Below are 46235 nucleotides of genomic sequence, written 5' to 3' on the forward strand. Positions count from 1 at the left end.
CGATGAACACCGGCTGGAAGGTGCCCCAGAAGACCACCGCGCAGAGCACGCTGAGGAAGAGGTTGTTGAGGATGATGCCGCCTTCCCGCGACACCGGCGTGAAGACGGCGCCCGGCTTCAGCGCCTGGGCCCGCCAGCCGTAGAGGCCGAGCGCGGCGCCGGTGGTGGCGGCGATGATCCCCAGGATGAAGACGCCCCGCTTCGGGTCGACCGCGAAGGCATGCACGCTGGTCAGAATGCCCGAGCGGACCAGGAAGGTGCCGACGAGGCTGAGCGAGAAGGTCAGGATCGCCAGCAGGATCGTCCAGGACACGAGCGCGCCGCGCCGTTCGAGCACCAGCGCCGAGTGCAGCAGCGCCGTGCCCAGCAGCCACGGCATCAGCGAGGCGTTCTCGACGGGGTCCCAGAACCACCAGCCGCCCCAGCCCAGCTCGTAGTAGGCCCAGGCGCTGCCGAGCGTGATGCCGCAGGTGAGCGGAACCCAGGCCGCCAGCACCCAGGGGCGCACCCAGCGCGCCCAGGCCGCGTCGACGCGGCCCTCGATGAGCGCGGCGACCGCGAAGCAGAAGGCGATCGAGAAGCCGACGTAGCCGAGGTAGAGCAGCGGCGGATGCATCACGAGCCCCGGATCCTGCAAGAGCGGATTGAGCTCGGTCCCCTCGATCGGCGCCGGGTCCAGGCGCAGGAACGGGTTCGAGGTGAAGATCAGGAAGCCCAGGAAGGCGCTGGCGATCAGGCCCTGGACGCCCAGCACGCGCGCCTGCAACGTCTCGCGCAATGTGCCGCCGAAGACGGCGACCCCTGCGCCGTAGGCGGCCAGGATCAGCACCCAGAGCAGCATCGAGCCCTCATGGCTGCCCCAGGTGGCGGCGAAGCGGTAGGGCGCGGGCTGGCTGGTGTGGCTGTGCTGGGCGACCAGCGCGACCGAGAAGTCGCAGGTGAGATAGGCGTAGGCGAGGCATCCGAAGGCCAGCGCGACGAATCCCGCCTGGAGGAGGGACGCCTGCCGCCCGAGCGCCATCAATACGCGATCGCCCCTGGCCGCGCCCCAAAGTGGCGCCAGCGACTGGACGAGCGCCAGCAGCAGCGCGAGAATCAGCGCGAACTGACCGACTTCCGCCGACATGGACTTTGTGCTCCCCTCGACCTGCGCCGCGTGGTAGCGCGTTCGATCGAGATCGGAAATGTTACAGTGCCGGGGAGAGCCGTGAAGGCGTAGTCGGTGCGGTCGAAAGGCCGTGGGTGCTGGGGGCGTTCGGGTATGTCGGAAGTCTACAAGATCGCGATCGTCGGATCCGGTCCCGCCGGGATGAGCGCGGCGGCGCATGCCGCGAAGAAGGGCCTGAGCCACGTCCTTCTGGAGAAGACCGACCACCTCTCGGACACGATCTACCGCTACCAGAAGGGCAAGCACGTGATGGCGACGCCGTCGGTGCTGGTCCTGCGCTCGGACTGCGAGTTCGACGCCGGCAAGCGCGAGAAGATCCTCGACCAGTGGAATCAGGACACGGCCGCGGCCGGTGTGAACGTGAAGTTCAACGCCGAGGTGAAGGCGATCACCGGCGACAAGGGCGACTTCACGCTGGAGCTGAAGTCCGGCGGTTCGGTGAAGGCCGAGAACATCATCCTGGCGGTCGGCACCCAGGGGAACCCGAACCTGATGCGCTGCGAGGGCGGAAACCTGCCGCATGTGCAGTACAGCCTCGACGACCCGGGCGAATACACCGACGAGCACATCACGGTGATCGGCGGCGGCGACGCCGGCATCGAGAACGCGATGGGCCTCATCGCCGACGCGGCCCAGAACAACACGCTCACCCTGCTGAACCGCGGCGCCGACTTCCCGACGGCCAAGAAGCCGAACGTGGACGCGTTGCTGGGGGCGCGCGACGCGGGCCGCATGACGGTGATGACCGAAACGTCGGCCGCGCTGGTCGAGGTGGGCTGGCTCACCGTCGACACCCCGCAGGGCCAGACCCGCTACAGGTGCGACCGGATCATCGCGCGCATGGGCGCAGCTCCGCCGCGGGCGTTCGTCGAGTCGGCGGGCGTGCAGTTCGCCAGCCCCGACCGCAGCGCCTTCCCGACGCTCACGCCGACGTTCGAGAGCTCCAGCAAGCGCGGCATCTACGTGATCGGCGCCCTGGCCGGCTACCCGCTGATCAAGCACTGCATGAACCAGGGCTACGACGTGGTCGAGTTCATCGGCGGCAACACCTCGCTCGACCCCGCGGACGAACCGCTGCTGCAGGCGAAGCTGAAGGGCCTGCCCGGCAGCCGCTCGGTCGCCCAGTGGCTGGAGTTCCTGCGCAGCCACGTCGAGATCCTGAACGGCCTCTCGCCCCTGCAGATGCGGGAGTTCCTGCTCGACAGCCAGGTGAAGGCCTACAAGGCGGGCGAGGCCATCTTCGAGCGCAACGAGCCGGGGTCGTCCCTGTTCGGCATCGCCGAAGGCTCGGTGAAGGTGGAGGTCGATCCCTCCAATCCCAACATCACGGTGCCGATCGGCGAGAGCTCGATCTTCGGCGAGGTGGGCCTGATCTCGGGGCGCAAGCGCGGGGCCACGATCCGCGCGGCCGAGCCCACGATCTGCGTGGAGATCCCGCGCATGGCCGCCTTGAAGCTGATGAGCCAGGTGCCGCAGGCGCGCGACACGGTCCAGCGGATCACCACCGAGCGGCAGGTGCTGCAGATCTTCAAGTCGGGGCTGACTCCCGGCGACATCTCCGAGGTGCTGAAGGGCGCCGAGGTGACCGAGGTGAAGCCCGGCGAGGCGATCATCAACGAAGGCGACATCTCGGACGACCTCTACATCATCCGCTCGGGCTCGATGATCGTGGAGAAGAACCTGGGCGGGAAGCCCGTGTTCATGTCGTACGTGCCGGCGGGGTCCTATTCCGGCGAAATGGCGATGATCGAGCGCTCGCCGCGCGTCGCCACCGTGAAAGCCGCCATCCGCTCGCAGGTGGTGAAGCTGCCGGCCGAGCCGTTCCGGGCGCTGCTGGCCCGCAAGCCCGAACTCGCCAAGCGCATGACCGACGAGATGCGTGCGCGCCGCGAGATCAACGAGTTCATCGAGAGCCAGAAGGAGGAGTTCGGCGGCGCCGTCGACATGTACTCCTCGGTCGCCAACTTCCTGATCAAGCAGGGGATCGGCGAGGCCACCGACGTGCTGCTGATCGACGAGAGCCTCTGCGTCGGCTGCGACAACTGCGAGAAGGCCTGCGCCGACAGCCACGACGGCCTGTCGCGGCTCAACCGGGAGGCCGGCACCACCTTCGCCAACATCCACGTGCCCACCTCGTGCCGCCACTGCGAGCATCCGCACTGCATGAGCGACTGCCCGCCGAACGCGATCCGGCGCGGCCCCGACGGCGAGGTGTTCATCAACGAGACCTGCATCGGCTGCGGCAACTGCCAGCGGGCGTGCCCCTACGGCGTGATCCAGATGGACAAGCCCCCGCCGAAGAAGCCGGCGCTCTGGGAATGGATGCTGTTCGGCAGGGGCCCCGGCCCCGGACAACCGTCGTACGAGTGGCGGAAGAAGGCGGCGAAGGCCGAGGGCGGCGAATCGCCGAAGCTCGCCATCAAGTGCGACATGTGCTCGGGCAAGGCGGGCGGTCCGGCGTGCGTGCGCGCGTGCCCGACCGGGGCGGCGATCCGGGTCTCGCCGGACGCCTTCCTCTCCGTCGCCCGCATCGAGAAGGCCTGACGTGACGCAGGTCGGGGGGCAACATACGGAGCGCGTGAGGCAGCGGACCCACGAGGGGTTCCTGCGGCACAAGGGCTTCCTCTGGGCGCAGGTGGCCACGGGCCTGTGCGTCCTCGTCATCGCGCTCTACTGGTGGGTGGCGCTGCAGATCAAGGAGCCGCCCAGCGGCGGGAGCTGGCTGGGCTACCTGCTGGGCGTGATGGGCGCGGGCCTGATCGTCTGGCTGGCCTGCCTGGGGGTGCGCAAGCGGGTGATCACCGCGGGCCACTATTCGCTGAAGGCCTGGGTCTCGGCGCACGTCTACCTCGGCCTGTCGCTGATCGTGATCGCGACGCTGCACACCGGCTTCCAGTTCGGGTGGAACATCCACACCCTCGCCTACGGGCTGATGATGCTGGTGATCGCCTCGGGCGCGTTCGGCATCTGGGCCTATGCGACCCTGCCCGAACGCCTGCACGGCAACCGCGGCGAGACCACGCGCAAGCAGATGCTCGACTCCATCGAAAGCCAGGACCGGCAGTTGCACGACCTGGCCCAGCCGCTGGACCGCGCCGGCGCGGGCGTCGTCAGGCTCTCGATCGAGGAGACCGAGCTCGGCGGCGGCTTCTGGAAGCGGCTGACCGGCAGTTACGACGATTGCGCCAACAAGCGGGCGCTGCAACGGCTGCGCAACCTTCCCGCGCCCGGCAGCGCGAAGCAGGCCGAGGCGCTGACCAGGATCGAGCAGGTGATGCAGCAGAAGGCCGAGACCCTGACGCTCGCGCGCCGGCAGATGCAGATCACCGCGGTGCTGGAAGGCTGGCTGTTCGTCCACATCCCGGCGACCTTCGCCCTCCTGGCGGCGCTGACGGCGCATATCGTCAGCGTCTTCACGTACTGGTGAGCGCGTGGCCCAAGACTTCCACCTCAAGCTGATCACCCAGCGCGCCGGCGGCGGCGACCCGATCGTCCGCGAGCGCGTGGTCGCCGGCCCCGAGGCCGCGATCGGCCGCGCGGCCGAGAGCGACATCGTCCTCGCCGACCTGTCCGTCGATCCGCGGCACGCGAAGATGCGCTTCTCCGGCCCCGGCCGGGTGACGATCGAGTCGGTCAGCGGCCTGCCGTTCAAGGTGGGCGGCAAGAGCGTCCAGCGCGCCGACCTGGACGCCGCCAGCCGGCCGGTCGTCGAGATCGGCGGCTACAGCCTGATGCTGGAGCCCGAGGGCGAGGACGGTGGCGTCACGGTCACGGTGACGCGCGAAGAGGACGAGCATCACCTGACGCCGTCGGTCTTCTCGCTGCAGTCGAAGGTGTTCGGCCGGCGCAAGATGGCCTGGACGTTCGGCTCGGCCATCTTCGTCATCTGCCTGCTCATCCCGCTGTTCGCGGCGGTGTGGTTCAGCCAGAACGCGATGATCCATCCCGACCAGCAGTGGTCGAGCGGCCCGCTCTCGAAGGCGCACGCCTTCCTGGAAACCGACTGCAAGAGCTGCCACGCCAACGCGTTCGTCGCGGTGCGCGACAGCGCCTGCAAGAGCTGCCACCTCGCCGGCCATGAGGAAGGCCCGCTGTCGCTGGCCCGCGCGCGCGACAAGGGCAGCCCCTTCGAGCCGCGGCTCATGGTGGACCACGCGCCGAAGGCGCGGCTGAGCAAGGGCACGCCCCTGCCCGACGCCCTGCCGGCCAGGATCAGCACCGTGTTCCAGCGCGCCATCGGCCATCCGACCGACCGCTGCGCGAGCTGCCACATCGAGCACACCAAGCCGACCGGCAAGGCGATGGACGCCAATGCGCCGCTCAGCGACAAGCCGACCATGGTGGTCGTGAACGACTGCCAGAGCTGCCACACCTCGCTGAAGGCGCGCCTGGACGACACCGAGCTGGCCGACACGCCGGACTGGGGCCGCCATCCGACCTTCAGGCCGCTGATCATGACCGCGGCCGGGCCGACGCCGCAGTTCCAGCGCGTGGCGCTGAGCGCCGGGCCGCAGGAGCGCAACGGGCTGACCTTCCCGCACCGCCTGCACCTCGACCGGACCGGCGGCGTCGCCCGCCAGGCGATCGAACTGGGCGCCCGCGCGGGCTACGGCAAGCCGCTGGAGTGCGAGTCCTGCCACAAGGCCAAGGGAACCGGCTTCGAGCCGATCGAGATGGAGAAGGCCTGCGGCACGTGCCACAGCCTCGCCTACGCCCGGAACCCCGACGGCTCGTTGAAGCTGCTGCCGCACGGCGAACTGCAGAAGGTGGTCGACACGCTGAGCGGCCGCGCCCTCTCCGCGCCCGGCGGCTCGAACCGCATGCGGCCGGGCACGATCCGGCCGACGATGTTCGCCGCGTCCGGCGCCAGCGCCTACCGCGCGACCTTCTCGCCGGGCGGGACCTGCTACGACTGCCACACCATCACCTGGGCCGGCGACGTGGTGAGGATGGCGCCGGTGAAGCTCACCCAGCGCTACATGCCGCGCGGCGCCTTCGACCACTCGATCGCCGAGCACGGCGCGATCGGCAAGCCGGGCAAGGCCGGCGCCTTCAAGTGCGCCGACTGCCACAAGGCCGAGACCTCCGACCGGGCGTCCGACGTGCTGATCCCGGACCTGGCCAAGTGCGCCACCTGCCACGGCCAGCCGACGACGAAGATCGCCGCGGCCGACGATGCCGACTGCACCACCTGCCACGCCTTCCACAAGCCCGGCGAAGCCACGCCCAGGCCCGGCCACCCGCCGCTGCAGACGCTGCGGTGGACGCAAGGCTCAGCCAACGCAAACATCGGCAGTTAGCGTGAGGTTCTACCGACGACCTGTGGAACCCGCGCGTCAGACGGCGCGCGACGGCTGGCCGTACTGAAGGATGAGATGGTCGGCCGTCAGGAAGATCATGCCTTCCGCGACCGCCTGGGCAAGCATCAGCCGATCGAAAGGGTCGCGATGGAGGTAGGGCAGAAGCTGTACGCCCATCGCCTGCGCGCTCGTCACCGCAAGTTCCTGATAGCCGCTGTCCAAGGCCTCCCGATGGAGCACGTGGGGATCGACATTGAAGTCGGGTCGCCCCAGGGTCCGCTTGATCGTCAGTTCCCAGATCGCCACCGCGCTGAAGGCCGGTTCGTTCAACGGATCGTCGATGAGATTCCGCGTTGCCGGCGACAGGCGATGTGGCTGGACGAACGCCCAGACCAGCACATGCGTATCGAGGAGAAGCTTCATTCCTCGCCGTAGAACATGCGCTCGATCTCTTCTCGACCTATCGAGTCGAAATCGTCGGGGATCTTGTACATCCCCTCCAGTCCGCCGAGCCGCTTCACGGGCTTCTCCTGCGGCTCTTTGATCGGCACGACCTTGACCATCGGCTTGCCGGCCTTGGCGATGACGAACGGCTCGCCCTTCGCCGCGGCGTCGATCAGGCGCGACAGGTGGGTCTTGGCTTCGTGGACGTTGACGGTCTTCATGCGGCGAACCAAGTGGACTAAGTCCGGTTAGTCTAGTTCATCGGAGCCCGGAGCGCAACGAAAGCGCCGCCCCGGTCTCCCGAGGCGGCGCTGTTCGTTTCGGCGATGAGGCCTGAGCCTACACCACGCCGTAGGCCAGCATGGCGTCGGCGACCTTCTTGAAGCCGGCGATGTTGGCGCCCTTCACGTAGTCGACGACCTTCGAGCCGGGCTTCTTGCCGTACTCCTCGCAGCGCGCGTGGATGCCGGCCATGATGTCGACCAGCAGGCGCTGGAGCTCTTCTTCCTTCCACGAGATGCGGGCCGAGTTCTGGCTCATCTCGAGGCCGGAGACCGCCACGCCGCCGGCGTTGGCCGCCTTGCCGGGCGCGTAGAGGATCTCGGCCGCCTTGAACTTGTGTACGCCGTCCAGGTTGGTCGGCATGTTGGCGCCTTCCGAGACGGCGATGCAGCCGTTGCGGATCAGGGTGTCGGCGTCGGGGCCCAGCAGCTCGTTCTGGGTGGCGCAGGGCAGCGCCAGGTCGCACTTCACGCCCCACGGGGTCTTGCCGGCGTGGAACTCGGCGCCCTTGAATTCCTTGGCGTACTCGCTGATGCGGCCGCGGCGCTTGTTCTTGAGCTCCTTCACCCAGTCGATCTTCTCCTGGGTCATGCCGTCCGGATCGTAGACGAAGCCCTCGGAGTCGGAGAGCGTCAGCACCTTGCCGCCCAGCATGGTGACCTTCTCGGCCGCGTGGGTGGCCACGTTGCCCGAGCCCGAGATCACGGCCGTGTGGCCGGCGATGTCCTTGCCCTGGGTCTTCAGCATGTTCTGCAGGAAGTAGGTGGCGCCGTAGCCGGTGGCCTCGGTGCGGATCAGCGAGCCGCCGTACTCCAGGCCCTTGCCCGTCAGCACGCCGGTGAACTCGTTGGTGATGCGCTTGTACTGGCCGAACATGTAGCCGATCTCGCGGCCGCCCACGCCGATGTCGCCGGCCGGCACGTCGATGTCGGCGCCGATGTAGCGGTAGAGCTCGGTCATAAGGCTCTGGCAGAAGCGCATGACCTCGCCGTCGGACTTGCCCTTGGGGTTGAAGTTCGAGCCGCCCTTGCCCCCGCCCATGGGCAGGCCGGTCAGCGCGTTCTTGAAGGTCTGCTCGAAGGCCAGGAACTTCAGCACGCTCTCGGTGACCGAGGGGTGGAAGCGGATGCCGCCCTTGTAGGGCCCGATGGCGTTGTTGTTCTGGACGCGCCAGGCCCGCTGGACGCGGATATTGCCCTTGTCGTCCTGCCAGCAGACGCGGAAGCTGACCACGCGGTCCGGCTCGGCGATGCGGCGCAGGATCTGGGCCTGGTGATAGGCCTCCTTGTCCTGGATGAAGTCGAAGATGTCCTCGGCGACCTCCTGAACCGCCTGGACGAACTCCGGCTGCCCGGGGTTTCGGCGCTTCACGCCCTCGATGAAGGTGTTCAGATCGACGTGATCGCTGACTGCCATTTCAACCCCCTGTGCGCGGGGCGCCCTGCCCCACCCGCTCGTGTGCGGCCGGAACCTTAGCCGCGAATTTCGTACGGGCTAGGTCTATTCGCGGACGCAGCGCTTCGGCGCCTCCGCTTTCAGGCTTCACAAGCCGCTGGAATTTGCGACAACTCCTTACCGTTGGGACGGTGGGGGTTCGTGATGGCTACGAAGGCGTCTGATCTTTTCGTTCAATGCCTGGAAGAAGAGGGCTGCGAATACGTCTTCGGTGTGCCGGGCGAAGAGAACCTCGACTTCCTGGACAGCCTTTCCCGCTCGAAGAAGATCAAGCTGATCCTCACCCGCCACGAGCAGGGCGCGGGCTTCATGGCCGCGACCTACGGGCGCCATACCGGCAAGGCGGGGGTCTGCGTCGCCACCCTGGGCCCGGGCGCGACCAACTTCGTCACCGCGGCGGCCTACGCCACGCTGGGCGGCATGCCGATGATGATGCTGACCGGCCAGAAGCCGATCAAGAAGTCGAAGCAGGGCCGCTTCCAGATCCTCGACGTGGTCGACATGATGAAGCCGATCACCAAGTACACGCACCAGCTTGCGTCGGCCGACAACATCCCGTCGCGCATCCGCGAGGCCTTCCGCCTGGGCCAGGAGGAAAAGCCGGGCGCGGTGCATATCGAGTTCCCGGAGGACGTGGCCGACGAGCACACCGACTCCACGCCCCTGCCCAGGAGCAACGCGCGCCGTCCGGTCGCCGACGAGAAGTCGATCCGCGCCGCGGTGAAGCGCATCGAGCAGGCCAGGTCGCCCATCCTGGTCATCGGCGCCGGCGCGAACCGCACCATGACCAGCCGGATGCTGACCCAGTTCATCGAGAAGACGGGCATCCCGTTCGTCTCGACCCAGCTCGGCAAGGGCGTCGTGGACGAGCTGAACCCGAAGTTCATGGGCTGCGCGGCCCTGTCGGCCGGCGACTTCGTGCACCGGGCGATCGACGCCGCCGACCTGATCGTGAACATCGGCCACGACGTGATCGAGAAGCCGCCCTTCTTCATGCAGCGCGGCGGCACCGAGGTGATCCACATCAACTTCCGCTCGGCGGAGGTCGATCCGGTCTACTTCCCGCAGTACGAGGTGATCGGCGACATCGGCAACGCCATCTGGCAGATCAAGGAAGACATCCTGCCCCAGGGCTCCTGGGACTTCACCGCCATGCACAGGGCCCGCGCGGCCGAGGTGGAGCACGCGGCGAAGTACGACAACGACCAGCGCTTCCCGATCTACCCGCAGTACCTCGTCAAGCAGATCCGCGAGGCGATGCCGGACGACGGGATCATCTGCCTCGACAACGGCGTCTACAAGATCTGGTTCGCGCGCAACTATCCGGCGCGGCGGCCCAACACCGTGCTGCTGGACAATGCGCTCGCCACCATGGGCGCGGGCCTGCCGTCGGCGATGGCCAGCTCGATGGTCTATCCGGACCGCAAGGTCATGGCGATCTGCGGCGACGGCGGCTTCATGATGAACAGCCAGGAACTGGAGACCGCGGTCCGCCTGAAGCTGAACATCACGGTGCTGATCCTGAACGACAACAGCTACGGCATGATCCGCTGGAAGCAGGCGAACATGGGCTTCAAGGACTGGGGCCTGACGTACGGCAACCCCGACTTCGTGAAGTACGCCGAAAGCTATGGCGCCAAGGGCTTCCGGATCGACTCGGCCGCCTCGCTGCCGAAGGTGCTGCGCGGGTGCCTGGACACGCCCGGGGTCAACCTGATCGACTGCCCGGTCGACTACTCCGACAACGACCCGATCCTGAACAAGCAGATCAAGGAACTGAGCGCGGCCCTCTGAAGCGCCCCCAAAGGACTTGCACGGGACGGACACGGACAATGGTCGCGCTCAGAGACTCCTACCCCCTGTACCTCGCCAACGAGGCCCAGACGCCGAACCTCGATCTCGAGGTGACGGACAAGTACACGGGTAAGGTCGCCACGCGCGTCGCCCTGGCGAACGCCGCCATCATCGACGCCGGCATCGCCGCGACGGTGGAGGCCGCCGAGCCCATGGCCCGGATGCCCGCCTACGAGCGCCAGGCGGTGCTGCAGCACTGCGTCGACCGCTTCCAGGAGCGGTTCGACGAACTCAGCGACGCGCTCTGCATCGAGGCCGGCAAGCCGATCCGCGACGCCCGCGGCGAGGTCTCCCGCCTGATCGACACCTTCCGCATCGCCGCGGAGGAGTCGGTGCGCATGACCGGCGAGGTCCAGCCGCTGGACATCAGCCCCCGCGCCAAGGGCTACCAGGGCATGTGGAAGCGCGTGCCGATCGGCCCGTGCTCGTTCATCAGCCCCTTCAACTTCCCGCTGAACCTGGCGGCCCACAAGATCGCGCCCGCGATCGCGGTCGGCTGCCCGTTCGTGATGAAGCCCGCCTCGCGCACGCCGCTGGGCGCCATCATCATCGGCGAGGTGCTGGCCGAGACGAACCTGCCCAAGGGCGCGTTCTCGATCCTGCCGGCCCAGCGCGACGGCGCCGACCTCTTCACCACCGACGAGCGGCTGAAGCTGCTGTCGTTCACCGGCTCGCCCGGCGTCGGCTGGGACCTGAAGGCCAGGGCCGGCAAGAAGAAGGTGGTGCTGGAGCTGGGCGGCAACGCCGCGGTCATCGTCGACGCCGACACCGACCTCGACGACGCGGTCGAGCGGATCATCTTCGGCGCCTTCTACCAGTCGGGCCAGAGCTGCATCGGCGTGCAGCGGATCATCATCCACGCCGACATCTACGACACGCTGCGCGACCGGCTGGTGGCCAGGACCAGGACCCTGATCGCCGGCGACCCGCACAAGGAAGAGACCTTCGTCGGCCCGATGATCGACGTGAAGGAGGCTGCGCGCCTCGATAGCTGGATCCAGGCCGCCGTGGCCGACGGCGCCAGGCTGCTCTGCGGCGGCAGGCGCGACGGCGCCATGCTGGAGGCCACCCTGCTGGAGGGCGTCGGCCGCAAGGCTGCGCTGTACGCGGAAGAGGCGTTTGGGCCTGTGGCGATCCTTTCGAAGTTCACCGACTTCAAGGACGCCCTTGCCGAAGTGAACGACTCCAAGTTCGGCTTGCAGACGGGCGTGTTCACCCGCGACCTCTACAAGATGCTCGAGGCGTGGGACCATCTGGACGTGGGCGGCGTGGTCATCGGCGACGTCCCGAGCTATCGCGTGGACAACATGCCGTACGGCGGCGTGAAGGACTCGGGGCTCGGCCGCGAAGGCGTCAGGTTTGCGATGGAGGACATGACGGAAATTCGCAATTTGGTCATCCGTCGTCGGTGACCCTGCGTATCTGATTTCGGGACAGTGTATGCGCTGCTTGGGGAGGCGGCTTCGTGTTGACGGTAGCGCAGATCACCGATCTGCATGTCACCACCGAGAAGGATCCGCTTAACCAAAAGCGGAACGAGGATCGTCTGCGCCAGACGATGAAGACGATTCATGCCTTGCGCCCGCGCCCGGTGGCCATCATCGCCAGCGGCGACCTCGTCGATCGGGGCGAGATCGAAGAGTACTACGAGCTCAAGCGCCTGATGGATGAGAGCGAGATCCCCATCTACTACGCGCTCGGGAACCACGACGGCCGCGAGGCCTTCCTGCAGGTGTTCTCAGGCCCCGGCGCCCAGACCGACGAGAACGGCTTCGTGCAGTACGCCGTCGATTTCGGCGCGTTCCGCATGGTGGTCATGGACACGCTCGAAGGCCCGAACCACGGCGAATACGACGAGAAGCGCGCGGCCTGGCTCGCCAGGACCCTGGACGAGGCGCCCGACCAGCCCACGGCGATCATCCTGCACCACCCGCCCATCCCCAGCGGCATCCGCTGGATGGACCCCGATCCGAAGTCGCCGTGGATCGTGCGCCTGGAGGGCGTGCTGAGGGGCCGCGACCAGATCCAGGTCATGATGTGCGGCCACATCCACCGGGCGTTCAACGGCCTGTTCGCCGGCCACATGGTGGCCTCGGCGCCCGCCACCTCGATCCAGCTCACCCTCGACCTCACCGAGGTCGACATGCACGTGCCCGACGGCCGCGAGATCCTGGTGGAGGAGCCGCCGGGCTTCCAGCTCCTGATGGCGCACGACGGCCACCTCACGACCCATTGCTGCCTCGCCGGCGACTTCACGCCCGCGGTGACCTACAACTTCCCCTTCCGGAAGCTCGCCTAGCCTATGCGGAGCACGGTCAAGCGCGGCGGTCCGATGGGATGGTTGCTCGCGCGGCTCGATCAGGTGCGTGCGACGGGCGGCAAGGGCCTGGCCGACGCGCTGGTGCTGGTGGGCGTCACCATCGTCGCCGCGGTCGCCGCGTTGCTGCTCAACAACACCACGCCGATCCGGTTCGTCGAGAACCTCACCTACGATATCCGCATGGCCACCGGCGTGCCGCCGGCCCAGCCCAGGACGTTCGCGATCATCAAGGTCGACGACATGGCGCTGGAGGCGATGCGCAACTCCACGCCGTGCCGCTGCCTCGCCCCCATCGACAAGCTGTGGCTGGCCGACGTGCTGGTCGCGCTCGACAAGAAGGGCGTGAAGGCGATCGGCGTCGACTACCTGCTCGACACCTGGGCCTCGGACGAGGAGTTCAAGGCCTTCCAGGACCGCATCAAGGACGTGAAGGCGCCGATCGTGGCGGTGGTCGACCCGGCGATGACGCCGGGCGTCGACTTCCCGGTCGACCCGAAGATCCACTACTCCGACGCCCGCGCCCTGATCGTCTCGGACTACGACGGCGTGGTCCGGCGCTACGATCCGAGGCCCGGGAAGACCCTGGCGCTGGCCACCGAGGTCGGCGTGCAGGCCGTGGGCCTGAAGCCGCCGACCAAGCCCTTCGACATCCGCTATCGCGCGCCCGATCCCGACGTGGAGGGCGAGAACGCCGGGGCGATCGCCCCCTCCTACTCCGCCGGCCTCGTGGACTTCGTCCCGGCCGAGCAACTGAAGGACAAGATCGTCTTCATCGGTCGCACGACGCGGTCGGCCAGCGCCGACGCCGACACGCCGGTCGAGGACATGCATACCACGCCGCTCCGGTTCCTGAACGGCCACTACCGCGGCACGCCGGGCGTCGAAGTCCACGTACATGCGCTGTCGCAGATGATGGCGCGCGACATGGTGACGATCCCGGCCGCGTTCTGGACGGCGATCATCGCGCTGATCTCGGCCTTCTTCGGCGCGCTCATCGGCCGCTCGACCCAGAGCTGGTGGATATCGGTCGGCATTGTCCTGGTGGGCGTGGCCGCGGGTGCGGCGGGCGCCTGGGCGCTCTACAAGTTCAACGCCGTCATGGTGCCGATCACGGCGCCGGCCATCTCCTTCGCGTTCGGCTTCTTCATCCTGTCGCGGCTCTCGGCGGCCGAGTTGCAGAACCAGCGGGCGTTCTATTCCTCGACGCTCGAGCGCTACCTCGCCCCGCAGGTCATCGACCGCATGGTCGGCGGCCAGGAGCAGGTGAAGATCGGCGCCGAGGAGCGCGAGATCACCGTGATGATCTCGGACCTGGAGAACTTCTCGAACCTGGTGGCCAGCCTGCCGCTGGAGACGTTCGAGGGCGTGATCAACGAGTACTTCGACGGGGTGATCGACATCCTGTGGAAGCACGAGGCGATGATCGACAAGATGACCGGCGACGGCATCATCGCGATCTTCGGCGCCCCCGTCCCCTCCGACGACCACGCCGACCGGGCCATCGCCTGCTGCCGCGAGATCGACACCTACGCGCTCGCGATCCGCGAGAAGATGATCGAGCGCGGGATCAAGTTCGGCTACACGCGCATGGGCGTCTCCAGCGGCATCGGCCTGGTGGGCAACTTCGGCGGCGAGCGCCGGTTCAACTACACGGCCTATGGCGAGGTGGTGGTGATCGCCGCGCGCCTGGAGGCGGCCAACAAGACCTTCGGCACGCGCATCCTCTTCTCGGGCGACACCCTGAAGCTCGCCCGGATCGACGTCCCCATCGAGGCCGTGGGCGAGATCGACCTCAAGGGCGTCCCGGTGCCGATCCCGGCCTACACGACGCCCACGACCTAGCTGCGCCCCCCTGTTTCCGAGCCTTGCCGGCGCATAACCGATCGGCATGTGACTCGCGCTCGGAGGCATTTGTAGCCGGTCGCGCGGCGGGACAAACTGACTGGCATGCGTCGTGGGTCCTGGGGAGACCGGTCACCGTCCCCGGGGCGCGACGCGTCGCCATCTGGGCTGCTTCCTCCCCGCCCAGGGTCCTCGCTGGAGCGGGTGGAGCCCGCTCCAGCTTCTTTCGGGCGCTTTCGCTCGCCACCTGAGCGCCGACTTGGCGCGTCGCTTCGCCAGGAGTTCCAGATGCGATCCTGTTCCCGCCCGACCTCCCGGGCCTCGATGGCCGCCGCCGCCACACTCGGCGCGCTGAGCGTCATGTCCGCGCCGGCGCAGGCCGCCGCGCCGTCGGCGCGGCCCAACGTCGTCGTCATCGTGGCTGACGACCTCGGCTACAACGACCTGTCGTCGTACGGCTCCAAGTACCCGACACCCAACATCGACCGCCTCGCGAAGGACGGGGTCCGCTTCACCCAGGGCTACGTGACAGCCGCGCTGTGCAGCCCGTCCCGGGCGGGGATGCTGACCGGGCGATACCAGCAGCGCTTCGGGCACGAGTACCAGTTGTATACGCCGCTCAACAACAGGAGGGACGGCATCGACCCGGGCCAGCCGACCCTGGCGCGGAGCCTGCACGACGCCGGCTACCGGACCGCCCTCTACGGCAAGTGGCACCTGGGCATGGCGCCCGAGCGTCACCCGCTGAAGATGGGCTTCGACGAGTTCTTCGGTGTCTCAGGCGGCCAGACGCCGTACATCGCCGCCGACCGCCCGGATGTGGTCTCGAGCCCGCCCGCCGATCAGGCCCCCGGGCAGTATCAGCGCAACGAGTCGTCGAGCTTCCAGGAGGCCGGTCAGCCGGTCGACCTGCAGGACTATGCGACGACAGCCTTCACCGACCACGCGCTCAGCTTCATCGACAAGAACAAGGACCGGCCCTTCTTCCTGATGATGACCTACACGGCGCCGCACGTCCCGCTGCAGGCGACGAAGGCGCAGCTCGCCAAGCTGGCCGCGATCGAGGATCCGGAAATGCGGCTCTACCGGACCGTGATCAACGAACTCGACATCGGCGTCGGCCAGATCCGCGAGCGCCTGGCGAAGAACGGCCTGACCGACAACACCATCGTCGTCTTCATCAGCGACAACGGCTGCCCCGACTACGTGAAGCAGGTCTGCTCGAACGACCCGCTGAACGCCTGGAAGCGCTACCTGACCGAGGGCGGCGTGCGCGTGCCGTACATGATGTCGTGGCCCGCCAAGGTGAAAGGCGGCCGCACATACGACGGCGTCGTCAGCAGCCTGGACATCTTCCCCACCGTGGCCGCCGCCGCGGGCGCGAAGGGCGACGACAGGCAACCGACCGACGGCCGCGATCTGCTGCCCTACCTCCAGGGCAAGGCGAAGGGCGCGCCGCACGACCGTCTGTACTGGCGCTCGCTGCCCTCGTACGCGATCCGCGACGGCGACTGGAAGCTGATCGTCAACGCCAGTCCCAAGGGCGAGACGGTGACGATGCTGTTCGACCTCGCGAAGGATCGCGCCGAGAAGCATGACCTCGCGCCGCAGAACCCCGAGATCGTCGCCCGTCTGAACCGCGAGTGGAAGGCCTGGAGCGACACGCTCGCGGCGCCCCGCTGGCCCACCGCGCGCGAGTTCGACGTCGAGATCAACGGCGTACCCGTGCGAACCACCAACTGAGGCGATCGGACCCAGCAAGGCGCGACGAGCGCCCGACCCAAGGGTCCGCGCTCAATTGAAGATGCGATAAAGCAGCATTAATTCAATGATATAGACCGTCATCCCGGCCGCAGCGCAGCGGAGAGCCGAATACGGCCCTCCGGCCGGGATGACGATGGTGTTTCGGGCCAACTCCATTGAGTCAGACCCTGGAGCGGGTTGCGATCCCACTTCCCGGAACGCGCTCCAACTAGCGGTCGGCGTTGGCTCGGTTCACGGGCACGCCGAGCCAGGCGGTCATGTCGGGCTCGTCGGTGACGCGGTAGGGCCGGCCCCAGCGGTCGGTGAAGAAGCGCTCCATCTCGGCCCGGTTGAACGGCCGCGAGCCGAGGCGCCCGAAGATCGCCATCTGCCCGCCCGTCTCGTCCACCGCGCGGTCGCGGTCCAGGCCCTTGGAGAGCGCCAGCGCCGCGCCGTCCGTCTTCGCCCAGGCGATGAGCTCGGGCATCGGCTTCGGCGAGAAGCCGTAGAAGTTGGGCTGGCTGGACGGGCTGGTGAGCTGAAGCACCTTCAGGCCGTTGCGCCCGTCGGCGACGTAGGCGAAGAGCGAGGCGTTGGTGGAGCCCACGATCACGTCCTCGGCGTCGTTGAGCTGACCGCCGGCGTCGAACTTCCGATAGGTGCGCGGCCGCTCGGGGTTGGTCACATCGACGATGACCAGGCCGTCCTTCTTGGCCGCCACGTAGGCGTAGGTGCGGGCCACGTAGACGCGCCGCGCATCCACCAGCGGGATGGTCGCGCCCTCCACCAGCCGGGGCTGGTCGAGCCGGGTGACGTCCAGCACTTCCAGGCCCCGCTGGGTGGTGACCCAGAGGTAGCGGAACTGCAGCGCCGAGGCGCGGACGTCGGGCAGCGCCACGGTCGCCACGTGGCGCGGCTTCAGCGGGTCGGTCAGGTCGACCACCACGAGGCCGGCGTCGGCGGCGATGTAGGCGATGCTGCCGCCCAGCGTGACGTGGCGCGCGCCCTTGAGCACGCCACCCTCGTTCCAGGTGACCGCGCGCTTCAGCTTGTTGTTGCGCGGATCGCCGTCGGCCAGCGTGTTCACGTTGACCAGGATCAGGCCTTCCTCGGAGTCGGTGATCACCGCGTACGAGTAGATCGGGTGGAACTTCTGCTCCTGGTTCGCGTCCAGCAGCGTCGTGTCCTGGCCGGTGACGGCGTCCTTCACCTTCACCTGCTGCATGTGCTCGTTGCGGAGCGGCGCGATGTTCTGGTTCGTCGGCAGCGCCATGCAGGTGGCGTTCTTCGAGGCGACCCGCGTGTCGTGACCCACGGCCGAGAACGGCGCGGTGATGATCGGCTGCGAGACGCTCTTGTTGGCGATGGAGGCCACGTCGTAGGCGCGGAAGCCGCCCTTCCCTTCGGCCACGAACATGTACTCGCCGCGGAGCTGCAGGCAGCGGGCCGCGCCGCCGGACTTGTGGCTGACCTTGCGGATCCACTCGGCCGACTCTTCCTCCTGGTGGCCGGTCACGCCGTTCGGGAACGGGCCGCCGCGGACGCGGTCCTTGATCTCGCGGCCGTTCGTTTCGACGTGGTCCTTGTAGTAGTCGGGATAGGCGTACCGCTGCAGGTACGAGCCGAAGACGGCCTGCGGTTCGCTCCACTCGGTGACGCGGACCGCCTCGATGGCGCCGTCCAGGCCCACCCAGGCGTTCTGGCCCACGAAGTTCACGTAGTTGGTCCCCAGCAGCAGCAACTGGGCCATGATGGCGTTGTTGTCGTTCGCCGCGCTGACGTGGCAGTCCGAGCAGGTCTTCGTCTCGGTCTTGCGCACCGTGTGCGGGAAGTGCGGCGCGAAGGCCTGGCTGGAGTAGCCCGAGGCGGCGATCGGCGGCTGCTGGTTGTAGATCCGCTCCCGGTTCACGTTGGTCGACGACAGGACGAGCGCCGAGGACGAGCGGACCGGGGCGATGGTGTTGCCCTTCACCGTCGAGTGGACGCCGAGCTGGTACATGTCGTCCCGCGCCACCTGCGGGTTGTAGGTCGCGTAGTTCCGCGTCTCCTCGCCTTCGTACTTGTGGCTCTTCGCCTTCCAGTTGGCCTCGATCGGCAGGTGGCAGCCCGCGCACGCCGTCGTCCACGACGAGTGGCAGGTGAAGCACTCCATCTCCTCGTCCTTGTGGGCGCGCTCGCCGGCGGCGACGCCGGGGCCCCAGGCGAAGGGCCGGCCGTCCTGGCTGATCCGGCTCATCAGCTTGGCGCGCGCCGACCTGGCGTTGAAGTCGGGGCTGGAGCGGTCGACCGAGTCCTTGGTCAGGTGAATCCGCCACTCCAGCTTGGGATCCAGCAGCGAGCGCTGGACCAGCACGCGGCGGCCGTCCTGCTCGACCCACTCGAAGCGGCGCTGGCCGTCGGGGTTGCGCAGCAGGGTCAGGTCATTGCCCTTCACGTCGGCCGCAGGGCCGGAGGTGCGCAGCGTCGGATAGGCGTCGGCGGTGCCGTGGCAGTCCTTGCAGCGGATCTCGACGGAGTTGGCGACCTCGCCCATGATCAGGCCCGAGCCATGGCTGTCCTGGGCGAAGTGGCAGTCGGCGCACTGCATGCCCTTCTCTGCGTGGATGTCCATCATGTGGACGGCCTTTCCGGCCTGCTTGCCCACCTCGGGGAACTCGGGCTCGCCCTTCCTGCGCCACTTCTCGGGATCGTCGTTGGCGACGATCCTGCCTTCGGCGTCCAGCAGGTTGCCCTCGCGGTCGCGCTTGAAGATGCCGCGGAAGTTCCAGCCGTGGCCGTGGTAGTCGGCGAACTGGGTGTCCTTCAGCTTCGCGTTCAGGTCGAAGACGTTGCGCAGGAAGTCGAGGTCGGCCCACAGGCCGCGGGGCGCGGCGCCCTCGGGGTTGCGGTCCAGGACGCGCCGGATCTCCTCGGTCGTCGGGTACTTCTGCCGCTCGGGCCACATGAAGGGCGCGTCGGCCTCGTAGTCCCACATCGTGTAGCCGAGGTAGGTGTTCATGAACATGTTCGGCTGGTGCATGTGGCAGTTCATGCACTGGGCCGTCGGGATCGCCCGGGTGAAATAGTGCTTGATCGGGTGGCCCGGCTGGTCCTTCGGGATCGTGGGGTCGACCTGGGCCGACATGCCGTCGCGGCCGTACTTCGCCCACGTCAGGCTGGCCTGGTGCTGGCGGTTGTTCGCATAGACCACGTGGCAGGACGCGCAGCCCGAGGAGCGGTAGTCGCCCGGCTGGTCGTTGGTGCCCAGGAACCAGGTGAAGGGGTCGTTCAGGCGCGTCTTGTGGATGTTCAGCAGCGGGATCGCCACGCGCAGGCCCGTGCCCGGGCCGCGGTTCGACTGCTTCAGGTCGGGCCGGCCCGGCTCCTCCAGGCGCTGCAGCGCGCCGTTGGCGTTGGGCAGGCCCACTTCGGCGAACTGGGTGTTGATGTTGCGGCCGCCGCGCTCGAACACGCGGAAGATGTCGCCGGGCGGCGTCACGTGCCAGGTCGGGGCCGGATAGAGCGCGGCGATCGCGCCGCGCCGGGCCTGCTCGGGCGTCACCGTGCCGGGCGGATTGCCGGGCGACAGCACCTTCGCGGGCTCGCCATGGGCCGTGTAGGCCTCGCCGAGGACGTAGTTCTTATAGGGCAGGATGCCGTTGTTGTAGGACGCGCCGCCGAAGAACATCGCGCCCGTCGCCATCAGCGAGCGCTCGGCCTTCTCGATCAGCTCCATGTGGCAGGCGCCGCAGGCCAGCCGGGCCACGCGGTAGTCCGATGGGTTCACGAAGCGGATGTACTCGGGGCTCTCCTTGTTCAGGAGCGTGTAGCTCTGCTTCGGGTTGGCCGAGCTCGGCCAATGCCAGGTCTTCGGGTACTTCGGCAGCACGTGGCCCTTGTCGCGCAGGCGCACGTACTCGGGCGAGGTCATCGCCAGGCCGGCGGGCGCGATGACGTTCGGGTCGCCGCCGTGGCAGGACGTGCAGCCCAGCTTCACGGCTTCCGAGACGTGCATCGACTTGGCGTCGCTGTCGGTGTGGCACGAGACGCAGCCCTTGCTGGCGGCGTCGACCTCTTCGTCCGACATGCCGAGCTTGGCGGGGGCGGCCATCACGTAGCTGCGCTTGACCGGCTTTTCCGCCTCGCTGGCCTTGAGCGAGATGGGCGCGAGCACGGTCAGCGCCGCCAGCGCCCCCAGTCTCAGCCATTTCCGCCCGAATTTCAGCATCTTGCCCCTAGAAGGTGAGAATCGCGTTCAGTAGCACCGAATAGTATTGGTCGTGTCGGCCCCGGTTGGCGAACAGGTCCTTGAAGCCGGCGCCGGCGTCGAAGACCGCGCCCGAGGCGCGGAAGATGATGTTCTGCGTCACCATCGGCCGGTAGATCGCCGACACCGATGCGTCCCACCCCAGCGACTTCGGGATCGAGCCTTCCTGGCGCAGGTTCCGGACGACCGCGGTGTCGACGAAGCCCAGGTGGTTCACGTTCACCGACAGCCGCAGTTGCGGCATGACGTCGAAGTCGGCGCCGCCGCCGACGAGCGTGGTGCCGGGGTTGTTGAAGTTGGACTGGCCCTCTTCCTTCGACGGCCGCAGCGAGTTCAGCACGCCGTTGCGCGCGTTGACGCCGATGAGCCGGCCGCCCCCGGCGAACGGGATGGTCTGGCGGATCCAGTAGCTGGTGTCGGAGCCGGCGAACTGCGGGTTCTCGAAGATCGAGTCGAAGCCGCGCTCGGTGTTGTCGTAGGGGTTCTTGTCGCCCGAGGCGTAGAGCAGCGAGCCGCGCACCCGGATCCAGTCGAAGTCGATCGAGGGCTCCGCGGCCAGGAAGTAGCTGCGGATCTTGGCCTTGCGGTCGGTGAAGATCGAGTTCCGGTCCTCGCCGAAGGCGTAATAGGCCGAGGCGGTGATGTTGTAGCGGCCCCAGTGGCCGTCGGCGTTGTAGCCCAGGTAGGTCACGTCGTAGTCGCGGCCGCGCAGCGTGCCCAGGAGCGCGGGGCGCTGCGGGAAGCCGTTCTTGTCGACGTAGATCTCGTCGCCCTCGCGATTGCGGTTGTGGATCACCGTCACCTGCGAGGTGAGGCCCGGCACGGGCAGGTCCTGGCGGTAGAGGTTGCCCACGAACACCCAGTCGTCGCGGAGGCGCTGGGTGACGTCGTTCAGGCCCGAGTTGGTGTCCTTCTCGATGCGCCAGAAGGCGGCGAGGTTGTACTGGAAGCGGTTGTTGTCGCGGTTGCCGAACAGGCGGACGCCGAGCTGGTTGTCCTGGAACAGGAAGCCGCGGAAGTCGCTGGAGAACGGCTGGATGCCGACGCGCACGCTGTCGAAGTCGTAGCGGTCGGAGACGTTGCGCAGGTGGTAGTCCAGGAACAGCTCCTGGACCCCGATGAAGGCGTCGTTCCGGTGCGACTTCCGGCTGGGCTCGACGTAGAGGACGCGCTTCTCGGGCACGTTGACGTAGTTGTCCTGGAAGGCCAGGGCGACGCGCAGCTCGTATTCGGGCGGCTTGTAGGCGGTGGAGCCCTTGATCAGCGAGGCGCCCACGATGAACGTCTGCGCCAGCACCAGGCTGGTCGACCGCCCGAAGACGTCCAGGCTGCCGGGCCGCTCGGTGGTCTGCACGCCCACGGGGATCGGGAAGGTCCGCGGCTCGACGACGGTGTCCGAGATGCCGGTCAGGGCGAGGAACAGGTCCTCCGTGCCCTTGATCGGGATGTCGCCCTTCCAGAAGTTCTGGTTGTAGGGGTCGTACCAGCGCGGCTTGGACACGCCGAGACCGCCGGCCAGGCGCCAGCGATCCGGGACCGGCACTTCGTCGTGCGGGAAGGCTTCCGGCGGCGGCGCCCGCACCGCGCCCGGGTTGGTCTGCTGGATCTCCGGCTCGTAGGTCTGGATCCGGCCCGGCGGGCGGCGGCCTTCCAGCGGCGCGGCGTCGGCCGGGGCCGGCTCGGAGTCCGGCGGCGGGGCGGCCTCGGCCGGAGGCTGAGGCGCCGGCTCCTGAGCCGAGGAGTCGACGGCGGCCAGCACGGCCGCGGCCGGCGCGCCGGCCAGGCCACAGGCGGCCAGGATGTCGTCGATCGTCAGGCCATCGCCCGTCGCGGCCTCGGCCCGCCCGGCGAGGGCGGCGAAGGCGACGAACGCGAGGAGCGAGGCTTTCCGCATGCCTTTACTTCCCCTGGCACACGTTCTGTTCGTTCGTGTCGAGGAAAGGCGCGAACGGACAGCCGACGTAGCGCAGGCGTGTCTGGGTAGGTCCGACGAGCAGGGTGTCGGACCGAATCGCTACCGGAGCGTTACCGATGGCGCCGCCGAGGCGGGCTCCGCCGTTGTGCGCGCCCAGGAACGAGATCATGTCGTCCTGGTCGATGCCGTCGCCCGAGACGCCGATCGCGCCCACCAGTTGGCTGCCCCGATAGATCGGCACCGCGCCGGAAAAGATCTGCAGGCCGTTCTGCAACGGGTTCTGCCCGGGCGCCACGTCGGGCAGCGACGTGCAGCGCGCGGGCGTGTCCGTCGCCAGGCCGCCGCTGACGAAGCCCAGGTGCTGGCCGAGGTTTCCGAACACCAGCGCCGACTGCAGGCCGGTGGACAACGGGCTCCAGAGCGCGATCGGGCGCGACAGCGGGCCGTTCGGCCGGCCGACCTCGCCGTCCGGGAAATAGGGCCGCGCCAGGTTGCCGATCGACTTGGCGGCCAGGGCGTTCCTGCCCGTCAGGGCGGTGGCGTCGCCGAAGAAATCCCGCGTTTTCTGGACGAAGCCCCGCACGTCGGCGCTGGGGTCGCCCAGCAGCTCGGCCGCCGCGCGCTGGCCCGACAGCAGGGCCACGGTGCGGGCCTTCTGCGCCGACACGTCGATGCCGAACACCGGCGCGTCGGGCGCGCGGACGATGCCGAGGATCTGGCCACGGCTGTCCACGACCGTCATCGAGACCTCTGCGCGGCTGTCGAGCGGGCGGCGGATCTGGCCGCGGGCGCGGCTCATGATCGTGAAGGCTTCTTCCAGGACCGCGCGGACCTCGGCGGCGCTGAGCGGCGTCAGGCCGTCGGCGGCGTCGGTGCCGCCACGGATCGGGAAGCGGTTGGCGCCGGCCCCGTCCGACAGCACCATGGCGCCGGCGATGGAGAACTCGGCGGCGGTCGCGAGGCGCAGTCCCGACGCCTCGGCGCCGTAGACCTGACCCGCGAGCGCGCCGGCTCCGGAGTAGTAGCCGGTCACCGGGGTGAACGCGCCGGCCGCGGCGCCGAGCGTCGAAAACGCCGGCGCGCTGGAGGGCGTGGTGCGCAGCGTGCCCGTCGAGGCGTCGGAGTAGCGGAGCGCCGTTCCGTCGACCGTGATCCGGTCGGCGCGCTGGTCGATGGGCGCGTCGAAGCCCACCGTCGCGGCGTAGGCGATGTTCTCCTCGTCGTCGGCGTCGACGTCGAGGATGTTCCTGTCGAAGCCGTAGTCGTTGTCGCCGACGACCCCGACGCCGCCGACCAGCGTGCCGTTCTTGTAGAGGGGGAAGCCGCCCGGATCGGCCGAGAGGCCCAGCGGCGTACGGCGCGGCCCGACCGTGGTGCTCGCGGTGCGGGTCGTGACGTCGGAACACGGCAGCGACGAGAACTGCACGCCGAACAGCGGGCCGCCTTCGAGCCCGGCGGTGGACGGCGCGGGCGGGAAGTGCTCCTGCACGATCTGGCTGGCCGTGCGGGTCGAGAACGAGTTGCCGCCCGACGACGACAGGTAGGCGCCGGTGATGGCCTTGGCGATGGCGGCGCCCGCCGCCGGCACCGTCAGCCCCTGGGCGTCGGTGTTGACGCCGGTCGGACCCGCGCGGGTCACCGTCGTCGCCCGGGCGCCGGCCATGGAATAGACGGCCAGCACGTTGCCGACCCGGTCGGTGACCGCGATCACCACCGGCAGGTTGCGCGCACGCGCCTCGGCCACCGCCTGGGCGATGACCTGCTGGACGTCGGCTGTCGTGAGCGCCACGGCAGCAGGAAGCGTGTAGACGCCCGCGGGCGTCGGGCTCGGCGTGCCGGGCGTCGGCGGCGTGGTGGTCGTTCCGCCGCTTCCGCCGCCTCCCCCTCCTCCGCCGCCGCCGCAGGACGCGAGCGCCAAAGCGGCCAATGACACGGCCCAGCGCGTTACCGATCTCATCTGAGGGACCTCGCCGCCTGGGCGACCTGGGTCAGGGCGTTCCGGAACGTGTCCGGGCTGTAGCTGTTGGGATCGCGCACCTGGGCGTAGGCGCGGTCGAGCTGCGGCCGCACGCGGGCCGCCGCGCCGCGATCCACCTGACCCGACGCCACCAGCGCGTTCAGCAGGGTGTCGGCCGCCATCACCGCCTGGGCGCTGCCCGAGTAGTCGGTGTAGCGCCGCGACAGCTCGGTCGAGAGCACCGAGTCCAGGATCGCCAGCGTATCCGAGCGGGTGAAGCCGCGGGCGGCGAACGCGTCGGCGAGCGTGCGGGCGGTGCCGGCCAGCTTCACGGCGGCGCGCTGGGACTCGGCGCGGTCGCGGGCCAGGGCGGCGTGGAAGGCGCGCGAGTCGGCCTCGAGCCGCTGGGCCAGCGCCGGCGAGGTCACCCGCGCGGCGGCCTGCAGCATGATCATGTTCTCGTCGTTGAACGGCGGCTGGCCCGACGGGATCGGGCGGCCGGGGTTCGCCTCCCACTTCGGCCGCGCCTTGGGATCGTCCGAGATCTCGCGGTGGCAGCTATGGCAGTCGAAGAAGTAGAGCTCGGGGAAGGCCCCGCCGCTGCGGCCGCCCTCGCCGTACAGCGACAGCGCGCGGTCCAGCGCCATGGCCTGGCCCACGGCCCAGGTCTTCACGCCGCCCGCATAGCCCTTCCGCTGCACGTAGTCGGCGTCGACGTCCCAGTGGTTGATCATGCTCGAGAAGAGGTCGAGCTCGAAGGCGACGCGCGGGTGGCCCGCGGCCATGATCTGGTGGGTGACGAACTGGCCCGGCCGCGAGCTGCCGAAGTGGCAGTCCAGGCAGACGCCGGCGCGGACCTTCGGGTTCTCCAGCGCGCGCATGCCGTTGGCGACGTTGGCCGCATGCGTGCCGCCGACCGCGCGGTGGCTGGCGAGCCAGCCGGAGGCGCCGCCGTGGCAGGATTCACAGCCGACGCCGTCGCTGATCTGGAACTTGCCGCCGCGCATGACGCCCGGGTCGGCGTGGCAGCCCAGGCATTCCTTGGCGTTCTGCGCCGGGCCGATGCCCATCTTGCGCGCGATCGCCTGGGCGCGGGGCTCGGTCAGCACGCGCCAGGCGCGGCTGTGGGCGCCCGCGGCGCTGGAGGGGCTCTGCCAGGTGATGATCTCGTTCTGGCGGACGTTGACGCCCGAATCGACCTGGCGGCTGTGGCAACTGGAGCCGGCGCATGAGGCGACGCCCTCATGTACGCCCTTCATCGGCGCAGATTCCGTGGCGGCCGTGGCGGCGGGACCGCTCACGACCAAGAACGCCCCGACGACGGCGGCTGCGGCGACGCAAAGCGCGCCTACGACTCGCGACGCTCGTGCTCCCCCCATCGTCCCTCCCCCGGGCGCCACTGACGGCCGAGTCTTAGCGGGCTCGGCTCAGCTTCGGTAGCCCGAATACGCCACAATGGGACCAAATCCATATGGCGGCGCCTAGTCTCTGAGCGCGCCCTGCCCCCCCTTTTCGAGGGTTCGCCTGCCGAGAGTCTCCGCTTAACAACGTGTTTCGCGAACTGTAAGACGGACGGGTGTCGGGTGGTTGGGGGTAAGGCATGGAGCGGCTTCGCCATCGGGCGCAGCGTATGGGCCGCAAGGCGCGCTGGTGCCTGCTCGCCATGGCGACCACGGCGCTTTCGCCGACCGGTCTGACCTGGGCGCAGCCGGCGCCTGCGTCTCAGGCGGGCGTTCCGGGCACCAGCGCTGCGGAAGTGAACCCGTCCAGCCGGATCACGCGCCCGCCGCCGCGCCGTTCGAGCGGCGCATTCACGCCTGAACCGCCCGGCCCCTGCCCGCTCGAAGGCTCCGACGTCCAGGTGACGCTGAATTCGGTGACGTTCCAGGGCGCGACCGCCGTCGGCCCCGACCGGCTGCGTTCGGCCTACGCCGATGTCCTGGGCAAGCCGCAGTCCGTCGCCGTGATCTGCCAGATCCGCGACCGCGCCGCCCGCATCGTCTTCGACTCGGGCGTGCTCGCGCGGGTGGAGATTCCGGAGCAGCGGATCGCCGGCGGCGCGCTGGTGCTGGAGGTGATCGAGGCGCACGTGGTCAACGTCCGCGTCCGCGGCGACGTGGGTCCGGCGCAGGCCGCCGTAGAGCGCTACGCCGAGAAGCTGCGCGGCATGAAGCCGTTCGACATGGCCAAGGCCCAGCGCTACCTGCTGCTGGCCTCGGACGTTCCGGGCATCCGGGCCCGGGCGGCGGTGCGGCCCTCGACCAGCGCCGAGCGCGGCGCGGTCGACATCGACATCACGGTCTCCAAGGAAGGCCCCGACGTCTTCGCCAATGTGCAGAACACCGGCTCCAGGCAGGTGGGCCGCTGGGGCGGCCTCGTGCGCGGCGAGTTCGCCGGCTACACGGAATACGGCGAGTCCACCGCGCTCACGGCCTTCCACACGCTCGATTCGAACGAGCAGTGGCTGGTGCAGATCGCCGAGACGGCCCGCTTCGGCGGCGAGGGCCTGGTGGGGCGCGGTTCGTTCACCTACGGCGAGAGCCGGCCGGGCGATTTCCTCAAGCCGCTGGACCTCAAGAGCAAGTCGGTGGTCGGCAACCTCGAGGCGGCCTACCCGATCATCCGCTCGCGCAGCCAGAACCTGAACGTCGCCGGCGGCTTCGACATCATCGACCAGAAGACCCGCCCGTCCGGCGCGACCCTGCTCAGCCACGACAAGCTGCGCGTCCTCTACGCCCGCCTGGACGGCGACTACCGCACCGAGATCGGCGGCCGCCCGGTGCTGACCAGCGGCGCGGTCAGCCTGCGCAAGGGCCTCGACGTGTTCGGCGCCAGCGACGCCGGCGATCCGCTGCTGACCCGCGCGTTCGGCAAGCCCGAGGCCTGGGTGGTGCGCGCCCAGGGCGGCGGCGACATCGCGCTGACCGACCGGCTGACCGGCCAGGTCCGCATGCAGGCGCAGTACGCCGACAGCCAGTTGATGCCCTACGAGCAGATCTCGCTGGGCGGCCTCACGGTCGGGCGCGGCTACGATCCGGCGGCGCTGCTGGGCGACAAGGGGATCTCCGCGGCGGCCGAATTGCGCTACGGGCCGCTGCAACTGCATCCCAAGGTGGCGGCCGCTCCGTATGCCTTCTTCGACGCCGGCTGGGTCGCCAACAACAACGCCGCGGCGTCGGGCGTGCAGAAGGACAGGAGCCTGAAGTCGATCGGCGCGGGGGTCGTCTTCCGGCTGTTCAGCCGCGCCAACCTCGAAGTAACCTACGCCCATCCACTCGACGCCACCCGGACGGGGGGTACGCGTCCTAGCGACCGTGTGCTGATCCAGCTCACGGCGAGCCTGCTATGATGCGGAAAGAGTAAGCATGCCGACGCTCATCATGTCGCCTCGGACCCGTCGCCGCCTCCTGTTCGCGCGGACGGCGCTCTGCGGCGCGCTCGTCGGCGTCCATGCGCTCACCCCCACCACGTCCTTCGCCCTCCCGGTCGGCGGCATCCCCCAGGTCAACTCCGGCGGCGGCGATCCGACGCTGACGACCGGCGCCGACCGCCTCGACGTCAAGCTGAACGCCTCCAGGACGGTGCTCTCCTGGACCACCTTCAACGTCAGCCCGCAGGAGACCGTCAGCTTCCAGTTCGACGACAGGAGCTGGATCGTCCTGAACAAGGTCACAGGCCTCACCCCCGCCAAGATCGAAGGCGTGGTCGAGGGCAAGGTGGGCTCGGCCTACGGCGGCAACATCTGGTTCTCCTCCCAGAACAGCATCATCTTCGGCAGGGGCGCGCAGGTCGACGCCGGCAGCCTGTTCGCCGTCATCGGCACGCCGAACACCGCCGAGTTCCTGAACCCCGCCAACACCCTCTTCTCGTTCTCCGGCGGCGACGTGCTGCCGAACTCGCGGATCATGGTTCTGTCGAACGCCCGGCTGACGGCGAACGGCGGCATGGTCGCCATGATGGGTCCGACGATCCAGACCCGGGCCAACGCGCTGGTCAGCGCCACCGACGGCAGCGTGCTCTACGGGTCGGCGAAGAACTTCCAGATCCGGCTCGCGCCCGGCGCGGGCGGCGACTTCGACCTGGTGGACTTCATCGTCCCCAACGCCAGCGACGGCGCCGAGAGCCAGGTGGCCATCGACCTGGGCGGCGACACGCGGGGCAACTCGGTGTTCCTGGCGGCGGTCTCCAAATCGGCGATCGGCAGCGCGGTCATCAACCTGGAAGGCATGGTCACGGCCCAGGCGGCCAAGGCCGACGGCGGCGACATCGTCCTCTCGGGCGGGGCGGGCATCACCAACCGCGCCGCCGGGACCACGCTGGACGGCGCGGCGAGCACCGACATCTACCTGAACAAGGCCATCGCCTCGCGCGACCTGCAGATCCGCAACGTGGGCCGCATCTTCGGCCGCCCCTGGGTCCGCCCGCCCGAGGAGACCAGGGATCCGCCGACCATCGCGGACGACAACACCCCGCCGGAATGCGACGACTACTGCGACAACAACAACGGCGGTGGGAACGGAAACGGCAACGGGAACGGGAACGGAAACGGCAATGGGAACGGCAACGGGTTCGGCGGCTTCATCGACGCCGTCGAGTCGGTCGTCCTGGATCGGGCGCTGGTCTCGGCGCTGTTCGACCCGACCGCCATCTCCGCGATCAACGTGGGCCGCGACGCCAGGATCCAGGCCACGGCCTCGATCGAGCTGGGCCGCATCGTCGCCAGCCGCGACGTCACGGTCACGGGTCCCGACGTCAAGGCCAACAGCCTGATCGCCACCGGCGCGCTGACCGCCACCTCCACCCACGGCGACGTCCTGCTCGCGAGCGTCGGCGTGATGCGCGAGGGCGTGATCACCGGCAAGCAGGACGTGAGGATCGACGCCATCTCGGCGCCGACCCGGCTCACGGTCACCTCGGGCCGCGACATCACGATCGGGGACGGAACCTCGTCCGTCGCGGGGGTGATCAACCTGTCGGCGCAGCAGAACGTCACGCTCGACCTGGCCGACGCCAAGGTCGACACCGTCACCGCCGGCGGCAGCGTGAACCTCCGCGGCGGCGCGATCGAGGCCAACACCGTCACCGCCCCGCGCGTCTTCGGCATGGCGCAGAGCCTGAAGCTGGGCACGGTCACCTCCTCGGGCGACGTCTACGTCGTGGCCACCAGCGGCGACGCGATCGTGGGCGCGGCCACCGCCGGCGACGACATCTACGTCATCGCAAACCACGGGACCGCCTCGCTCGGCGACGCGACCCTGACGGGCGCCGCGCCCGACGCGGTGCAGATCGAATTCGTCGGCAACCCCGACACGGCCGGCAACGGCCGCGTGGTGCGGGTCGAGTCCATCGACCTCGACGCCAGGCTGGGCCTGGGTACGGGCGGCGTCACCGGCGCGACACGGGTCGACGTGCGGGCCGGGCGCGACGCCGTGGTCGACGTCCTGCGCGAGACCCCCGGAGCGGTCTCGGTGATCGCCTCGCGCGACGCGACGCTGCGGGCGCCGAGCGTTCGCCTCGACAACGTCTCGGCCGGCCGCGACCTGACGGTGGGCTCCACCACCGGCGACTTCACCCTGGCCAATGCGCTGACGGCGACGCGCAACGTGACGATCACGGCGGCGGGCGCGTTGCGCGTGGCCGACGTGCGCGCCGACTCCGGGTCGGTGTCGTTGGTCGGCGCCACGGTGACCGCCGGCGCGGTCAGCGCCAGCGAGGATCTGACGCTCAGGGCCACCAACGTCGACGGCGCGGTGACCACCACCAGCTACCGCACGGGCCGCGACCTGATCCTGCAGGGTGCGACGCTCAGTCTGGGTTCGGCGATCGCGCCGGTTGCGCGCGATCTTTCCATCACTTCGCTCGGAAACTTCACGTCCTCGACGCCGCTCAGCGCCGGCCGGGACCTCACCCTCGACGTGGCCGGCACGGCCAATGTCGCGGCGCTGACGGCCACCGGAACGCTGCGCATCGTGGCGGGCGACCTGGACCTCACCGGCCTCGTCACCGCCGCCAACGCCCAGATCGAGTCGAAGACCGGCGCGCTCAGGGTCGGCGGCGCGGCGGGCGGCGCGGGCGCGCTGATCCTCGACAACAGCGAGTTCGGCCAGCTCCGGATCGCGGGCGCCCTGCGTTTCCTCGCCGGGTCCACGGCCGGCGGCGCGCGCGGCGATCTGACCCTGCAGACGCTGTCGATCAACCCGGCCAACACGCCGAACGTCGCGTTCCTCGTCGGCTCGAACAACAACGCCCAGGTGACCGGCGCGGTCACGCCGACGGCCAGCGGCGGCATCCTGCGCATCGGCGATGCGACCGACCTCGCCTGGCGTCCGAACTCGATCCTGATCTCGGGCGCGCTGGGCGCCGCCACGTTCAACGGCGGCCAGTACAGCGACATCCGCGCTTTCACCGAGGTGCGGCTGGCGGCCCGCAACGACATCCTGATGGGCTCGCAGCGGTTCATCACCCTGATCCAGGGCACGGCCGTCGGCGACATCGACACCGCGGCCGGCCGGCCCGCGGGGGTCGCGGCCACGGGCGGCGAGGTCAACAAGGTGTTCGTCTCCGCCGGCAAGCTCGAGGTGTCGGCCGAAAACAAGGTGGTGCAGCAGAACACCGCGTCGCTGGGCCTGGGCCAGGCGGTCGGCGTCTTCTTCACCGGCCAGTCGAACCCGGCGCTCATCATCGACCCGCCGAAGGTGGTCGAGCTGTGGGGCGCCTTCTCCGGCGCCAACGGCCAGGTCGTGGGCGGCACGAACGCCGGTACGGGCGTCAGCTTCATCATCGTCGACAACAACGGCGCGCCGGTCAGCAAGCCCGCCGACGCCAACTACCGGTTCAACAGCTGCGACGTCGGCACCCAGAACTGCTCGCCGGCCTTCGTGTCGGGCAATGGCGGCGGCGGCGGCAGTTCGAGCAGCGACAACGTCGTGACCTCGCAGCTCAGCGCCGGCATCCTGGCGGCCCGCGACCAGCTCGGCAGCACGGGTTCGATCTTCGGCGCCGATTCGTCGAACTCGAACGACAAGAAGACTTCGGAAGAGGCCGGCGAGGCGCAGGTCTCGTCCGAGAGCCTGACCGCTCCCAATGTCGTCCTGGGCGTGGCGCCCCCGGCGACCGACGAAATCGTCACCGATCCGGTCACCACCGGCGCCGGCAGCGAAGAGATCTGGCGCCAGCGCAGGCAGCAGAAATGATCGTGAAGCGTCTTCTCCTCGCGCTCTCGGGCGCGCTGATCCTGGCCGCCCCGGCGGGGGCGCAGACCCGGGCCGACCTGATCCCGCTGGGCCAGAGCGCCGCCTCCGGGGCCGTCTGCACCGCCGTGCGCGACTATGACGACCCGGTCGTGCAGGGTCCGGGCCGCCGCGGCTGGAACATCCGCTGCCGCGGCTGGGAGGGCAGCCTCGGGCGGCTCTACACCTTCGAGAAGGGTGACGTCGCGCCGTGGGAAACCGCGCTGACCGGCCGCGCCCAGTGCTCCGACCAGAAGACCGAGACCATCGCCGGCCTCGGCGCCGCGAACCGTCGCGCCTGCCGCAGCGCCCGGGGCAATGCGCCCTACCTCGCCTACACCACCCGGCGCGGCGGCGGCACGTTCACCGCCGAAGGCCCGGCCCAGATCGCCGACGTCCTCGAGACCGGCCTGAAGGTCGTCTCCGGCGCGGCGAAGGCCCCGGCCGTGAACGACGTGCAGACCTCGGCCGCCAGCGCCGAGATCGCGGCCGACTTCGGCGGGGCCACCGGCGGCCTCGCCCGCTCCCAGGCCGCCGCCGCGGCCGACCCGGCGCGCCTGCGCGCCCGCGCCTACGTCCAGAACAACGAGTGGCGCTTCGAACAGGCCGAGACCGACTTCCAGGCCCTCGTCGCCGACGCCGAGGCGCGCCGCGCGCCGCCGGCCGAGATGGGCGAGGCGCTGCTGAACCTGGCGCTGAACGTCTCCAACAACGGCCGCTTCGCCGAAGCCGACCGCCTGTTCCGCGACGCCGACGTGCAGGTGGCCGCCGCCAACGATCCCTTCCTGTCGTCGCAGGCCCGCGTCTACCGCGCGCTGCACCTGCGCAACGCCGGCCGCTTCGCCGAGGCGGCGCAGGCCGCGCAGGCCGCGCTCCGCGCCAGCGAGCAGGTCCGCGCCTCGCAGGGCCTGGGCGCCACCGGCCCGCAGGCCACCGCGGCGGCCGACGGGACCGTCGCCATCGGCGGCGATCTCTCCACGGCGCTCAACAGCCGGCCGGCCGGCCGCGACGTGCTGGGCGGCTCCAAGGTGTCGCTCTCGGACCGCCTCGTGGTGCAGGACGCCCAGGCGCTCGAGGTGGCGGGCTCGTCGCTCGCCGCCCAGGGCGACGCCGCGGGCGGCCGCGAGGCGCTGCTGCGCGCCCAGCGCCTGCTGACTAACGCCGAGGTCAACGGCGCGTTGAACGTCTGGCTCCACGCCCGCATCGAGGCCGACCTGGCCGAGATCGACATGGACCAGGGCCAGCCGGCCGCGGCCATCGCCAAGTACCAGGCCGCCGTCCGCACCATCCGCCTGCGCCATGCCGGCACGGCCGCGGAGGGCGGCCTGTTGCTGGACCTCGGCCGCGCTCAGATCGCCGCCGACCAGGACGGCGCCGCGCTGGACACCTACGCCCGCGCCTTCGAGCTGTTCCAGGCCCAGCGCGGCGCGCTCGGCGCCTCGGCCGACGACGCGGCCCCCTACTTCGATCTCCTGATCAAGCGGATCGGCAGCGATCCCGGCAACGCGGGCGACTACAAGGCCCGCTTCTTCTCGGCGGCGGCGAGCGTGGTCTCGAACGCCACGGCCCAGACGGTCTCGAAGCTCGCCGCCCGCGTCGCCTCGGGGGACAGCGCCACCACCGGCCTCGTCCGCGCGCTCGATGACACCCGCCGCGAGCTGCGCGCCGCAGAAGCCCAGGCCGCCCAGCTCCAGGCCGCCAACGCGTATGCCGGCGCCGAGCGGACCGACATCGAGACCCGGCTGAAGACCCTGCAGGCCCAGGCCGACGGCCTCGAAGCCCAGTTGCTCTCGGCCAACCCCCGCTACTCGCAGCTCGTCTCCTCGACCGCCACCCTCGCCGACCTGCAGAAGGCGCTGGGCCCCGACGAGGTCTACGTGAAGGTGCTGACGCTCAACACCAGGAGCTACGGCATGTTCGTGTCGAAGACCGACGCCAAGGCCTACGCCATCGACGCCAGCCGCGGCGCGATCGCCGCCGACGTGCGCCGCCTGCGTTCGGTGTTCGAGGACGACGAGAGCCTGCCGCCCTTCGACGTGGCCCGCTCGTACGGCCTCTACAAGCAGTTGTTCGGCCCGGTCGCGACCGAGGTCGCCGCCGCCAGGCACCTGATCTACGAACCCGACGGCGCGCTGATCTCGCTGCCGGTGGCCACCATGGTCACCGCCGACCCCGCCGCCCTGGTGGCCCAGGCCGGCGCCGGCAAGGACGTCGACTACCGCAAGGTCGCCTGGCTCGGCGCCAAGACCGACTCGGCCCTGGTGCTCTCGGCCGCCAGCTTCCTGCAATCGCGGGCGTTCGCGCCGTCGCGGGCCAAGCAGAGCTTCCTGGCCTTCGCCGACCCCACGACGCCGATGAAGAGCGACCCGAACGCCTATTCCTCGGTGGTCCGCCGCTCGGTCAGCCTGCGCAGCACCTCCAGCCGCGACAACGCCTCGAACGTCTGCGAGAGCACGCGACTGGCGCTGCTGCAGATGCCGCCCCTGCCCGACACGGCCGACGAGGTCCGTGCGGTGGCCGCCAGCGTCGGCGGCGCCTCGCCCAACGACATCATCATCGGCGCGCCGTTCACCGACAACGCCGTGAAGGCCCGCACCGACCTGGCGGACTACAAGGTCCTCTACTTCGCCACGCACGGCCTCCTGCCGCAGCCGTCGGCCTGCCTGCCCGAGCCGGCGCTGATGACCTCGGTCGGCATGGACGGCTCGGACGGCCTGCTCGACACCAGCGAGATCCTCGACCTGAAGCTCGACGCCGATCTGGTCGTGCTTTCGGCCTGCGACACCGGCGGCGCCGGCGGCGACTCCTCGACCACCGGCCTGCAGGGCGGCGGCGAGGCGCTTGGCGGCCTGACGCGCGCGGTCATCTACGCCGGCGGGCGCAGCCTGATCGTGTCGCACTGGTCGGTGGACTCGGTGGCGACGGTGCGGCTGATGACCGGCATGTTCTCGGCCGGCTCCCCCAGCAAGGCCGAGGCGCTGATGGTCTCCCAGCGGGCGCTGCAGCAGAACGATCAGTTCTCGCACCCCTACTTCTGGGCGCCCTTCACGATCGTCGGCGACGGCTCCAAGCCGCTGCCGGCGGCCGCGTCGTCGACCCGCACGGCCTCCGCGAACTAGCAGGCGGCGGTCGCGCCGGCCGCCCCGAAGGCTCGCATGGCCAACGCCGCGATCCAGCTCAACACCGAGCCCTACGACGCCTCGATCGCGCGGCCGATGGGGCGCAACTCGGCCGGCGAAGGATTCCTGCGCGGATTCCTCGCCCACGCCCAGGTCGACCGCTTCCACTTCTGGAACGTCCACGACCAGTCGCGCGACGAGCTCGACGCCCTGCTGGAGCGGCTGGGGCCGGTCGACAAGCCGGTCACCTGGATCCCGAAGGCCGAGCGCGGGCTGCTGGCCGACGCCGGCGCGCTCTACATCCCCAGCCCCGAGATGAAGGACGAGGCCTGGGCGCGGCGCGCCCTGGGGGGCCACGCCTATTCGATCACCGGCGTCACCCACACGATCGCCGAGACCTACATCATGGACGAGATCGCGGGCCTGCTGTCGGCCCCGCTGGAGCCCTGGGACGCGCTGGTCTGTACGTCCGACCCCGGCCGCAAGGCGGTCGAGTCGCTGCTGGAGGGCGTCGCGGCCTACTACCAGGAGCGGTTCGGCGCGACGCGCATCCCGCCGGCGCAACTGGTGACCATCCCGCTCGGCGTCCATGCCGACGACTTCCGGCTCGACCCCGATGCACGCCGCCGCTGGCGGGCCGCCCTCGACATCCCCGAGGACGCGCCGGCGGCCCTGCACCTCGGCCGCTTCAGCCTGACCACCAAGATGCATCCCGGCCCGATGGGCGTGGCCCTGGCCGAGACGGCGCGGCGCCTGGGGCGGCCCGTCTACTTCATCCTCTTCGGCGGCGCCCGGCGCGAGGAGGACCAGGAGGCGTTCCTGGCCGCAGCGGCCGCGCTCGCCGACGACGGCGTGATCCTGAAGTCCGTGGGCGACACCTCGGCCACCACGCGCGACGAGATCGTCTCGGCCGCCGACGTCTTCCTGTCCCTCAGCGACAACATCCAGGAGACCTTCGGCCTGACGCCGCTGGAGGCGATGGCGGCGGGCCTGCCCTGCGTGGTCAGCGACTGGGACGGCTACAAGGACACCGTGCGCCACGGAGTGGACGGCTTCCGGGTGCGTACGCTGGCGCCGCGGCCGGGCCTGGGTTCGGACCTCGTCTACGCCTACGCCCAGCGGATGATGAACTACGACAGCTATGCGGGCTCGACCGCCCTCTTCACCGCGCCCGACGTCGGCGAGGCGGCCGACGCGCTGAGCGCGCTGTTCGCCGACCCGGACCTGCGCGCCCGCATGGGCGCGGCGGGCCGGCGGCGGGCGCGCGAGGTGTTCGACTGGCGCGTCGTGATCCGCCAGTACCAGGCGCTGTGGGCCGAACTCGCGCGCCGCCGCGCGGCCGCGCCGGAGCAGGCCCCCGCCGACAATCCCTTCCGCCCCGATCCCTTCAAGATGTTCGCCGCCTATCCCAGCGGGGCGCTGTCGCCCCGCACGGAAGTCTCGCTCGCCCGCCCGTTCTCCGAAGACGAAGCCGCCGACCGTCTGCTGCGCCCGCACGTGCGCAACCCGGCCGCGCGCCTGCCCACCGTGGATGAATCCGTGACCCTGCTCGCCGTTCTGGCCGAGCGGCCGCTGACCGTTGGCGCGATCCTTGCTGAGACTCCGCCCGAACGCCGTCCCTTCATCGAAAGGGGAATCCTGTGGCTCGCGAAGTTCGGCTTCTTGCGTCTACGCGACTAAACGCCGCGTACAAAGTCACGCAAGGAGCCGGTTCATGTACCGTTCAGGGCCTCGATGTGGTACTCGAATGGTCTGCGCACCATCGATCCAGACTGTCGTACGGGGGTGAATACCATGCGTAAACTCGTGATTGCAGTGGCCTTCTCGCTCGCCTTCGGCGGCGTTGCCGTGGCCAGCGACTACATCGTCGTGAATTCGAGCGACCCGGCCATCAAGCGTGGCCAGGCCTTCGACGCGGGCGCCAAGGTGGCCCTCGGCGCCGGCAAGTCGATCACGCTCATGCGCGCTTCGGGCGAGCTGGTCACGGTCCGCGGCGCCGCCGCGGGCGCCACCATTCCCGGCGCGAAGCTCGCCGCCGCCGACGCGGCCCGCTTCGAAGCCATCCGCTCGCTGGTCCAACCGCCGCCGGAAGGCCGCACCTTCGGGGCGCGTCGCGGCGGCATCTGCCCGGCGGTGGAAAGCCTCGTCAGCCTGGACGACATCGTCCGCACCGCCGAGACCAGCGGCTGCAAGACCGTCGCCCGCCAGGCGCTCGACGCCTACCTGACCAAGAACGGCGCGGCGCCCGAGACGCAACAGAACTAGGGGCGCAAGCCCGTCAGAGGACCGACACACCCTCCGATACGACGTGAAGGGCCGGCCGGGGCGACCCCGCCGGCCCTTTTTCGCGCCCGGCGCTTTTTCGCGAGCGGGCACTTTCACTTTGGCGCGGAGACCACTAGGTTCCGCGCCGCTTCGCCCGGGCGTCCCACTTCGGACCCTCGCGTCGAGGGCCGGTAGCTCAGTGGTAGAGCATTCGACTTTTAATCGAATGGTCCTGGGTTCGACCCCCAGCCGGCCTACCATTTCCGCGGGCGCACGGTGCTGCGGCCTTAACAGCGGCCCGGCGCGGCGCCATGTTGGCCCCATGCGCAGGACCGTTCTCACGCTGATCGTCGCCGCCGCGCTCGGCGGGGCGCTCGCCGCCCCGGTCGCGGACGCGCAGACGAAGAAGACCGCCGCGGCGAAGGCGCCGGCGAAGGCCAAGCCCAAGCCGAAGCCCAAGATCGTCGAGCCGCCGCCGCCCGAGTATGTCCCGCAGGAGCGGATGAAGACGTCGGACGACGTGAAGCGCAGCGGCGTCGAAGGCGCGGCCACCACGCCGCTCCGCGACCTGGGCGTCCAGAAGACCGAGATTCCGGAGGTGTTGCTGGCGGCGATGACCGACCCCTACGCCCGCCCGCCCAGGAACTACGGCTGCAACTACCTCATCGCCCTGGTGAAGCCGCTGGACGACGTCCTGGGCCCCGACGTCGACCTGACGCCCGTGGGCGACGAGAACATCGTCAACCGGGGCAAGGCGCTGGGCGTCGCCGCCGACGTGGCCTCCAGCGCGCTCATCCCGTTCCGCGGCGTGGTGCGCAAGGTCTCGGGCGCCGAGGCGCACGACCGGCTGGTGCAGTCGGCCTACGTCGCCGGGAGCGTGCGGCGCGCCTACCTGAAGGGCCTGGGCGAGGCCAAGGGCTGCAATCCGCCCGCGACCCCCAGCCATGAGCGCGCCGGCTCCGAGCCCGCCGAGGACAAGCGCCGGATCCCTATGCCGAAATATCCGACCCGGACGTCTGACGAGCCGCAAACGACCGGCGAAACGCCTCCATCCGCCCGTCAGAAATAGCGGCCCGCAGCTCGGCCATCAGGGCCTGGAAGAAGGCCAGGTTGTGCCAGGACAGCAGCACCTGCCCCAGGATCTCGTTCGCCTTCACCAAGTGGTGCAGGTAGGCCTTCGAGTAGTCCCGGCTGGCCGAGACCTCGCTCGCGGCGTCCAGCGGCGCCTCGTCCTCGGCGAAGCGGGCGTTCTTCAGGTTGATGGGGCCGTCCCAGGTCCAGGCCTGGCCGTGGCGGCCTGAGCGGGTGGGCAGCACGCAGTCGAACATGTCCACGCCCCGGGCCACCGCCTCGACGATGTCGATGGGCTTGCCGACGCCCATCAGGTAGCGCGGCCGGTCGGCCGGCAGCATCGCGGGCGCGAAGTCGAGCACTTCGACCATGGCCTGGTGCCCCTCCCCCACCGCCAGGCCGCCGATGGCGTAGCCGTCGAAGCCCGTCTCCAGCATCCGCTCCGCGCTTTCGCGGCGCAGCGCCTCGTCGACGCCGCCCTGCTGGATGCCGAACAGCGCCTGCGTATCGCGCGTCCCGAACGCCGCCTTCGAACGCTCGCCCCAGCGGGCCGAGCGGCGCATGGCCTCGGCGGCCTTCCCGGGCGTGGCCGGCAGCGCCACCAGCTCGTCCAGTTGCATGACGATGTCCGCCCCCAGCAGGTCGGCCTGGATCTCCATCGATCGCTCGGGCGAAAGCGTGTGGCGGCTGCCGTCCAGGTGGCTCTGGAAGGTCACGGCATCCTCGGTGACCTTGGATATCTTCGAGAGCGACATGACCTGGAAGCCGCCCGAGTCCGTCAGGATGGGCTTCTCCCAGCGCATGAACCGGTGCAGCCCGCCCAGGCGGCGCACGCGCTCGGCCGTCGGCCGCAGCATCAGGTGGTAGGTGTTGCCGAGCAGGATGTCGGCGCCGGTCGCGGCCACCTGCTCGACGGTCAGCGCCTTCACCGTGCCCGCGGTGCCCACCGGCATGAAGGCGGGCGTGCGGATCTCGCCGCGGGGCGTCGCGAGCACGCCGGCCCGGGCCTTGCCGTCCGTCGCGCCGATCGTGAAGGGGAACGCGGCCATCAGGCGGCCCTCCAGAGCAGGCTGGCGTCGCCGTAGGAGTAGAACCGATAGCCGGTCTCGACCGCGTGGGCGTAGGCCGCCCGCATCGTCTCCAGGCCCGCGAAGGCCGAGACCAGCATGAACAGCGTCGACTTCGGCAGGTGGAAGTTGGTCATCAGCCCGTCCGCGGCGCGGAACCGGTAGCCGGGCGTGATGAAGATCGCCGTCTCCGCCTGGAACGGCCGCACCACGCCGTCCTCGCCGGTCGCGCTCTCCAGCAGCCGAAGCGAGGTCGTGCCGACGCAAACGATCCGGCCGCCGGCGGCGCGGGCGGCGTTCAGGCGCTCGGCGGTCGCGGCGTCCACCTCGCCCCACTCGGCATGCATGCGGTGCTCGGCCAGGTTCTCGGTCTTCACCGGCAGGAAGGTGCCGGCGCCCACGTGCAGCGTCACCTGTTCGACGGTGACGCCAGTCGCCTTGAGGCGCTCCAGCAGTTCCGGCGTGAAGTGGAGGCCGGCAGTGGGCGCGGCGACCGAGCCCTCCTCGTCGGCGTAGACGGTCTGGTAGTCGGCGCGGTCCTGCGCGTCCTCGCCTCGCTTGGCGGCGATGTAGGGCGGCAGCGGCATCATCCCGCGCTCGGCGATGGCGGCCATCAGGTCGGGGCCCGCCAGGTCGAAGGCGAGCGTGACCTCGCCGCCCTCGCCCTTCTCGCGCACCGTCGCGTCGAGGGCGCCCAGAAGGCACGCCCGATCGCCGGCCTCGCCGAAGACGATGCGGTCGCCCGCGGCGAGCTTCTTCCCGGGCCGCATGAAGGCGGTCCAGACGTGGCCGGACGTCTGCCGGTGCAGCGTGGCCTCGACCGCGATCCGGCTCTCGCCACGCACGCGATGGCCCTTGAGCCGGGCCGGGATCACGCGGGTGTCGTTGACCACCAGGACGTCGCCGGCGCGCAGCAGGCCCGGCAGGTCGCGGACGTGGAGGTCGCGCAGCGGCCGGGCCGGTTCGACCAGCAGCAGGCGCGCGGAATCCCGCGGGTTCGCGGGGCGAAGCGCGATCCGGTCCTCCGGCAGGTGGAAATCGAAGTCGGCAAGCTGCATGAAGGGCGAGGTGAAGGCCACGCGGGGCGCCTCACGTCAAGCTTGGGGGCGAGATGCGCGGGTTCGTCGGCGGGGTGAACGTCGTCATCGCCGGGCTCGTCGTCGCCGCGGCGCTCGCGGCGGGCGGCGGGCTCCTGGCCGGCATGGTCCCGTCGTTCGACGTCCTGACCCACCTCGCGCCGGTCTACGGCGTGGTGGGCCTCCTGGGGCTCGTCTGGGCGGTCCTGGCGGGGCGCGGACCCGTGGCCGCCGCGGCGCTCCTGGCGGCCGTCGCCAGCGCGGCGCTGATCCTGCCCGAGGTGCGGCGCGACACCGGACCCGCCGCGCCGCCGGATGCGGCGGGGCAGGTCAAGGTGATCCAGATCAACGCGCTGCGGACCAACGCCGACGTGCGCCGGGTCGCCGACTGGCTGATCGCCCAGCGCCCGGACTTCGTCATGATCGCCGAGGCCCGCCCCGACCTGCGTGACGCGCTGCGCGCGGCCGGGTGGAAGACCGCCGGCGCCGGCGGCGCGCAGATGATCTTCACGCGGGAGCGCTACCTGGTGATGCACCGCCCGGCGCGGCGGGCCGGCGCGCTCACCTTCGTCAACGCCACCTACGCCACCGCCTCGGGGCCCGTCGAGGCGCTGACCACGCACGTGGGCTGGCCGACACACCGCACGGTCGGCGCCGAACTGGCGCGGCTGGAGGAGGTGGTGGGCCAGCTCCCGCGCGAGCGGATGATCCTGGCCGGCGACTTCAACGCCGCGGGCTGGTCGCGCGAGATGCGACGGCTCGACCGCAGCCTCGGCCTCATCCGCCGCGACCGCGCGGCGGCGACCTGGCCCGCGGAGGTGCTGGGCATGCCCTGGCCCCTGCCCTTCGCGCCGATCGACCACATCTACGCCGGACCCGGCTGGGCGACGGTGAAGGTCGAGCGGGGGCCGTGGGTGGGCTCGGACCACTATCCGCTGGTCGTCACCCTGGCGCCCGTCGCGCCGCCCTGACCGCCTCAGCCGGCGTCGGCGGCCACCTTCATCGAGACGATCTTGCCGGGGCTGCGCGGCGGCTCGCCGACCGGCAGCGCGTCGACGTGCTCCATGCCGTCGGTCACCTCGCCCCAGACGGTGTACTGGCCGTCGAGGAACTTGGCGTCGGCGTTGCAGATGAAGAACTGGCTGTTGGCCGAGTTCGGGTTGGCGGTGCGCGCCATCGAGCAGGCGCCCTTCACGTGCGGCTGCCTGGAGAACTCGGCCGGCAGGTCCGGCTTGTCCGAGCCGCCCATGCCCGAGCCGGTCGGGTCGCCGCCCTGGGCCATGAAGCCCGGGATGACGCGGTGGAAGACCACGCCGTCGTAGAAGCCCTCGCGCGCCAGCTCCTTGATGCGCTCGACGTGCTTCGGCGCCAGGTCCGGGCGGAGCTTGATCGTCACGGGGCCGCCTTCCAGCTCCATGATCAGGGTGTTCTCGGCGTCCATCATTTCACCTCGACTGGGATGTTCACGTCACAGGCCGTGAAGTTCGCGCCGCCGGCCGCGATGGCCCGCGCGATCTCGGCCTTGAACCAGGCGCCGGCCGGATCGATCACGCGGATCTTCGGCCGTTCGTTCTCGGGGATATCGCTCAGGATGCGCACACGTTCCATGCGGTCCTGCGGATCGGGCACCGGCTCGCCGACCTTGATCGCCGTCACCACGTCCTGGCCCGAGATCACGCGGCCGAAGGCGGTGTAGCGGCGCTCCAGCTTCGGGAAGGCGGCGCGCATCAGGAAGAACTGGCTGTTGGCGCTGTTCTCGTCCTCGCCGCGGGCGGCGCCGGCCACGCCGGGGCAATAGAGGACGTAGCCGTTGACCTTCCCGTCGCGGGTCATGGGGGCCAGCATCATCGACTGGGTCGAGACCGGCACGGACTTGATGAAGCCCACCTCGGCGACGCTCTGGTCCTGCGCCATCGTGAAGGGCAGGTCCGCGCCGCGGCGGAACAGGAACTCGGCCTTCAGCTCGGGCTTGGTCGAGCCGCCGGTGCCGCGGTTCTCCGGGTCGCCGGTCTGGTCCATGAAGTCCTCGATCACCCGGAAGAAGGTGTGACCGTCGTAGAAGTGCTCCCTGGCCAGCTCGCGGACGCGGGCGGTGAACAGCGGCGCGACCTCCGGCACGAGCTCGACGATGATCCGGCCCTTGTTGGTGTCGATGACGACGACGTCGTCGGGGTTCGGCGTGCGCCAGTCGGCGGCCGTGGGGCCGGCCGCCTTCGCCGGCGCAGGCGGCGCGGCGGGCTTCTTCTGGGCCGTGGCGGGCAGGGCCAGGGCCAGCGCCAGCGCGGCGGCCGAAGCGAGGGTCGCGAACTTCATGGCGTTCTCGTAGCGGCCGATTGGGGCGACGGCTAGGCCCGGCCCACCTTCTCCAGCAACCGATCCTTCACGGCCGGGCTGACGAACTTGTCGATCTCACCGCCGAGCTGGGCGATTTCCTTGACCAGCTTCGAGGCGATCGCCAGGTGGCGCGGATCGGCCATGAAGAAGACCGTCTCGATCTCGCGGTCGAGCTGCTGGTTCATGGCGGTCATCTGGAACTCGAACTCGAAGTCGGCGACGGCGCGCAGGCCCCGGACGATGACGCTGGCGCCCAGCTCGCGGGCGAAGTGCATCGTCAGGCCCTCGTAGGGCTGCACCACGATCTCGGTCTTCGCACGCAGCGGCGCGACCGCCTGTTCGACGATGGCGACGCGTTCCTCGAGCGAGAACAGCGGGCCCTTGCCGGCATTGATCGCCACGCCGATCACGAGCCGGTCCACCAGCTTCGCGGCCCGCCCCATGATGTCGAGGTGGCCGTTATGGATGGGATCGAACGTGCCCGGATAGAAACCGACGCGGGTCATGCGCTTTCAGGTCCCCCAACTCGACCTTCGCCCTTTCGCCGCAGTGCAGCGATCTGGCAAGGGGGAATCTGCGTTCCGCGGGGTGACCCTCATTCGGCCGCAGGCCCGTCGCCGCCGGCTTCCGGCGCGCCGCCGCCCGCCTCGTCCGCGCCGCCTTCGGGCCCGGCCTCGGCGCCCGCCTCGTCGTCCTCGCCGGTGTCGGCGAGGCGTTCGACCGAGACCACGTGCTCGTCGGCGCTGGTGCGGAAGATGATCACGCCCGAGGTGTTGCGGCCCACCATGCGGACCTGGCGGACCGGGGTGCGGATGAGCTGGCCCTGGTCGGTGACCAGCAGGATCTGGTCGCCTTCGTCCACCGGGAACGAGGCGGCCAGCCTGCCGCCCCGCTTGCTGAGGTCCTGGGCCTGCAGGCCCTGGCCGCCGCGGCCCGTGCGGCGGAACTCGTAGGCCGAGCTGCGCTTGCCGTAGCCCTCGGTGGAGACGGTGAGGATGATCTCCTCGGCCGCGCCCAGCTCGGCGATCCGCTCGGGCGAGAGCGCCGCGTCGGCGACGGCTTCGTCCTCGTCGTCCGGGGCGGCGGCCTCCTCGACGTCGTCGCCCTCGCCCAGCGCGGCCTTGGCCATGGCGCGGGCGTGCCGGACGTAGGCGGCCCGTTCCTCGGGCGTGGCGGCCACGGCGCGCAGGATGGCCATGGAGATGACGCTGTCGCCCTCGGCGAGGCGGATGCCGCGCACGCCGGTGGAGTCGCGGCCGGCGAACACCCGGACGTCCTCGACCTTGAAGCGGATGCAGCGGCCGAGCGCGGTGGTCAGCAGCACGTCGTTGACCTCGGCGTTACAGACCGCGACGCCGATGATGGCGTCGCCGTCATCCAGCTTCATGGCGATCTTGCCGTTGCGCTTGATGCCGATGAAGTCGCTGAGCTTGTTGCGCCGCACCCCGCCCGAGCGGGTGGCGAACATCACGTCGAACTGGCCCCAGGTCGCCTCGTCCTCGGGCAGCGGCAGGATCGAGGTGATGCTCTCGCCGGGCTCGATCGGCAGCAGGTTGACCCAGGCCTTGCCGCGCGAGGTGGGCGTGCCGACGGGCAGGCGCCACACCTTGAGCTGGAACGCCTTGCCGCCCGAGGAGAAGAACAGCATCGGCGTGTGGGTGTTGGCCGAGAACACGCGGGTGACGGCGTCCTCGTCCTTGGTCGCCATGCCCGAGCGGCCCTTCCCGCCCCGGTGCTGGGTCCGGTAGATCGCCAGCGGCGTGCGCTTGACGTAGCCGCCGTGGGTCACGGTGATGACCATGTCCTCGCGGACGATCAGGTCCTCGTCCTCGACGTCGGCGTCGCCCTCGACGATCTCGGTGCGGCGCGGCACGGCGAACTGCTCGCGCACCTCGACCAGCTCCTCGCGGACGATGGCCATGACGCGTTCGCGCGACGCCAGGATCTCCAGGTGGCCGCGGATGACGCCGGACAGGTCCCCCGCCTCGGCGAAGATCTCCTCGCGGCCGAGGCCGGTGAGGCGCGACAGCGTCAGGGCCAGGATGGCGCGGGCCTGCTCGTCGGTCAGGCGGATGTGGTCGTCCTCGACGATGACGGTGCGCGGGTCGGCGATCAGCTCGACCAGGGGCATCATGTCGCCGGTCGGCCAGGCCTTGGCGACCAGCCGCTCGCGGGCCTCGGTCGGGTCCTTGGACGAGCGGATGATGTGGATGAACTCGTCGATGTTGGCGACCGCGATGGCGAGGCCGACCAGCACGTGGCCGCGGTCGCGGGCCTTGTTCAGCTCGAACTTGATGCGGCGGACGACGACCTCTTCGCGGAAGTCCACGAAGGCGGTGATCATCTCGCGCAGGCCCATCTGCTCGGGCCGGCCGCGGTTCAGCGCCAGCATGTTGACCCCGAACGAGGTCTGCAGCGGCGTGAAGCGGTAGAGCTGGTTCAGGATCACGTCGGGCGAGGCGTCGCGCTTCACCTCGATGACGATGCGGATGCCGTGGCGGTCGCTCTCGTCGCGCAGGTCGGTGACGCCCTCGACCCGCTTCTCGCGCACCAGCTCGGCGATGCGCTCGACCAGCGCCGACTTGTTGAGCTGGTAGGGGATGGAGGTGATGATGATCGCCTCGCGGTCCTTGCGCAGCTCCTCGATCCGGTGCTCGCCGCGCATGATCACCGAGCCGCGGCCGGTCATCAGGGCCTGGCGCGCGCCGGTGCGGCCGATGATCTGGCCGCCGGTCGGGAAGTCGGGGCCGGGCACGATGTCGAGCAGCTCGTCCAGCCCGATCTCCGGGTTGTCGACATAGGCGAGGCAGGCGTCGACCACTTCGCCCAGGTTGTGCGGCGGAATGTTGGTGGCCATGCCGACGGCGATGCCGCCCGCGCCGTTCACCAGCAGGTTGGGGATGCGCGAGGGGAGCACGATCGGCTCCTGCTCGGAGCCGTCGTAGTTGTCCTTGAAGTCGACGGTGTCCTTGTCGAGGTCGGCCAGGATCGCCATGGCCGCCCGCGTCATGCGGCTCTCGGTGTAGCGCATGGCCGCCGGGGGGTCGTTGTCGACCGAGCCGAAGTTCCCCTGCCCGTCGATCAGCAGCAGGCTCATCGAGAACGGCTGCGCCAGGCGCACCAGGGTGTCGTAGATCGCGACGTCGCCGTGCGGGTGGTACTTGCCCATCACGTCGCCGACGATGCGGGCCGACTTCACATAGCTGCGGTCGGGCGTGTGGTTGTTCTCGCTCATCGAGAACAGGATGCGGCGGTGGACCGGCTTCAGCCCGTCGCGCACGTCGGGCAGCGCGCGGCTGACGATCACGCTCATGGCGTAGTCGAGGTACGAGCGCTTCAGCTCGTCCTCGATGGCGATAGGGGCGATGCCCCCGGGCGTGTGCTCGGGAGGCGGAGGGAGGCTGTCGTCGGTCAAGGGGGAGAAACGCCGTTCGAATCGTGGGGCTTATGTAGGTGTTCCTGTTAGCACCCTGAAGGGCCAGGGGCCACCTCGCGCAGGCGCACGCACGCGCACACGCGTACGCGCGCGAAGCTTCGACAGCGTGGGG

At 69.9% G+C, this 46235-nt stretch carries 29 protein-coding genes and 1 tRNA gene (1 of these 30 cut by a window edge); 16 read left to right on the forward strand and 14 right to left on the reverse strand.

Going from position 1 to position 46235, the window contains the following annotated elements; translation table 11 throughout:
• A protein-coding gene (locus KF737_RS02350; protein ID WP_296449951.1) for a heme lyase CcmF/NrfE family subunit crosses the window boundary here: on the reverse strand, nt 1-1126 show its 5' portion. Its footprint begins 845 nt before the window's first position; the window shows 1126 of its 1971 coding nt (coding positions 1-1126); the start codon lies at nt 1124-1126; its stop codon lies off the left edge, out of view.
• A 135-nt stretch (nt 1127-1261) separates the two neighbouring features.
• Here KF737_RS02350 and KF737_RS02355 point away from each other — a divergent pair, with 135 nt between their 5' ends.
• From KF737_RS02355 to KF737_RS02365, 3 genes are read left to right on the forward strand one after another with little or no spacing between them, the layout of a single operon-like run.
• Nucleotides 1262-3712, forward strand: a complete 2451-nt coding sequence (locus KF737_RS02355) for a cyclic nucleotide-binding domain-containing protein (protein ID WP_296449953.1) — start codon at nt 1262-1264, stop codon at nt 3710-3712.
• 34 nt (nt 3713-3746) lie between these two features.
• Nucleotides 3747-4595 carry a hypothetical protein gene (locus KF737_RS02360; RefSeq protein ID WP_296449956.1) on the forward strand — a complete coding sequence of 283 codons (849 nt, stop codon included), beginning with the start codon at nt 3747-3749 and terminating at the stop codon, nt 4593-4595.
• A 4-nt stretch (nt 4596-4599) separates the two neighbouring features.
• Nucleotides 4600-6468 carry a cytochrome c3 family protein gene (locus KF737_RS02365; RefSeq protein ID WP_296449958.1) on the forward strand — a complete coding sequence of 623 codons (1869 nt, stop codon included), beginning with the start codon at nt 4600-4602 and terminating at the stop codon, nt 6466-6468.
• Between the two features lie 36 nt (nt 6469-6504).
• Here KF737_RS02365 and KF737_RS02370 read toward each other — a convergent pair whose 3' ends face one another.
• The 3 genes from KF737_RS02370 to gdhA all read right to left on the reverse strand — a co-directional run bounded on the left by KF737_RS02370 (nt 6505) and on the right by gdhA (nt 8610).
• Nucleotides 6505-6891, reverse strand: coding sequence for a type II toxin-antitoxin system VapC family toxin (locus KF737_RS02370; RefSeq protein WP_296449960.1), 387 nt, complete (start codon nt 6889-6891; stop codon nt 6505-6507).
• Nucleotides 6888-7133 carry a type II toxin-antitoxin system Phd/YefM family antitoxin gene (locus KF737_RS02375; RefSeq protein WP_296449962.1) on the reverse strand — a complete coding sequence of 82 codons (246 nt, stop codon included), beginning with the start codon at nt 7131-7133 and terminating at the stop codon, nt 6888-6890. The genes KF737_RS02370 and KF737_RS02375 overlap by 4 nt, the downstream gene beginning before the upstream one ends.
• 118 nt (nt 7134-7251) lie before the next feature.
• On the reverse strand, nt 7252-8610 hold the full coding sequence (gdhA, locus tag KF737_RS02380; RefSeq protein ID WP_296449964.1) for an NADP-specific glutamate dehydrogenase: 1359 nt from the start codon (nt 8608-8610) through the stop codon (nt 7252-7254).
• A gap of 183 nt (nt 8611-8793) precedes the next feature.
• On the opposite strand from gdhA, the gene KF737_RS02385 reads away from it, so the two are divergent.
• The 5 genes from KF737_RS02385 (at nt 8794) to KF737_RS02405 (ending at nt 16408) form a co-directional block, all read left to right on the forward strand.
• Nucleotides 8794-10443, forward strand: coding sequence for an acetolactate synthase large subunit (locus KF737_RS02385; RefSeq protein ID WP_296449967.1), 1650 nt, complete (start codon nt 8794-8796; stop codon nt 10441-10443).
• Nucleotides 10444-10481: 38 nt separating this feature from the next.
• Nucleotides 10482-11915, forward strand: coding sequence for an aldehyde dehydrogenase family protein (locus tag KF737_RS02390; RefSeq protein ID WP_296449969.1), 1434 nt, complete (start codon nt 10482-10484; stop codon nt 11913-11915).
• A gap of 53 nt (nt 11916-11968) precedes the next feature.
• A complete protein-coding gene (locus tag KF737_RS02395) occupies nt 11969-12802 on the forward strand; it encodes a phosphodiesterase (protein WP_296449971.1) in 834 nt (277 codons plus the stop codon).
• Nucleotides 12803-12835: 33 nt separating this feature from the next.
• Nucleotides 12836-14665, forward strand: a complete 1830-nt coding sequence (locus tag KF737_RS02400) for an adenylate/guanylate cyclase domain-containing protein (RefSeq protein ID WP_296449973.1) — start codon at nt 12836-12838, stop codon at nt 14663-14665.
• A 288-nt stretch (nt 14666-14953) separates the two neighbouring features.
• Complete coding sequence (locus KF737_RS02405; protein WP_296449975.1) at nt 14954-16408, forward strand: sulfatase-like hydrolase/transferase; 1455 nt, start codon at nt 14954-14956, stop codon at nt 16406-16408.
• A 229-nt stretch (nt 16409-16637) separates the two neighbouring features.
• Here KF737_RS02405 and KF737_RS02410 read toward each other — a convergent pair whose 3' ends face one another.
• From KF737_RS02410 to KF737_RS02425, 4 genes are all read right to left on the reverse strand, one after another.
• Nucleotides 16638-20615 (reverse strand): hypothetical protein, encoded by a 3978-nt coding sequence (locus KF737_RS02410; protein WP_296449977.1) that lies wholly within the window; start codon nt 20613-20615, stop codon nt 16638-16640.
• A 7-nt stretch (nt 20616-20622) separates the two neighbouring features.
• Entirely contained in the window at nt 20623-22548 is a 1926-nt protein-coding gene (locus KF737_RS02415) for a hypothetical protein (RefSeq protein WP_296449978.1), read from the reverse strand.
• A gap of 4 nt (nt 22549-22552) precedes the next feature.
• A complete protein-coding gene (locus tag KF737_RS02420) occupies nt 22553-24358 on the reverse strand; it encodes a heme-binding protein (protein WP_296449980.1) in 1806 nt (601 codons plus the stop codon).
• Between the two features lie 164 nt (nt 24359-24522).
• Nucleotides 24523-25785, reverse strand: coding sequence for a multiheme c-type cytochrome (locus KF737_RS02425; RefSeq protein ID WP_296449982.1), 1263 nt, complete (start codon nt 25783-25785; stop codon nt 24523-24525).
• Between the two features lie 371 nt (nt 25786-26156).
• Between KF737_RS02425 and KF737_RS02430 the strand changes: the two genes are divergently transcribed.
• The 7 genes from KF737_RS02430 (at nt 26157) to KF737_RS02460 (ending at nt 38208) form a co-directional block, all read left to right on the forward strand.
• A complete protein-coding gene (locus tag KF737_RS02430; RefSeq protein ID WP_296449984.1) occupies nt 26157-27875 on the forward strand; it encodes a ShlB/FhaC/HecB family hemolysin secretion/activation protein in 1719 nt (572 codons plus the stop codon).
• A gap of 16 nt (nt 27876-27891) precedes the next feature.
• Nucleotides 27892-31719 (forward strand): filamentous hemagglutinin N-terminal domain-containing protein, encoded by a 3828-nt coding sequence (locus KF737_RS02435; protein ID WP_296449986.1) that lies wholly within the window; start codon nt 27892-27894, stop codon nt 31717-31719.
• Between the two features lie 2 nt (nt 31720-31721).
• A complete protein-coding gene (locus KF737_RS02440; RefSeq protein ID WP_296449989.1) occupies nt 31722-34874 on the forward strand; it encodes a CHAT domain-containing protein in 3153 nt (1050 codons plus the stop codon).
• 36 nt (nt 34875-34910) lie between these two features.
• The gene (locus tag KF737_RS02445; protein WP_296449990.1) at nt 34911-36554 is read left to right on the forward strand and encodes a glycosyltransferase family 4 protein; all 1644 of its coding nucleotides are present in this window, start codon (nt 34911-34913) and stop codon (nt 36552-36554) included.
• Between the two features lie 114 nt (nt 36555-36668).
• Nucleotides 36669-37139 carry a hypothetical protein gene (locus KF737_RS02450; RefSeq protein WP_296449992.1) on the forward strand — a complete coding sequence of 157 codons (471 nt, stop codon included), beginning with the start codon at nt 36669-36671 and terminating at the stop codon, nt 37137-37139.
• Nucleotides 37140-37324: 185 nt separating this feature from the next.
• A tRNA-Lys gene (locus KF737_RS02455) sits at nt 37325-37399 on the forward strand.
• Nucleotides 37400-37461: 62 nt separating this feature from the next.
• Nucleotides 37462-38208, forward strand: coding sequence for a hypothetical protein (locus tag KF737_RS02460; RefSeq protein ID WP_296449994.1), 747 nt, complete (start codon nt 37462-37464; stop codon nt 38206-38208).
• Here KF737_RS02460 and tgt read toward each other — a convergent pair.
• Together tgt and queA are read right to left on the reverse strand one after the other, a co-directional pair.
• Nucleotides 38129-39259, reverse strand: a complete 1131-nt coding sequence (tgt, locus tag KF737_RS02465) for a tRNA guanosine(34) transglycosylase Tgt (protein ID WP_296449996.1) — start codon at nt 39257-39259, stop codon at nt 38129-38131. The genes KF737_RS02460 and tgt overlap by 80 nt on opposite strands.
• Nucleotides 39259-40335 (reverse strand): tRNA preQ1(34) S-adenosylmethionine ribosyltransferase-isomerase QueA, encoded by a 1077-nt coding sequence (gene queA, locus KF737_RS02470; protein ID WP_296450019.1) that lies wholly within the window; start codon nt 40333-40335, stop codon nt 39259-39261. Before queA ends, tgt begins: the two co-directional genes overlap by 1 nt.
• A gap of 53 nt (nt 40336-40388) precedes the next feature.
• Here queA and KF737_RS02475 point away from each other — a divergent pair, with 53 nt between their 5' ends.
• Nucleotides 40389-41324: an endonuclease/exonuclease/phosphatase family protein gene (locus KF737_RS02475; protein WP_296449997.1), complete on the forward strand. Its 936-nt coding sequence runs from the start codon at nt 40389-40391 to the stop codon at nt 41322-41324.
• A gap of 5 nt (nt 41325-41329) precedes the next feature.
• Here the strand turns inward: KF737_RS02475 and KF737_RS02480 are convergent, their stop codons facing one another.
• The 4 genes from KF737_RS02480 to gyrA all read right to left on the reverse strand — a co-directional run bounded on the left by KF737_RS02480 (nt 41330) and on the right by gyrA (nt 46102).
• Entirely contained in the window at nt 41330-41797 is a 468-nt protein-coding gene (locus tag KF737_RS02480; RefSeq protein WP_296449999.1) for a peptidylprolyl isomerase, read from the reverse strand.
• Nucleotides 41794-42666, reverse strand: a complete 873-nt coding sequence (locus KF737_RS02485; protein WP_296450001.1) for a peptidylprolyl isomerase — start codon at nt 42664-42666, stop codon at nt 41794-41796. Before KF737_RS02485 ends, KF737_RS02480 begins: the two co-directional genes overlap by 4 nt.
• 32 nt (nt 42667-42698) lie before the next feature.
• Nucleotides 42699-43193 (reverse strand): pantetheine-phosphate adenylyltransferase, encoded by a 495-nt coding sequence (gene coaD, locus KF737_RS02490; RefSeq protein WP_296450003.1) that lies wholly within the window; start codon nt 43191-43193, stop codon nt 42699-42701.
• Between the two features lie 89 nt (nt 43194-43282).
• Nucleotides 43283-46102 (reverse strand): DNA gyrase subunit A, encoded by a 2820-nt coding sequence (gene gyrA / locus KF737_RS02495; RefSeq protein WP_296450005.1) that lies wholly within the window; start codon nt 46100-46102, stop codon nt 43283-43285.
• Nucleotides 46103-46235 lie beyond the last annotated feature (133 nt).

It is taken from the genome of Phenylobacterium sp., assembly GCF_019636135.1.
GTDB lineage: Bacteria > Pseudomonadota > Alphaproteobacteria > Caulobacterales > Caulobacteraceae > Phenylobacterium.

Coding starts and splice junctions, on each gene's coding strand:
- KF737_RS02375 (WP_296449962.1), bottom strand. CDS start 7,133: ATGAAGACCGTCAACGTCCACGAAGCCAAGACCCACCTGTCGCGCCTG.
- KF737_RS02400 (WP_296449973.1), top strand. CDS start 12,836: ATGGGATGGTTGCTCGCGCGGCTCGATCAGGTGCGTGCGACGGGCGGC.
- KF737_RS02480 (WP_296449999.1), bottom strand. CDS start 41,797: ATGATGGACGCCGAGAACACCCTGATCATGGAGCTGGAAGGCGGCCCC.
- KF737_RS02460 (WP_296449994.1), top strand. CDS start 37,462: ATGCGCAGGACCGTTCTCACGCTGATCGTCGCCGCCGCGCTCGGCGGG.
- KF737_RS02390 (WP_296449969.1), top strand. CDS start 10,482: ATGGTCGCGCTCAGAGACTCCTACCCCCTGTACCTCGCCAACGAGGCC.
- KF737_RS02430 (WP_296449984.1), top strand. CDS start 26,157: ATGGGCCGCAAGGCGCGCTGGTGCCTGCTCGCCATGGCGACCACGGCG.
- KF737_RS02475 (WP_296449997.1), top strand. CDS start 40,389: ATGCGCGGGTTCGTCGGCGGGGTGAACGTCGTCATCGCCGGGCTCGTC.
- coaD (WP_296450003.1), bottom strand. CDS start 43,193: ATGACCCGCGTCGGTTTCTATCCGGGCACGTTCGATCCCATCCATAAC.
- KF737_RS02370 (WP_296449960.1), bottom strand. CDS start 6,891: ATGAAGCTTCTCCTCGATACGCATGTGCTGGTCTGGGCGTTCGTCCAG.
- KF737_RS02450 (WP_296449992.1), top strand. CDS start 36,669: ATGCGTAAACTCGTGATTGCAGTGGCCTTCTCGCTCGCCTTCGGCGGC.
- tgt (WP_296449996.1), bottom strand. CDS start 39,259: ATGGCCGCGTTCCCCTTCACGATCGGCGCGACGGACGGCAAGGCCCGG.
- KF737_RS02410 (WP_296449977.1), bottom strand. CDS start 20,615: ATGCTGAAATTCGGGCGGAAATGGCTGAGACTGGGGGCGCTGGCGGCG.
- KF737_RS02485 (WP_296450001.1), bottom strand. CDS start 42,666: ATGAAGTTCGCGACCCTCGCTTCGGCCGCCGCGCTGGCGCTGGCCCTG.
- KF737_RS02405 (WP_296449975.1), top strand. CDS start 14,954: ATGCGATCCTGTTCCCGCCCGACCTCCCGGGCCTCGATGGCCGCCGCC.
- KF737_RS02385 (WP_296449967.1), top strand. CDS start 8,794: ATGGCTACGAAGGCGTCTGATCTTTTCGTTCAATGCCTGGAAGAAGAG.
- gdhA (WP_296449964.1), bottom strand. CDS start 8,610: ATGGCAGTCAGCGATCACGTCGATCTGAACACCTTCATCGAGGGCGTG.
- KF737_RS02355 (WP_296449953.1), top strand. CDS start 1,262: ATGTCGGAAGTCTACAAGATCGCGATCGTCGGATCCGGTCCCGCCGGG.
- KF737_RS02415 (WP_296449978.1), bottom strand. CDS start 22,548: ATGCGGAAAGCCTCGCTCCTCGCGTTCGTCGCCTTCGCCGCCCTCGCC.
- KF737_RS02425 (WP_296449982.1), bottom strand. CDS start 25,785: ATGAAGGGCGTACATGAGGGCGTCGCCTCATGCGCCGGCTCCAGTTGC.
- KF737_RS02435 (WP_296449986.1), top strand. CDS start 27,892: ATGCCGACGCTCATCATGTCGCCTCGGACCCGTCGCCGCCTCCTGTTC.
- queA (WP_296450019.1), bottom strand. CDS start 40,335: ATGCAGCTTGCCGACTTCGATTTCCACCTGCCGGAGGACCGGATCGCG.
- KF737_RS02445 (WP_296449990.1), top strand. CDS start 34,911: ATGGCCAACGCCGCGATCCAGCTCAACACCGAGCCCTACGACGCCTCG.